The organism is Sporosarcina sp. Y1011 (assembly GCF_057669885.1).
Window position 1 is genome coordinate 1 of record NZ_JBYHFP010000019.1, and the last position, 57,671, is coordinate 57,671.

The 57,671-nt window shown below is 37.3% G+C and carries 42 protein-coding genes and 1 pseudogene; 34 read left to right on the plus strand and 9 right to left on the minus strand.

The window, feature by feature from the left end; translation table 11 throughout:
• The coding region (locus tag AC25Y5_RS15880) for a hypothetical protein (RefSeq protein ID WP_488141150.1) at positions 1-537 on the plus strand (537 nt) is incomplete at its 5' end.
• A 211-nt stretch (positions 538-748) separates the two neighbouring features.
• Here AC25Y5_RS15880 and AC25Y5_RS15885 read toward each other — a convergent pair.
• Positions 749-1,894: a YsnF/AvaK domain-containing protein gene (locus AC25Y5_RS15885; RefSeq protein WP_488141151.1), complete on the minus strand. Its 1,146-nt coding sequence runs from the start codon at positions 1,892-1,894 to the stop codon at positions 749-751.
• A 901-nt stretch (positions 1,895-2,795) separates the two neighbouring features.
• On the opposite strand from AC25Y5_RS15885, the gene AC25Y5_RS15890 reads away from it, so the two are divergent.
• The 5 genes and pseudogenes from AC25Y5_RS15890 (at position 2,796) to AC25Y5_RS15910 (ending at position 9,139) form a co-directional block, all read left to right on the plus strand.
• Positions 2,796-3,065 carry a hypothetical protein gene (locus AC25Y5_RS15890; protein WP_488141152.1) on the plus strand — a complete coding sequence of 90 codons (270 nt, stop codon included), beginning with the start codon at positions 2,796-2,798 and terminating at the stop codon, positions 3,063-3,065.
• A 93-nt stretch (positions 3,066-3,158) separates the two neighbouring features.
• Complete coding sequence (locus AC25Y5_RS15895) at positions 3,159-3,407, plus strand: hypothetical protein (RefSeq protein WP_488141153.1); 249 nt, start codon at positions 3,159-3,161, stop codon at positions 3,405-3,407.
• A 1,079-nt stretch (positions 3,408-4,486) separates the two neighbouring features.
• A pseudogene (locus AC25Y5_RS15900) lies at positions 4,487-4,720 on the plus strand (transposase); the annotation flags it as partial.
• Between the two features lie 346 nt (positions 4,721-5,066).
• Positions 5,067-8,099, plus strand: coding sequence for an efflux RND transporter permease subunit (locus AC25Y5_RS15905; protein ID WP_488141154.1), 3,033 nt, complete (start codon positions 5,067-5,069; stop codon positions 8,097-8,099).
• Between the two features lie 332 nt (positions 8,100-8,431).
• On the plus strand, positions 8,432-9,139 hold the full coding sequence (locus AC25Y5_RS15910; RefSeq protein WP_488141155.1) for a YetF domain-containing protein: 708 nt from the start codon (positions 8,432-8,434) through the stop codon (positions 9,137-9,139).
• A 139-nt stretch (positions 9,140-9,278) separates the two neighbouring features.
• Here the strand turns inward: AC25Y5_RS15910 and AC25Y5_RS15915 are convergent, their stop codons facing one another.
• Positions 9,279-9,920 (minus strand): SDR family oxidoreductase, encoded by a 642-nt coding sequence (locus tag AC25Y5_RS15915; protein WP_488141156.1) that lies wholly within the window; start codon positions 9,918-9,920, stop codon positions 9,279-9,281.
• Between the two features lie 406 nt (positions 9,921-10,326).
• Between AC25Y5_RS15915 and AC25Y5_RS15920 the strand changes: the two genes are divergently transcribed.
• The 17 genes from AC25Y5_RS15920 (at position 10,327) to AC25Y5_RS16000 (ending at position 34,089) form a co-directional block, all read left to right on the plus strand.
• Positions 10,327-11,316 carry a helix-turn-helix transcriptional regulator gene (locus tag AC25Y5_RS15920; RefSeq protein WP_488141157.1) on the plus strand — a complete coding sequence of 330 codons (990 nt, stop codon included), beginning with the start codon at positions 10,327-10,329 and terminating at the stop codon, positions 11,314-11,316.
• A gap of 80 nt (positions 11,317-11,396) precedes the next feature.
• Positions 11,397-11,606 carry a hypothetical protein gene (locus tag AC25Y5_RS15925; protein WP_488141158.1) on the plus strand — a complete coding sequence of 70 codons (210 nt, stop codon included), beginning with the start codon at positions 11,397-11,399 and terminating at the stop codon, positions 11,604-11,606.
• 2 nt (positions 11,607-11,608) lie between these two features.
• On the plus strand, positions 11,609-12,025 hold the full coding sequence (locus AC25Y5_RS15930) for a hypothetical protein (protein ID WP_488141159.1): 417 nt from the start codon (positions 11,609-11,611) through the stop codon (positions 12,023-12,025).
• 289 nt (positions 12,026-12,314) lie between these two features.
• Entirely contained in the window at positions 12,315-12,929 is a 615-nt protein-coding gene (locus AC25Y5_RS15935) for a hypothetical protein (RefSeq protein ID WP_488141160.1), read from the plus strand.
• A 55-nt stretch (positions 12,930-12,984) separates the two neighbouring features.
• A complete protein-coding gene (locus AC25Y5_RS15940) occupies positions 12,985-13,164 on the plus strand; it encodes a hypothetical protein (RefSeq protein ID WP_488141161.1) in 180 nt (59 codons plus the stop codon).
• 1,472 nt (positions 13,165-14,636) lie between these two features.
• Positions 14,637-14,876, plus strand: coding sequence for a TIGR04540 family protein (locus tag AC25Y5_RS15945; RefSeq protein ID WP_488141162.1), 240 nt, complete (start codon positions 14,637-14,639; stop codon positions 14,874-14,876).
• A gap of 27 nt (positions 14,877-14,903) precedes the next feature.
• Positions 14,904-15,494, plus strand: a complete 591-nt coding sequence (locus AC25Y5_RS15950; protein WP_488141163.1) for a DUF1819 family protein — start codon at positions 14,904-14,906, stop codon at positions 15,492-15,494.
• 12 nt (positions 15,495-15,506) lie between these two features.
• Positions 15,507-16,073 carry a DUF1788 domain-containing protein gene (locus AC25Y5_RS15955; RefSeq protein ID WP_488141164.1) on the plus strand — a complete coding sequence of 189 codons (567 nt, stop codon included), beginning with the start codon at positions 15,507-15,509 and terminating at the stop codon, positions 16,071-16,073.
• A 16-nt stretch (positions 16,074-16,089) separates the two neighbouring features.
• Positions 16,090-19,656: a BREX system P-loop protein BrxC gene (brxC, locus tag AC25Y5_RS15960; RefSeq protein WP_488141165.1), complete on the plus strand. Its 3,567-nt coding sequence runs from the start codon at positions 16,090-16,092 to the stop codon at positions 19,654-19,656.
• Positions 19,657-19,766: 110 nt separating this feature from the next.
• Entirely contained in the window at positions 19,767-23,306 is a 3,540-nt protein-coding gene (gene pglX, locus AC25Y5_RS15965; protein WP_488141166.1) for a BREX-1 system adenine-specific DNA-methyltransferase PglX, read from the plus strand.
• A 406-nt stretch (positions 23,307-23,712) separates the two neighbouring features.
• Positions 23,713-23,826 (plus strand): hypothetical protein, encoded by a 114-nt coding sequence (locus tag AC25Y5_RS15970; RefSeq protein ID WP_488141167.1) that lies wholly within the window; start codon positions 23,713-23,715, stop codon positions 23,824-23,826.
• Positions 23,827-23,851: 25 nt separating this feature from the next.
• Positions 23,852-24,064, plus strand: a complete 213-nt coding sequence (locus AC25Y5_RS15975) for a hypothetical protein (protein ID WP_488141168.1) — start codon at positions 23,852-23,854, stop codon at positions 24,062-24,064.
• A gap of 63 nt (positions 24,065-24,127) precedes the next feature.
• Positions 24,128-27,622, plus strand: a complete 3,495-nt coding sequence (pglX, locus tag AC25Y5_RS15980; protein ID WP_488141169.1) for a BREX-1 system adenine-specific DNA-methyltransferase PglX — start codon at positions 24,128-24,130, stop codon at positions 27,620-27,622.
• 507 nt (positions 27,623-28,129) lie between these two features.
• Positions 28,130-30,682, plus strand: coding sequence for a BREX-1 system phosphatase PglZ type A (pglZ, locus tag AC25Y5_RS15985; protein WP_488141170.1), 2,553 nt, complete (start codon positions 28,130-28,132; stop codon positions 30,680-30,682).
• Positions 30,683-30,695: 13 nt separating this feature from the next.
• The gene (brxL, locus tag AC25Y5_RS15990; protein WP_488141171.1) at positions 30,696-32,753 is read left to right on the plus strand and encodes a protease Lon-related BREX system protein BrxL; all 2,058 of its coding nucleotides are present in this window, start codon (positions 30,696-30,698) and stop codon (positions 32,751-32,753) included.
• Positions 32,754-32,777: 24 nt separating this feature from the next.
• On the plus strand, positions 32,778-33,308 hold the full coding sequence (locus AC25Y5_RS15995; protein ID WP_488141172.1) for a hypothetical protein: 531 nt from the start codon (positions 32,778-32,780) through the stop codon (positions 33,306-33,308).
• A 532-nt stretch (positions 33,309-33,840) separates the two neighbouring features.
• On the plus strand, positions 33,841-34,089 hold the full coding sequence (locus tag AC25Y5_RS16000) for a hypothetical protein (RefSeq protein WP_488141173.1): 249 nt from the start codon (positions 33,841-33,843) through the stop codon (positions 34,087-34,089).
• 319 nt (positions 34,090-34,408) lie between these two features.
• Here AC25Y5_RS16000 and AC25Y5_RS16005 read toward each other — a convergent pair whose 3' ends face one another.
• Positions 34,409-39,205, minus strand: a complete 4,797-nt coding sequence (locus AC25Y5_RS16005; protein ID WP_488141174.1) for an AAA domain-containing protein — start codon at positions 39,203-39,205, stop codon at positions 34,409-34,411.
• Between the two features lie 750 nt (positions 39,206-39,955).
• On the opposite strand from AC25Y5_RS16005, the gene AC25Y5_RS16010 reads away from it, so the two are divergent.
• Both AC25Y5_RS16010 and AC25Y5_RS16015 read left to right on the plus strand, forming a co-directional pair.
• Positions 39,956-42,361, plus strand: a complete 2,406-nt coding sequence (locus tag AC25Y5_RS16010; RefSeq protein ID WP_488141175.1) for an AAA family ATPase — start codon at positions 39,956-39,958, stop codon at positions 42,359-42,361.
• Between the two features lie 12 nt (positions 42,362-42,373).
• Positions 42,374-43,636 carry an McrC family protein gene (locus AC25Y5_RS16015; RefSeq protein ID WP_488141176.1) on the plus strand — a complete coding sequence of 421 codons (1,263 nt, stop codon included), beginning with the start codon at positions 42,374-42,376 and terminating at the stop codon, positions 43,634-43,636.
• Between the two features lie 573 nt (positions 43,637-44,209).
• Here the strand turns inward: AC25Y5_RS16015 and AC25Y5_RS16020 are convergent.
• The 4 genes from AC25Y5_RS16020 to AC25Y5_RS16035 form a co-directional block, all read right to left on the minus strand.
• A complete protein-coding gene (locus tag AC25Y5_RS16020; protein ID WP_488141177.1) occupies positions 44,210-44,998 on the minus strand; it encodes a helix-turn-helix domain-containing protein in 789 nt (262 codons plus the stop codon).
• A 333-nt stretch (positions 44,999-45,331) separates the two neighbouring features.
• A complete protein-coding gene (locus AC25Y5_RS16025) occupies positions 45,332-45,460 on the minus strand; it encodes a YvrJ family protein (protein WP_082786727.1) in 129 nt (42 codons plus the stop codon).
• 75 nt (positions 45,461-45,535) lie between these two features.
• On the minus strand, positions 45,536-45,754 hold the full coding sequence (locus AC25Y5_RS16030) for a DUF2922 domain-containing protein (protein WP_488138934.1): 219 nt from the start codon (positions 45,752-45,754) through the stop codon (positions 45,536-45,538).
• A gap of 37 nt (positions 45,755-45,791) precedes the next feature.
• A complete protein-coding gene (locus tag AC25Y5_RS16035; RefSeq protein WP_488138933.1) occupies positions 45,792-46,013 on the minus strand; it encodes a DUF1659 domain-containing protein in 222 nt (73 codons plus the stop codon).
• Between the two features lie 483 nt (positions 46,014-46,496).
• Between AC25Y5_RS16035 and AC25Y5_RS16040 the strand changes: the two genes are divergently transcribed.
• The 7 genes from AC25Y5_RS16040 (at position 46,497) to AC25Y5_RS16070 (ending at position 52,173) form a co-directional block, all read left to right on the plus strand.
• Positions 46,497-47,399, plus strand: coding sequence for an NERD domain-containing protein (locus tag AC25Y5_RS16040; RefSeq protein ID WP_488141178.1), 903 nt, complete (start codon positions 46,497-46,499; stop codon positions 47,397-47,399).
• Positions 47,400-47,559: 160 nt separating this feature from the next.
• Positions 47,560-47,976 (plus strand): hypothetical protein, encoded by a 417-nt coding sequence (locus AC25Y5_RS16045; protein ID WP_488141179.1) that lies wholly within the window; start codon positions 47,560-47,562, stop codon positions 47,974-47,976.
• Positions 47,977-48,139: 163 nt separating this feature from the next.
• Complete coding sequence (locus AC25Y5_RS16050) at positions 48,140-49,417, plus strand: J domain-containing protein (RefSeq protein WP_488141180.1); 1,278 nt, start codon at positions 48,140-48,142, stop codon at positions 49,415-49,417.
• 139 nt (positions 49,418-49,556) lie between these two features.
• Positions 49,557-49,916, plus strand: coding sequence for a DUF6804 family protein (locus AC25Y5_RS16055; RefSeq protein ID WP_488141181.1), 360 nt, complete (start codon positions 49,557-49,559; stop codon positions 49,914-49,916).
• A 124-nt stretch (positions 49,917-50,040) separates the two neighbouring features.
• A complete protein-coding gene (locus AC25Y5_RS16060; RefSeq protein WP_488141182.1) occupies positions 50,041-50,199 on the plus strand; it encodes a hypothetical protein in 159 nt (52 codons plus the stop codon).
• Between the two features lie 126 nt (positions 50,200-50,325).
• A complete protein-coding gene (locus tag AC25Y5_RS16065; RefSeq protein WP_488141183.1) occupies positions 50,326-50,817 on the plus strand; it encodes a DUF262 domain-containing protein in 492 nt (163 codons plus the stop codon).
• Between the two features lie 3 nt (positions 50,818-50,820).
• The gene (locus AC25Y5_RS16070; RefSeq protein ID WP_488141184.1) at positions 50,821-52,173 is read left to right on the plus strand and encodes a DUF262 domain-containing protein; all 1,353 of its coding nucleotides are present in this window, start codon (positions 50,821-50,823) and stop codon (positions 52,171-52,173) included.
• 198 nt (positions 52,174-52,371) lie between these two features.
• Here the strand turns inward: AC25Y5_RS16070 and AC25Y5_RS16075 are convergent, their stop codons facing one another.
• Entirely contained in the window at positions 52,372-52,677 is a 306-nt protein-coding gene (locus AC25Y5_RS16075; protein ID WP_488141185.1) for a hypothetical protein, read from the minus strand.
• 565 nt (positions 52,678-53,242) lie between these two features.
• On the opposite strand from AC25Y5_RS16075, the gene AC25Y5_RS16080 reads away from it, so the two are divergent.
• A complete protein-coding gene (locus AC25Y5_RS16080) occupies positions 53,243-54,721 on the plus strand; it encodes an aldehyde dehydrogenase (protein WP_488141193.1) in 1,479 nt (492 codons plus the stop codon).
• Positions 54,722-55,085: 364 nt separating this feature from the next.
• Here AC25Y5_RS16080 and AC25Y5_RS16085 read toward each other — a convergent pair whose 3' ends face one another.
• Entirely contained in the window at positions 55,086-55,973 is an 888-nt protein-coding gene (locus tag AC25Y5_RS16085) for a hypothetical protein (RefSeq protein WP_488141186.1), read from the minus strand.
• A gap of 421 nt (positions 55,974-56,394) precedes the next feature.
• Between AC25Y5_RS16085 and AC25Y5_RS16090 the strand changes: the two genes are divergently transcribed.
• Positions 56,395-56,835, plus strand: coding sequence for an EcsC family protein (locus tag AC25Y5_RS16090; RefSeq protein WP_488141187.1), 441 nt, complete (start codon positions 56,395-56,397; stop codon positions 56,833-56,835).
• Positions 56,836-57,671 lie beyond the last annotated feature (836 nt).

Genomic DNA, 57,671 nt, shown 5'->3' on the forward strand with positions numbered 1-57,671 from the left:
AAAGACAAAGACAAAGACAAAGACAAAGACAAAGACAAAGACAAAGACAAAGACAAAGACAAAGACAAAGACAAAGACAAAGACAAAGACAAAGACAAAGACAAAGACAAAGACAAAGACAAAGACAAAGACAAAGACAAAGACAAAGACAAAGACAAAGACAAAGACAAAGACAAAGACAAAGACAAAGACAAAGACAAAGACATAGAAAAAGACAAAGACAAAGACAAAGACAAAGACAAAGACAAAGACAAAGACAAAGACAAAGACAAAGACAAAGACAAAGACAAAGACAAAGACAAAGACAAAGACAAAGACAGAGACAAAGACAGAGACAAAGACGAAGACAGAGACAAAGACAGAGACAAAGACGAAGACAGAGACAGAGACAGAGACAGAGACAGAGACAGAGACGAAGACAGAGACAGAGACAGAGACAGAGACAAAGGCAAAGACGAAGACGAAGACGAAGACAGAGATAGAGACGAAGACAGAGATAGAGACAAAGACAGAGACAGCGACAGCGACGCTGACTAAGACACAGACATTCAGTAAATGATTTTAAGTTTCTGTGCACGGTACTATTCAATAATTACAACTTAATTCTATAATTAGTGACTGACACAGGTACCTCTTTTTAAAAAAGGCTGACTTCAAAAGTTCACCTTTAAGTGATCTTTGAAATCAGCCTTTTTTTGTATAATATCTAAGAAACGCATCACCTCTCCAAACCTATTACTGAGAATTATTATTTTTTCTTTTTTATTTGATTTTTATTATTTTTATTTTCCTCATCGATTGAGGAATTTTCGTTGTTGTGGATTGCTTCTTCCTTTTTTACAGTAGCTGCTGAAATTGGTTCGGAACTTTTACTTTCCTTACTAACAGGAGAATCTGTTAGTGTCCCGCTTACCTCGTCCTTTTTACTGACAGCTAATACTGGTTTGTTTTTCTCTCCTTGTACAGCGAGGGAGCTTGTGCGTTTTTCGCGGGTTTCTTCCTTTTTGTCCTCCGCCGCCATTATACTTTCAATATCGGGATTGCCTTCCACGATCAAAATATTAGGGCTTACTGTAATATCTTCTACGTGCCCTACTGTGTCTTGGTAAACTAGTTTCCCTGCTGCGATTGCCGTAGGGACTGAACGCTCAATCCGAGCTTCTTCTTTTCTAATGGTATCCTGTACCTGTTTTGTTTCTTGAATTTTTCTCTTGCCTATAATTACCTCTTCAACAATTACAGCTCTTTTCGTTACCTCTATTCTTTCTTCCATAATGGGGATGCGAATAATTTCATCCTCTCTAAAAGGGCTGCCATCTAACTTTCCATCTATGACAGGACGTCGCTCTACATATACTTCTTCTCGAAATAGTGGAACATGAAAGGTTCTCTGTTCTTCCACTACTTCTTTACGGAGCTGTAATTCTCCAACTTGGACATTCTCTTTTGTAATTTCAAGCTGTTCTTCATGGAGTCGGACAGCTGTTGAGTTTTCAGTTTCATATTGTGTTTTATAGACAGGACTGTCGTAAGTTGTATTCGTATCAACCAGCAATATTATTTTCCCCTTATTTATTACCTCTTCACACTGTTTTGCTGTATATTCTGGTAGGCCCCTTTCAATTAGTTTGCTGGACAAGGAATTAGCCTGTGTGCGGCCCATTCCTGCTGACAACATGGAAAAATAGCTGTTCATCATAACACCTGCTATAGTACTCACTTGTTGATCTGCCTCTACCATGACTCCGGTGCGAGAAGTGACTAATGGAATGGCACTTTTATTTTCTGCTACCACCATCATATCTGTTTCTCGATGCCCCTGACGTTTCAATCCTTCAATTGCAAACAAGACTTCTTCATCTGAATTAAAGCTCCCAACAATTCTTTTTTCCATATCTATCATCCTCCCAAAATATACTACATATGAAAAGTAATAACATTCACATGTATTAGATAACTACCCGAGAGATCTTCACTTGAAACAACTAAAAAATGAATAATATAATAATTTACAATACTTAGAGGAGAATACGCTCATTTCTATAACTAAACTTGAAATGAAAAAATGGTTGGTTTTTTATTGCATAAAAGACTCGGGTTAGTAAAAAAGGGAAAAAATTATCGTGCATTGGAAATTGAAATTGAAATTGAAATTGAAATCGAAATCGAAAATTTAGAAATTGAGTTAAATCTATTAACTTATAATTTTGTAAGTGAAATTCCAAGAATGTATTTTTTGAATCTGACAAGTATCAGCAGAAACCAGCGGATATGATTGATCAGTATACGCCACCTAGTCGTGTGATTCCGTATGTGAGTTATGAGGAATGGGCTAAGGGGAAATAGAATCAGTGGAGAGGTTATTTTGGTGCAGTCCTGTTCGCCTCGGGTATAATGATATTGTACTGTGGTTGAAATTACGGTAAAGGAGGTGGATCATTTTGCTTCACGGATATATTGTTAAACGCGATTATATTTTAGGGAGGAAGTGATCCGCTATCTCGGTTCGTTGCTCCGTTATGCAACCGGTCTTTGAGCACAGATCTAAAAGAAGCTTATTTATTGTGCTCTTATAGACGCGAACTATAAGGGCACAAGGAGGAATTATCAATTAGATTAGAAGAAATCACAGCATGGCTCTTAGCCAATAAAGATAACGCCGATGTAAAAAAGTACCTCGAAGAGCTTTCAACGCCTACAGTTGAGGGGGAAAGGGTTCCTAGATACGGATGCAGGAAAGAAAGTGTTACAACCTCGTTTGGATAGCAATTTCACAAGAGGTCTTACTACATGGAATGAAAAAAATCTCGACACTCTCGGCGAATCAGAAGTCGCTAAACGTAACCCGTCTAAATCGCCTATTGAAATTCAACTCGATGAAGGAATTTAAATCAAAAGCTATTGATATGACAATTATAGAAGTGTTGGTTAAGAATGATCTCACTACAAAAGAAGAATTCAAAGATGAAGCTGATGAGATATTTAATGAAATTAAAATGCTAGAATTAAAGGGTATACTAGAGTTGGATGATGAAGAATTCGAAAAGTATGTCGGGAAAGAGTGAACGAAAGCATCCTTGAGGGTGCTTTTTCTATGCCTAAAATAAATAAACTTAAAGGGTTTTCACCTTCTATGACGAATGTTAGTCTGAGGGGAGGTGAGAAAGATAAAATCTTATGAAGTGCATTTATCGTTGGAGAACGGACAAAACTACTTGTTTTTTAAAAATGCAGTAAGTAAAAAACAAATAATTGATGAAATTACTAATGAGCACAGTCAAATGTGGTATCACTTTATTTCTAAAGACTATGTTAAAAATCAAGTAAGAAAAGACCAAGTTGTAAGTATCGGAATCTCTTTAAATAAAGAGGAAGCTCAAGAGTTTGAGTCTACATTGAATTATTAAAATTTAGCACCTTATCCAGAGGTGCTTTTTCTATGGCTAAAAATAATGGAGGTGGACGGTGATGTGATGTGCCTAATTGGGAAGAGATTCACAGAGAGTGGGAAACCACAAAAATAACACTTGCTGCATTAGCTGAAAAGCATGATGTGAAGCTTGGATAAGAGGTCCATCTAAGAAAGATGCAGCCAAAAAACAAAAGGAAGCAACCATTTCGAAAAGGATGAAACCGAATAAAGAGATAAAAGAGCCTATTGTTGAGTCGGATGAACTGACTGAAAAACAAAGGCTTTTTTGTATTCATTACATTAAATGCTTCAATGCTACTAATTTTAGGCGCCTGTGCGTGGCACTATTCAGTACTTTTGCGACTTCAGCTAGTTCCTCAAAATATTCCAATCTTCAAATTACGATTTATTGTCTTTCCATTTTCAGCGTAGAGATAACTTCCGCAATCGTCTTCAGCAACCGGATTTTCACTCTGTGTCCGTCGAGGCCAGTCATTCTGAAATATTTATCTTCTACAACAAGTCCGACCGGCTGGATAGGAAACTTGAAATATATTCATGCAGTTCTATTAAATCTTCGAATCCTATTTCAAATAATTTCCAAAACCGCTATACAACTTCAAATCTAATGCCCCATTTAGTATTCAGTTACATTTCTTCAGTAAGTGCTTCAAAAGTGATATTAGATCACTTTACGTATTTTTACATTAAATTAACAGTATTACAATAATTGTAGAGTAATATGAAATTATCTGTAAATTCTGGACGGAAAAATAATAGAATGGAGTGTTGTTGGCATGGTATTCGTAATGAAAGAAAACAAGTCATTGCGTCGTTTTCTTTGGAGTTGCCCTCGTTAATTTTAAGTAGCTGTGCGCGGAACTATTCAGTAAATACAATACAATTCTATAAATAATTTCAGGTACGCCGTGCATAAAAATACTCAGAATATTAGCTGCAATTGAATAATGATAGAATAAAGAACAGACAAATTGGATAATGTCTGGTTTTTTTGTATGTTTATTCGGGTGTGTGAATTGTTTGTCTTTGTCAAGCACAGGTACTACTTTTTAGGTAGAAGAAGCTAATATTCCCGCATTTTTAAAGGCGATTAAAACGTTTAAGAATTGGCAAGTTGAGATATTAAATAGTTTTATCTTCAAGTATTCAAATGGTTTTTTAGAGGGTATCAATAACAAATCAAAAGTGATGAAGCGTAATGCAAATGGTTTTAGGCGCTTCGATCACTTTAAAGCAAAGATATTATTGAACATTAAGTATAAAGAAATCGGGGTTCATTTAGGATAAAGGGTGACGTGCAAATCACATCACCCCAACATTTGACTTAGAACCCAGAAACCTTATGATACTCTGCAGGCGCTTCATCCCGTTTGAAGGCCATAGGAATGATAAAGAACTTTATTCTGCACATCATTAATTTAAGGTATCTGGTTCTGAAACTATTCGAAATTTAATGAGAACCTGCTACCCATTATCGCTAAGCCTTAGGTCTTAGAAAAAGATAATACTAAGGATCAATGTGGAATATATTTCTATTTTATACAATAAAGATGCAACTAAAACGATGGAAGGAAGCATATGTTAATAAGTCGGAATTTTGTAAATTAATTTAGTTTTTAGGAGGAGACTTTCTATGTCGATATTTACCAAATGGGCTTTTGGTAACAAAGCCGCTGTCGCTGTATTAACCATTTTGATATTAGTGATAGGCGTTGTCAGTTATTTTAGACTACCTATGGAGTTTTTACCATCTGCCGATAATCCGCAAGTCACTATTATTTCCATGGGTCAGGGAACTGACTCCAAAACAATGGAATCCGAAGTAACCATTCCGATTGAAAGAGCAATTACAGGATTAAATGGTAAAACATCCGTCTATTCTACAACTGGAGATGGATTTTCAAAAGTGGATCTGTTCTTCGAGGCAGGAACTGATATGAAACAAGCCAAACAGGACGTACAAGAAGCGATAAGCAATGTAGCTTTGCCTCTGTATCTCTCCAAGCCAATAATCTCACAGCTAAATACTTCTATGATTCCAATTGCTAACATTGCCGTCAGCTTTAATGAAGGTTTGACTACCGAAAATATTGATTTTGCACGTGAAAAACTTCCATCTCTCTATCAAGAAATCAAAGGGGTTTCTAAAGTAGATGTATATGGGATTACAGATTCCATCATTTCCGTCAAGATTGATGATGGGGTATTAGCTGAAAATCAGATTTCTCTTCAAGCAGTTATGGGGATTCTTCAAGGTCAAAATACTGCTATATCTGTCGGTGAAAAGATGATCGATGGGAAAACAAGTAATATTAAAGTAATAGGTGATTTAACTAGCATCGAAAAATTGAAAGGTTTAACTATTACACCTGATTTAACGCTCGCGGATATTGCAACGATTGAAGAAACAAAAGATGCGAATTTCATTAGCCGTTTCAACGGTAAGGATAGCTTAGATATTAGCATCACAAAGGATAGTCAATCCAATGCAGTGACTATTAGCAAAGAAATTGAAAAAGTAACAAAGGAAATCAATAAAAAGTATAATCAGCAAGAATCTGTTATTTATATATCCTCTGCTGATTTAGTAGAAAATTCTGTTCATACGATGATAAAAGAAGTACTCCTTGGCGCACTATTTGCAACGATTGTCATTATGCTCTTCCTACGAAATATCCGTTCTACATTTATCACCATTGTATCGATTCCTTTATCCCTTTGCTTCACACTATTTTTACTGTCATGGTCTGGAGTGACATTGAATATTTTAACACTTGGCGGTGTCGCTGTTGCAGTTGGTCGTCTAGTTGATGACAGTATTGTCGTCATCGAAAATATTTTCCGCAAAATGCAAATAGAGAAATTCTCCGTCCAAATGATTATTGATGCAACGAAACAAGTAGGAGTCGCTATTACTGCTTCTACAATAACAACAGTAGCCGTTTTCTTACCGATGAGCTTATTAAATGGTGGCCTTCAAGAATTCCTTTTACCATTCGCTTTAACGATTACCTATTCTTTGCTAGCCTCTTTAATCGTTGCGTTGACTGTTGTTCCGATAATGAGTGCGGGATTATTGAAGAATACAAAGTTGCCTGAACCTAAGCCAGCTGTTCGTTTCCCGAAAATAGTTACATGGTCCTTAAACCATAAATGGATTGTCTTCTCGATTTCCATCTTCCTTTTCATCGGATCCATTGGTACTTACTTTGCCATCCCAAAAGGTGCAGTTGATAGCTCCTCTGCAGACTATGTCTTGACCACGCTTAGTTACCCGAATGATACACCACTTGAAAAAGTAAAGGAAAAAACTATGGAACTGGAGTCATCTATTCACAAAATGGATGAAGTAAAACATGTGTTTTCACAGGTAGGTTCTCCAGCTGAAGCGGCACAATATGGCTGGGTTGGATCACCGACTGAAGCAACCTTCAGTATTTTATTAGAAGATAAAAATGATACAGAACACATCGTAAAAGAAATGGAAAAGAAAAAAGATCAATATGCTGATGCCCTCTTAGAAGTAACTACTGCTTCCTTTATGATGGGAGGAGCAAGTACGAATATTATCATTGATGTAGTAGGTGAAAATTCAGCAGATTTAGAAGATGTGGCAACTACTATAAAAGAAAAAGTACAGAACCTGGAAGGTGTAGAGGAAGTTACGACCAATCAAGATGAAAAGAAAACCGTATACTCCCTCGTTGTAGACCCAACAAAAGGAAACACCGAACAAATTGCACAACAGTTAGGAGTGATGTTAAATAAGACACCAATCGGAACGATTAGTTTAGATGATAAACAAAAAACTGTATTTCTAGAACCTCTCCTAGATACGAAAACACCTGAAGACATAGAAAATATACCAGTCATGACTGATACGGGTCTTGTCCCTGTATCATCCATTGCTAAGTTACAAATTGAAGAGCGTTCAACTAACCAGTTCCATAAAGATGGGGATGCCTACTTCCGAGTAACAGCTTCAGTTGATCCAGCCAAGCTATCGGAAATTTCGAAGGCAGTAAATCTAGAAATTTTCGGCGATAAAAATGACAAGGAAGGCATGAAGCTTCCAGAGAATGTCGAGGTTCTAGTAGGTGGATCAAGTAGCCAACAAGCAGATGATTTTACAGATTTATTTCTCATTATGCTTGTTTCCATCGGGATTGTATTTTTAATAATGGTAATCACATTTAAGTCAATCAAAGCGCCAATCGCTATTCTTTGCTCTCTACCACTAGCTGCAATAGGAGCCATTTTAGGAATTCTTATCAGTGGAATATCAGTTGATATCACGGCACTTTTAGGAGCATTAATGCTAATTGGTATCGTCGTAACAAATGCGATTGTACTTTTAGACCGAGTAAAACAAAATGAACAAAAAATGATTATTCGTGATGCGCTTGTTGAAGCAACCGCAACAAGGATGAGACCGATTTTTATGACTGCGATTGCAACTATTTGTGCGATGCTTCCACTTTTAGTGAAACAAGCAGAAACAGGAAGTTTAGTATCACAAAGTCTCGCGATTGTTGTTATCGGTGGGTTAGCCATGGCGACCTTGCTAACTCTGATTGTTATCCCTTGTATATATGAATTGCTTTATTTTAGAAAGTCTAAGAAACAGCGAATTAGTCAAGCTGCTGAACAAGATATATCCATATAATAAAAAACCAGACCTTAGCTTAAATGCTATTGGTCTGTTTTTCATTGTTCGTTCTTGCTTCTTTTTAAATTTACGTGTGCGCGAAACTATTCAGTAAATACAATGCAATTCAATAATAATACAAGGTAAATCAACACCGATGCGATTATTCTTTACTTTTTGTATAAAGACTTGAAAATGTGAATTGTTTGTCTTAGTGTCTGACACAAGTACCTCTCACTATGAAGTAAAAGTGGCGCATTCCCTCGAATGTAGTTACCCGTTTGAGGCTTTTTTTTTTCGTATATACTAAAGAATGTAGGGAACACTCATGATACGGAGGTGTTGAGGATATGGGCGAAATGTGGGAATTGGATTTCTGGGAAATGATACTAAGGGTAACGCTCTCATTTATTGTCCTGCTCATACTTGCGCGCCTTATGGGGAAAAAACAGGTTTCCCAATTGACATTTTTCCATTACGTAACAGGCATAACAATCGGTTCCATCGCTGCTGAAATTGTTAGTAAATCAGGTGGCCCTTTTTTGAATGGTCTTTTATCGATGGTTTGGTGGTCGCTGCTGACATTGCTCATGAGTTTCATTGCACTCAAATCACAGAAAATGCGTGTCATTCTTGACGACGAGCCGACAATTGTCATGCATGGAGGGAAATTAATTGAAAAATCCATGAAAAAATCACGTCTCAGTATTAATGATTTGAACATGATGCTACGGGAACAAGGGATTTTTTCAATTAAAGACGTCGATTATGCCATTTTGGAAACGAATGGGAACTTAAGTGTTTTGAAAAAAGCGGGGCAGGAACCTGCTACGAAAAAAGATGTGAACGCACCCGCACCTCAACCGAAATATATTCCAACGGAAATCATATCTGAGTATAAAGTCGTCAAAAAGAATTTAAAAGAACTGAGTTTAACAGAAGAGTGGTTGTACGAGCAGTTGAAAAAACAGGGTATCGGACATATCGAGCAAGTCTTTTATGCAGAAATTCAAGCTGATGGAAGTTTATATGTGGATAGCAGTGCCGAAAATAAATGATAAAAGCGTCATGAATCAGTCGAAACTGTTTTATGACGCTTTGAATAATGGAGTTACTTATTGGTTAACGAGTTCTAATTTGCAAGTTCATGTCCAAAAACTGTAAAACACCCTGAATAAACTATAACTTTTAATTTAATTAAACCCTATTTAATGCTTCCGAAATCTGATCCTCACCCGACACAAGATCAAATGAACGATTAAAAGTATTTTCCTTCGTTAAAGTTGCTAGAATCGTCTTGGCTACGTCTTCACGTGGAACTGATGCTGTAGGCAAGTCTTCGGCAATTGAAACTTTTCCGGTACCTGGTTCATTTAGAAGACCTCCAGGACGAATAATCGTATACGTTAAGCCGCTTTGTTCAAGGATGTTATCAGCGTGATGTTTGGCAACCATGTAATATTGTAAGCTGCTCCAGTTTTCTCTTTTATTAGCATGAATGGCACTCACCATAATAAATCGATTGACGCCAAGTATTGTAGCGGCTTCTATCGATTTAGCCGCGCCATCCAAATCAATCAAGATTGTCTTATCTGCCCCAGTATGTCCACCAGATCCCGCGGTGAAAACAAAGGCATCACAGCCTCTCGCAGCTTCAACAATTTCCTCTACGCTTCCTTCCAAATCCGCAAGCCTTGTTTCTACACCCAGTGTCTCAAAAGCCGTTGCTTGCTCTTCCTTACGCACCATAGCCCTTACTGTATGTTCATGACTTTCTTTTAAAAGATGTACAAGATGTTGACCAATTTGTCCGTTTGCTCCAACAACAAAAACTTTCACAATGAACAACTCCCTCTCTATCGTGCTGAGTAATGATTCGCGGAAGATAGGATCAATTGTTTGAATTTCATCATTCCTTAATTGAACTTTCCGGTTTTTTTAATTATTCAGCACATGGCTTGATTGTATCAATAGAATCCCTTGTTGGGTACCAATCAAGAATGACATTGGCTCGTCTTCTGTCTAAATTCGATGATAGGGAAGTGGAAATCTCTATATTACTATGCGTAGCTTCACTACATTATAGAAGGGCAGTATCAGTTTCAGTGTGGTAAAATAAGACTATTGAGAAAAATATCACATGGACAATCTATCATATCTTTATAAATTTCTGCAGCCACTTTCTAAAGAACTTGCATGCGTCGTGCAGGTACTGAAAATTCCCCGAAAAAGGGTGTGAAATTCAATGACAACTGAACCAGTAACAGCAAGAGATCGTTTGTTAGAAGTCATCCGCATTTTACAAGAGTATACGGATGAAAAAACGATGTTGACGATTCATGATGTCCATGGTCTCTTCCCGGAACATGTAAAAGTAGGAATCGGGGCAGTTCGTGACGATGTCCAATCTCTTGAGAATTCGATTGCTTTTCCAGTTGTTGCTGTCCAGCAGAAAAAAGGGTTACCCAAAAGATATTATTACGACGGTCGGCTTTTCGAAATACATGAACTGCGCTTATTAATGGATGCCATTTCAGCAGCAAAATTCATTCCCCAACGAGACACAAATCAATTGCTCATGAAAAACAGAAAACTAACAAGCAGAAGTTTGGCCACGCAGTTGACGAATGAATTAGTTGTAGCTGATGAATCATCACAAGGAGCAGTTGAAATCATATCTACTGTTCAGTCATTGCATGAAGCAATCCATGATCAACGAATGGTCGCATTTCAATATGGAAGGTACGGAAAGAATCTTCAATTTAACGTAAGACATGAGGGTAGTGACTATTTTGTTAAACCACTCGGGCTCGTGTGGAATAATGATCGCTATTACTTAGTGGCCCATTTTATTAAAGAAGATGAAATCCGGCAATACCGTGTTGACCGCATGCGTACTGTTCGTATACTGGAAGAGCATTTTGTAGCTGATTCTTATTTTGAATTGAAAACCTATACTGGCGGGATGTTCCATATGTTTGGCGGTGATATGATTTCACTAGAAGCAACGTTTCAGGACAAACTGGTTAATGTCGTCATTGATCGCTTTGGTTTAGATGCCAATATTGTAGATCAACAAGACGGGACAATTTTATTGAAGGCACAAGTGGCTATGAGCGAAGGTCTTGTCCGTTGGCTATTCCGATGGGGCGGCGACGTCAAAGTACTGCATCCCAGCCAACTTGCCCAGCGGATGAAACAAGAAGCAGAAAAAATGTATGAGCAATACCGATGACCTTTGTGGATATACGCAAAGGTTATTTTTTATGGGCATTTACAATGAGAGAGTAAACACTAAGAGGGGGTTACATTGATATGAAGAAAATCATGTTGATAGGAAGTACATTTTTGTTGTTGGTACTAGCGGCTTGTGGTGACATCGATGAGAAAAACAGCCGGGAAGTGACACCGGAAAATGAAGCGGCCGCAGAAGAGGTAAAAGAGGTAGTTGCGGAAGAAGCGGAAGAAGTTGTTGAAAAGCCAATCGGTACAAGGTCAATTCTCTACCGTTCGGAGAAACGATAACAGTGAAGGAAAACATTTATGATGATAGTTATAATGCCAATGAATCACTCTTGGAGATAACGCTACTTGAAACGATTCGTGGAGATGCAGCTTGGGCAGCTATCGAAAAGGAAAATATGTACAATGAACCAGCAGCTGAGGGATTTGAATATGTGTTGGTTAAGGTAAAAGGATTGTTAAAGGAATCTGAAACAGATGACGACAGTCTCTATTTTTCAAACATGAATTTTAAATTCGTCTCGAATGAAGGGGAAGTATATGAATGGGCATCAGCTGTCGTTCCAAATGAATTGTCAAAAGAGCTTTACAATGGTGGTACAGGCGAGGGCTATATTGCAGGCCAAGTGAAAATAGAGGATGACTTCAAAGTTTCCTATGATTCGAGTGAAGGTTCGCCTGTTTTCTTTTATGTGCAGTAACTGAGCCAATTTCATATTAGAGGTTATTGTATTAAAATCCTAACAAGGTTGATTTACACTCCAGGCGGACGCTTTCCGCGGGCACGGCTTCAATCTCCTCGTCACTGCGTTCCTGCGGGGTTTTCAGCTCGCGCTTTTCCCGCTGGAGTCGCCGCCTTACGTTACAATCAACGAAAATCCTTGTATACGAATAATCGATAACAAAATTCCGATAATATTAGGGTTTTAAAATTAAAATATGTAATTACGAAATGGATTCAACTGATTAGAAAGAGTGGAGATGAAACGGATGAAGAAAATATTGATTGCAGTTCTCATAGCTGTGGTGTTCATTGTATCGGCTTGTTCGGCTAGTAATGACTCAAGTAAAGGAGAAAAACCAGATGAGAAAAAGACAGAGGAAACAGGGGGCGCGCTTGAAGTTGATAAAGGACTTTTAACAGTTGAAGTGACCATTCCCGCTACATTTATGGAAGGGGAAGACATTGATAACGTGGTTGCTGAGGCAAAAAAGGATGGCATTAAAGACGTTACTAAAAATGAAGACGGATCTGTTACATACAAAATGTCAAAAGCGGAGCATAAAAAATTGATGAAAGAAATGAAAACGAGCGTAACGACCTATGTCGATGAATTAGTAATTGATGAGGACTTCGCATCGATTCAAGACATTAAGCATAATGGATCCTTCTCTGAATTCACAGCAGTCGTCGACAAAGCTGCTTACGAAAACAGTTTTGACGGATTTGCCACGATAGGCCTTGCAATGTCGGGTATGTACTACCAAGCGTTCGACGGAACGAATGCAGAAAAACTGAACGTAACTGTGCATTCAGAAGATGCCACCACAGGAGAAATCTTTGGCACTACTGTTTATCCGGATGCGTTGGAAGAAATGGAATGAGTGCATAGTTCTGTTTAACACACCGGGCACTCACCGAAAACAAGGAGGGATGAATATGAAAACCATTGGCATACTTTTACTCATTGTTGGCGGAATTGGATTGGACTTATCTACGATGATGTTTGGCGATATCGGAATTGCCGCAGCAATTGGTGCCATAACTGCAATTCTTACGGGTGTAGGATTTGTGAAGTTGAATAAACAATTGGGGCTACAAATGAAAGAAGCTAGATAAATCAAAGAAAAAGCATGATCCTCAGATTGAGAGGACCATGCTTTTTCCATTCCCCAATAAAAAGGGGGGTGCTCGGAAAATTTGATAGTTTTTTTCAATTGCACAAACTGTTCTTGCTGACGATTAATACGTAAAACTCGTCCGTGCAGTTTGATGGAGCTGACTCATTTAGCCATTCGGCCATGCAGTCGCAATATGTTTGGTACGCGATTCGCTTCATTGAAGTCAGTATCTAGTTGCACTTTAAACAAAAAACGTTACGCTTACTGCTTGATCAACACATTAAATCGGAACCCACTCAAACGGTTCTTAAAAAGTGAAACATCGCCAGCAAAGCAAATTTTCCGCCAAGGCTGTGCAGTTCATCGTCAGATTCACCCGTAGGTTACTCGTCTACTCGGTTCATCCTTCGGTAGTTCCGCCTTGTAATCTAACTATACCCGCGGTGGAGTAAGGTAAACCACTTTTTTTAAAAAACTTGTTTAGGTAAGGTCCTTCGCCATAAGCCAGGCAGTTTACCCGCCAAACTTATGGCATCGGCTATCCCTCTGTAAGGCGACTTCGCTTAGTTAGTACATATTATTTATAAATACACCACGCAACGGTAGCTGGTACCTGATAGAAGGAGGACAAATTGACCAATAAAATAATTATGGAAACTAGTGGATATGTCTGAGGTCCATATGGAGAACAATATGTGTTGTACGATTTCAAACGTCTTGTATAGGGTGGTTATTTTTTTAGCCGCGGGATTGCTTAATTATGGAAGCGCAGGGATAATGCCGCCGTGGTAAAATAAGACTATAATGAGAATTTCACACGGTCGAAGAAAACGTCATATCGATAATCAACCATTCTTCTATAATTTTCTTGAATCACTTTCAAAAGAACCCGCATACGTTGAACGTTTACTTGAAAACAGTGTATTCAAGAGCCCCCTCACAATGCTCACACATGCAAGAGTAATCGTTGAAAATATATTACAGTAAATCATCCAGGCAGCAATGCTACTAGACGAATCGTGGACAAATTCAAAAGAAAGACTTGTTCTGTTATATGAAAAAGGCTACTAACATCTGAAATCAGGGACGCAATTCACCAAGAAAGCAGCGTATGAATCTATAATGTTCCGCTACTCTGAAGCGCTGTTGTCATGGGATGCCGTCTATACAATCGGGTGTGCTGTTTTACTTTCATGAAGGAAAACTGAATGCAGACCAAATAGAAATGGTTGGGCAGTAGACGAAGGAATTAGTCATTCTTGCAAAGTATGAGATGGTAAAAGTTTTGAATTAATTTAAGGTAATTGAAAAAAATCCAAGCTTTGCAATAAACTGCAGACTGGGCTTCTATTGGTCCCTTTGCAAAGAATGCCGCACATTAATGCTATTAGCACTGTTATTCCATTGTATTACCAATGGAGTAAGAGTAAAATAAGAATAAGGTAGTAATCTATAAAGAGGTGAATGGATATGAAGGTGAAACTCTTTTACCGCACACAACGCGAGCTCGCAATAGCTTTAAATGAGTTAATTGATGGCTACTTTGATGAGTCTATTGATGAACCAGTATTGATTAAAGGTGTGACAGATATGTATGAAAACAATAGGAACAAGCTAATAAAGGACGGCGAATTTACGACTGTTGTGCAGCAACAATGTGGAAAACGTAGATTGGAAATTGTGGAACGAATATTAGAACTTGAAATATGAAAAAGTATATGAAATGAGGGAAAAGCAATGGAATTGGTCTATTCCTCAAGTCTAAATGGAGCTTCATTTTTGTTGTTTGAGTTGAAGCAAGTTGTGAAGCTGAAGCAACAAGGCATATCCAACCAGGAAATAAGAAAAAAAGTACAAATAGAAAATGTCTTTCAATTTGAAAATGAAAGTCGTATTAATCGAGTATTACCAAGTGTGATGAGAAGATTGGAAGTAATTGACGAAACACTCGCTACGATAATGCTGGAGGATTCAGTAGTCGATCAGAAAGTGCTTAATCTCTTTGCGATTATGAAAACGGATATTCTTTTCTTCGAATTTATGAATGAAGTGATTCGTGAAAAGTTTCGGGTAAATGATTACACATTAGAAAAGAAAGAATTGAATCTCTTTTTCACTGAAAAAGCGGAACAAAGTGAAAGAGTTGCGAGCTGGAGTGAAATAAATATTGAAAAACTTAAACGAGCATATATGCAAGTGTTAATAGAAAGCGGAGTAGTACAAGATAGAAATAGTGGAGAACTTAATCATCTTCTTATTAACGATCAAGTTAAAGAACATTTACGCCATTCCGGCGACAGTAGCTATATAGAAGCAATGGGCGGATAAGGGAGTGAAACAATGGCGAACTTAAATAAAAGACTGGATAAGATTATCGATAAAATAAAAGAAGAGAAGTTCATTGATGGACGTGGCCTAGGCAACGAGATTAGTTTTTATGTATTCGATTATGAAGCAGAGAAAGAGCTCCATGTTCGGGACTATATAGAGGTAATTAAAAAACACTTTGATTATAGCGGAACAAATAGACGTATCATCGAATTCGATTTATATAAAATGATGATTGACATTGCGAAAGAACGAAACATTTTTGACCGCGTTTTTGAGATGGAAGAGAAACAGGGGAAAGAAGCGTTGTTTCGTGCAATGACCATGTTTGCAAAGCCAGAAATGTTTCTTAAGAAAATCAATGAGCAAAAAGATGAATGTGATGTGATTTTCCTAACAGGTGTAGGCAAAGTGTTTCCTTTTGTTCGCTCTCATACAATCCTAAATAATTTACAAGAAATACTCGACAAGACACCTGTCATAATGTTCTTTCCAGGAAAATACGATGGGCAATCCTTGCAACTGTTTGGCAAATTTAAGGACGACAACTACTATAGAGCATTCCGCTTAGTGGATTAAAGGACGGGGGATTTAAATGATTATTAAAGAGATGTTTGAGAAAGATATTGAACGGGATATTAAAGGCGTCATTAAGGTTGCACAGACTGAAGAAAAGCATATTTATCAGGAGCTCGATGAGTTCGTTGTGACGCGTGAATTAAGAAACCATATGTCTAAGTTCTATGAGAATTATCAAAAAGGAATTGACGGTTCTACAGACAAAATGGGTGTGTGGATCTCTGGGTTCTTCGGTTCTGGTAAATCTCATTTTTTGAAAATCTTAGCGTACTTGCTTGAAAATAAAACAGTTAAAGGGAAAAAAGCAATTGACTTTTTCCAAGACAAAATTGAAGACCCCCTTGTTTTTGCGAACATGCAGCGAACGGCAAATATAGATACAGAAGTGATTCTATTCAACATAGATTCAAAAGGTGCGATGGACAACAAAACAAAAGATGATGCGATTTTACGCGTCTTTTTAAAGGTATTTAATGAGCACCGGGGGTATTATGGCGATAACTACGGCGTTGCAGAAATGGAGCAGTATTTGGACAAGCAGGGACTGTTCCCGGCTTTCAAGGAAGAGTTCCATACCTTGGCGGGGGATTCGTGGGTAGAGCGTCGTAATTCGTTCTATTTTGATGAGGATTATGTTGTAGGAGCATTGACGAAAGTCACATCGATGTCCGATGAAACAGCACGTCATTGGTTTCATGAAGGCGTCAATAACTTCGAAATTAGCATTGAAAAGTTTGCAAAAGAAGTGAAGTCCTACCTCGATAGTAAAGGAAAAAACAGCCACCTCGTTTTCTTAGTCGATGAAATCGGTCAATACGTTGGCGACAACTCAAATCTTATGCTCAACTTACAAACGGTAGCAGAGGACCTTGGTACGCATTGTCAAGGTAAGGTGTGGATCATGGTTACGTCACAAGAGAGCATCGATAGCGTCCTTAAAGTGAAAGGAGACGATTTTTCACGCATTCAAGGTCGCTTTGATACGCGACTCTCCCTATCATCTATATCAGTTGACGAAGTCATTAAGCATAGAATTCTTCAGAAAAAGGACTATGTGGGTGATAAACTAAAGCTGATTTATCCTGAAAAAAGTGCCATCCTTAAAAACTTGGTTAGCTTCAGGGAGAGCACAGCTGATCTACGTGGCTATGACAATGAACACGAGTTTGCTGAAGTGTATCCGTTCATTCCCTACCAGTTCAATTTACTTCAAAAGGTATTTGAACAAGTACGGAAACACGGATCTTCTGGAAAACACTTGTCAGAAGGAGAACGTTCGATGCTTTCGGCATTCAAGGAAGCAGGGTTGTACTATATGGAAGCTGAAGAGGGTGCTCTTATCCCATTTTATGCATTCTATGACACCATTAAAGAATTCCTAAACCCTACGATTTCTCGTGTCATTGAACTTGCAACTGAAAACCCGTCTTTGAAAGACGACGAATTTAATATAAAACTGTTGAAAGTACTCTTTATGATTAAATACATTAAAGAACTCCCAGCCAATATCGACAATATCGCGACACTTATGGTGACACATATCGATGAAGATAAGCTCGAGTTAAAGGATGAAATCCAAGTGGCATTGCGTAAATTAATTGCCCAAACACTTATTCAGAAAAATGGTGAAACCTACATCTTCTTAACAGACGATGAACAAGACATAAACCGTGAAATCAAAAATATGGCAATTGATGAAGATAAATTGAAACGAGAACTGTACACAGAAGTTTTCCAAGGTTTGTATGACGAAAAACGATACAAATACTCAACTGACTATTCTTTCGCGTTTAATCAAAAAATGGACGAAAAGAATTATGGTACTCAAACCGCGAGTCTCGGCATTAAGGTTTTATCACCTCTGTCTGAGGACTATCATAAGTCGGAACAAGAACTGATGATGAAAACACAAGGAACCGACGAAATGATTGTAAAACTTGGTGGCAATGAGGCATACGTGGAAGAGATGGAAGAAGCATTAAAGATTCAAGAATACCGCAAAAAGACAAATGTTTCACAACTTGCAGAAAATATTCAAAACATCTTGAACAATAAAAATGCAGAAGTTACCGATAGAAAACGCCGGGCTAAAAACTTACTAGAGGATGCCATTAAAGAAGCGGCATTTTTTATTAATGGTAGCAATGCCAACATTAAAGGATCCACTGTGAAAGAAAAAATTAATAATGGATTCCGTCTACTTGTTGATAATGTCTATACGAAGATGGGGTATATGAATGAGCATTTGAACAACGAGCGTGACCTCGTTCAAATCCTTGCAGCTGATGAACAGCAAACTTCGATGGACGATGCTTTGAAGACAGATCCAAATGGCCTCGCGGTGAATGAAATCCGTCAGTTTCTTACACTCCAAGATAGCGTCAATAAACAGATGACTGTTAAAACGTTTACAGATCGCTTTGCAGATAAGCCATTTGGTTGGAGTGAACTTGACGTTCAGGGGATTATTGCACGTCTATTAAAAGAACAGGTTATTCAAATTCGCTATAATTCCGTATATCTAGAACCTGTCGCAGATGTTCAAAAAGTTATTACTGCTTTAACAAAATCTGCTGAAGCAGCAAAAACAATTGTGGTGAAACGGACAGTTACAGATCCTAAATTGTTAAGAATCGCTAGGGATATAACGAAAGACGTTTTCAATAAGACTGCGTTACCAGATGATGAGGACGGCTTAAAAGAAGAAATTGAAAATTTGATTGCTGAACAAATGCAGGAGATAGAAAAATATCAAATTCGCTATGAAAATAAAAAGTATCCAGGCATGAGTTTGCTCAACAAAGGTATCGAGTATTTTTCCCACTTCACAAAAGGAATGGACAATCACACATTTTTCACTAAATTAAAAGAACTGGAAGATGATCTTTATTATTGGGTGCGCGACATTACAGCAGTCAAAGGATTTTTTGACACGAATCAAAGGAAGATTTTTGACGATGGACTTGATGGTTTAAGTAAGTACGAAGATAACAAAACATACTTATACGATCCTGCAGTAGAGGCGGCAATGGCTGATCTCTGGAAAGTCATCGAAGAACCGGTTCCATACACAATGATAAAGGACATACCGGAAAAGTTGAATGTCTTAACTAGGAAAATGGAAAACGTATTGCAAGAAAAAATGAGTGATGCATTAACTAAAATCACCTTGGATTATGAAGCATTATCTTCTTTAACAAAACAATATCATGTGTCAAATGAAACAAAGCAACGTGTAGATACCTATTACGAACGCCTACTAGGAAGTATCTCTATTTCTACAGACATTTTCCGTGTTGATGCAATGATTAATCAAAGTAGAGATTATAAAGAAGATATGGAGAAAGTGATTCAACGGGAAATCATAACTGGACGAGGAAGTGACCCGCTAACACCGCCAATGCCGCCAGACAGAGATGTTCCCCCTGATGAACCAATTCGTTCAAAACAAATAGTGCAGTTGGCTGGGCTTATTCATATAGAGACACTTGAAACTGAAAAAGATGTGGACCTATACATCAGCTTGCTTTCAGACAAGCTAAAACAAATCATTAAATCAGAGAAGACTATACAGTTGAAATAAATCTGGTGCCAGGCTATTAATGTCATTTGTGCAGTTCAAATTGTGGCAGTGCCTGGCATCCCGTGATAGTAGGCGTACCTAGTAAAAGAAACAACAAGGGAGAAAATACAATGAACAAGACAGCACTTAAAACGTTCGCAACAGAGGCCCGCAAAGAACTACTGGAAAGGGTTAAGACAAAAGCGATGCAAATCGGAATCACAGCGGAAGCGGTTCAACAAGCAAGCGTCGCAAGTTCCAACACTATTTTTATCGGTGAAAAACCATTGCGAGAACACGAAGTTATCCAACGCAATAAACTCATCAGCCGTATCACTGAAATCGGTTTTGACCGCGTTATTGATGAAGTCGCCTATACATGGTTCAACCGTTTCACAGCACTGCGGTTCATGGAAGTGAATGATTACTTACCAACAAGAGTACGTGTCCTTTCTTCAGAAGACCCTGCAAACATCGAACCAGACATGATGAAAGAAGCTCTTACACTCGATTTGGATTTAGATAAAGAATATGTCTACGAGCTTACAGTAAACAATAAAACAGATGAGCTTTTCAAATACCTTATCAAAGAGCATTGCAACGACTTAAACCGTTATATGCCATTTATGTTCGAAACCATTGAAGGCTATACGGCGATACTGTTTCCAGATGGGTTGCTTGCACCGGATTCATTTCTTAGGAAAATGACGGATACAGATGTTATTCCTGAAGATAACTGGGAGAAGATTGAGGTTATTGGGTGGTTGTATCAATATTATATTGCGGATGAAAAAGATCGGGTTTTCAAAGCGAAAAAGAAATACAAAGCAGAAGAAATTCCATTTGCAACACAGCTTTTCACACCTGATTGGATTGTCCAGTACATGGTGCAAAACTCATTAGGACGCACTTGGATTGAATCACATCCTGAGCACAAGGATTTGAAAGGCAACTGGGAATTCTACTTGGAAAGCCAAGATGAAAATATTGAAGAAAAACTCGCTCCGTATATTAATAAAGATTTGAAAGTGGAAGATATAAAATGTTTTGATCCTGCTATGGGAAGTGGACATATCCTTGTCTACATGTTTGATGTACTTTATGAAATATATAGTGAATCGGGCTATATGGAGCGTGAAATTCCCAAGCTTATTATTGAGAATAACCTATACGGTTTAGACATTGACAACCGTGCTTATCAACTTGCAAGTTTTTCAGTGGTTATGAAAGCAATGGAATATGAAAAACGTTTTTTACGAGTAATTGAACGTGAAGGTCTGTCTCTTAATTTAACCGCTATCCAAGAAACAAATTTGTTTACCGAAGATGATATTGCTTATTTAGCGGGGGGAAATAAGGGGAAAGATTTTGATGATGTAAATGCATTTATTCAACAGTATCAACATGCGAAATCGATTGGTTCACTTATAAAGGTGACACATTGCGATATGGAGTTATTACAGGAAAGACTAATATCAATTGAAGTAGCCCCTGTAACCGATTTATTTGAGATGGAAAAAAGAGATAAAGTGTTGGCATTGCTTCCTAAGTTGATAAAACAGACTGAGATTATGAGGCAACAATACGACGTATTAGTGACTAATCCGCCATACATGGGGTCGGGAAGTATGAATATGGAACTTACTGCTTATCTTGGCAAGAATTATCCGGATTCGAAGCAAGATTTATTTGCGGCGTTTATGGAAGTGGATCATTATTTAAAAGAGAATGCTTTTTATGCAAGTATTAACCAGCATGCTTGGATGTTCATTTCTAGCTTTGAAAAGTTACGTGAAAAAGTCATTCAAAATAAATTTATAGACACGATGTTGCATTTAGGACCAAGGGCATTCGAGGAGATTGGTGGAGAAGTCGTACAGTCAACAACATTTGTATTACGAAATACCGAAATTCACAATGGACAAGGTACTTATTTGCGATTAACTGGGGCAAGGTCTGCGGGCGAAAAGAGAGCGAATACGATTGATGCTGCTCAAAATCCATCTGTTTCATATCGTTATTCATTTAACCAAGAAAATTTTAATGAAATTCCAGGAATCCCAATAGCTTATTGGTTAGATGAAAAGATTCATAATACTTTTCTAGAAAATAAGCGAATGGATCATTATGCAGATGTTTGTATCGGTATGAGAACGGGGGATAATAAACGATTCCTAAGACAGTGGTATGAAGTTGATTTTAAAAGTATTGGAATTGGGTTTAGTTCGGTCGAGGAAGTAACTATTCATAATGTGAAATGGATACCCTATAATAAAGGTGGAAGCTTTAGGAAATGGTATGGTAATCAAGATTATGTTGTGAAGTGGGAAAACAATGGATATGAAATAAAAGAGAATACGAAGTTGGTTTATCCGCAATTGGGAGATAATCTAGGATGGAAAATAAGTAATGAAAAGTATTACTTTAAAGAATCCGTATCATGGTCGGATGTTACTTCAGGAAGTAGTACTTTTAGATATTATCCACCAGGTTTTATTTTTGATTCAACAGGAAATTCAGTATTTACGAGAAATGATATTAGCGTGCAACAAATGTTGGCGATTTGTAATAATAAGTTTTATGAGTTAATAATCGAAGTTATTAACCCCACCTTACATTTTCCTGTTGGTGACTTTAGAAGTCTACCTGCTTTATTTCTTGATGAGGAACTAATAAAGGAAAGTGTAGATCAAAATATACTTATTTCAAAAAATGATTGGGATTCATTCGAGACATCTTGGGATTTCGGACGACATCCGCTAATCTTATTCAAAGAAAGTTCCATAAAAATTGAAGCTTCATTCGGAAAATGGAATGATTATACGGAAGTACAGTTCAATAAAATTAAAACAAATGAAGAAGGATTGAACCGAATTTTTATTGACAAATACGGTTTACAAGAAGTTCTAATGCCGAAAGTTGAAGAATCAGACATAACGATCCGTAAAGCCGACCTAGAACACGACATCAAATCCTTCATCTCCTACGCAGTCGGCTGTTCGTTCGGTCGTTATTCATTAGACGAGGAAGGACTTATCTACGCCGGTGGAGAGTTTGATCCTACGCGTTATGAAACATTCCGTGCAGACGAGGATAATATTCTTCCGATTTTACCTGGTGCTTATTTTGAAGATGATATCGTATCGCGGTTTGTGGAGTTTGTCACGATTACGTTTGGTGAAGAATCACTTTCAGAAAACCTTGATTTTGTCGCCGATGCAATTGGGCGGCGGAGAAATGAAACGGCAAGAGAGACGCTTCGTCGCTACTTCATGAATGACTTCTATAAAGACCATATGCAGACGTATAAAAAGCGACCGATTTATTGGCAGTTCACATCTGGTAAGGAAAAAGCGTTCAACTGTCTTATTTACATGCACCGATATGATAAGTCGACATTGTCCCGTATTCGAACTGACTACTTGCACGAATACCAAGTTCGGCTTGATTCAGAAAAAACAGGTTTAACGGAGATTATCGGTGGCGAATCAACGACTAAGGAAATTAATGATGCAAAAAGAGAACTAAAATCGCTTGATAAGAAAATTGCCGAGTTGAAAAAGTATGATGAAGTGCTACACCATATGGCCGACATGCAAATTGAAATTGATTTGGATGATGGGGTAAAGGTGAATTATGAGAAGTTTGAGGGGTTAGTGGCGAAGATTTGATTGTTTTTTTCGCGGCTGTATATATAAATTAGTTTCTCCAGGGTACCTGGCATCGTACCTCAGTGCCATGTAACCCTGGAGCATCACTTACTCTATTAAATGTAAAGAGATATACAAGTACATTTCTACTTTTTTCACGGGTTGCCAGGTGCTGCCACAATTTGAAATGCACAAATGGTGTCGGTACCAGTGGCAAAGTAAGATGAAGATATAACAGGGAGTGAATGAGATAAAGGCGAGCGAAACAAATCTACAGGAAATAATTGAAGGTGCAAAACAATAGATTATTCCAATATTTCAACGTACATAAAGCTGGGGAGAGAAGCAGTGGAATCAGTTGTGGGAAGATATTATTGATTTAATAGAAGAAGATCAATAATAGGTTCAATTGTATCAATACCCATTAATGCAAATACACATGGGATTCAACTTTTTAGTGATTGATGGTCAACAAAGATTAACGACATTGTTTATTTTACTGGCGGCAACCAAGAGATGCAGCTACAAAACTAGGACATAAAAACTTAGCTGATGAGATTCATAATATGCTGTTAATAAACAGTTGCAAATCGAGGGAAGAAGCAAGTTTCTTCCGACTCAAACAGATAAAGAATTATTTTGAAAAAATTGTCAATAGTGGAATGTCAGCCAAATTAGAAGAATCTAAAATTATTAAGTCCTATTGGTTCTTTTATGAAATGATTGCAAAAGAAATGACGGACTTTACTCTTAGTGTGGAAGAACCTGGTATCCCGTGATAGTAGGAGTACCTGGCAGGGGACCATTATAGTGGCAGAAGAAACAACAAGGGAGAAAATATAATGAACAAAACAGCACTCAAATCGTTCGCAACAGAAGCCCGGAAAGAATTACTAGAAAGGGTTAAGACAAAAGCGATGCAAATTGGAATTACGGCGGAAGCGGTTCAAAAAGCAGACATCGCAAGCTCTAACACCATTTTTATTGGTGAAAAACCATTGGAAGAACACGAAATCATCCAACGGAATAAACTCATTAGCCGCATCAATAAGATTGGCTTCGAACCCGTTATGGATGAAGTCGCGTATACATGGTTCAATCGTTTCACAGCACTACGGTTCATGGAAGTAAATGATTATTTACCAACAAGAGTACGAGTCCTTTCTTCAGAAGACTCGGCAAACGTCGAACCAGACATGATGAAAGAAGCACTCACACTCGATTTGAACTTAAATAAAGAATACGTCTATGAGCTAACCGTGAACAACGAAACGGACGAGCTGTTCAAATACCTGATTAAAGAGCATTGTAATGACTTAAACCGTTATATGCCGTTTATGTTTGAGACCATTGAAGACTATGCAGCGATACTGTTTCCAGACGGGTTGCTTGCACCCGATTCATTCCTGCGACAAATGACGGATACGGATGTCATTCCGGAAGATAACTGGGAGAATATTGAAGTTATTGGATGGTTATATCAATATTATATTTCTGATGAAAAAGACCGGGTTATTATGGCTAAGAAAAAATATGAGAAACAAGAAATACCATTTGCAACACAGCTTTTCACGCCTGAATGGATTGTAAGGTATATGGTGCAAAATGCATTGGGTAGATACTGGATAGAGTCCCACCCGGAACAACGAGACTTAATCGAGAACTGGGAGTTTTACTTGGAGAATCCTGAGCCAGAGGAAGACTTTGTAGAAAAAATAGCACCATATATCAACAAAGAACTAAATGTGGAAGATATCAAATGTTTTGACCCGGCAATGGGAAGTGGGCATATTCTTGTCTATATGTTTGACGTGCTTCATGAAATCTACAGTAAATCAGGTTATATGGAACGAGAAATCCCCCGTCTAATTATCGAAAATAACTTGTACGGGCTAGACATTGATGATCGTGCATACCAATTGGCAAGCTTTTCTGTCGTCATGAAAGCACTAGAACACAACAAACGGTTCCTGCGAAGTATCGAACGAGATGGATTGGTGATGAATTTAGCGTCCATACGAGAAACAAATACCTTAACAAGTGAAGAAGTAGTATTTTTAGCCGGAGAATCTACTGGTGAAAATTTTGAAAAGATGGGGACATTTTTAAATCAATTCGAACATGCGAAAGCAATTGGATCGCTAATTAAAATTGAGTCACATGACGCAGAGTTTTTGCGGAAACGGCTTCAAGCAATTGAACAACAATCAGATGATCTATTTACTTTAGAAATGAAAGATCGCATCTTATCATTATTTAAAAAGCTTATTAAACAGGCTTCTATTATGGATCAACAATATGATATTTTCATTACGAATCCACCTTATGCGGGAAATAAATATATGACTGCTGAAATTTCAACTTATATTGGCATGAAATATCCCGATGTAAAATCAGATTTATTTTCTGCATTTATTGAGTATAGCTTTAATACAACAAAGAAAAATGGGCAAATGGGCTTTGTAACTCCCTTTGTATGGATGTTTCTTTCATCATATGAAATGATTAGAACCGAAATTGTAAAAAGTAAAAACATAAGCTCTTTAACCCAGCTCGAATATAATGGTTTTGAAGCAGCAATGGTACCAGTATGTATATTTACATTAAGAAATTATGGAATTAATTTGCCTGGAGAATATATCAGGTTATCTGAATTTACTGGTGTCGAGAATCAACAAATAAAAACATTAGAGGCGGTTCAAAACCCAGCTGTTTCATATCGTTATTCATTTTGTCAAGAAAACTTTAGTAAAATTCCAAGAAGTCCGATTGCTTATTGGGTAAGTGAAGTTCTAACCGAAGTATTTGCAAATAACAAAGCAATCATCGATTATGGAAAGCCTTGTAAAGGTATAGACACTGGAAAAAACGATATGTTCTTGAAACTTTGGCATGAGGTTAGTATTAATGATATAGGAATTAATTTTAATAATTATGAAGATGCAATTCAGTCGGACTATAAATACTACCCATATAATAAGGGTGGTTCATTTAGAAAGTGGTATGGGAATAACGAATATGTTTTATATTGGGAAAATGATGGGGAAGCTCTTAGAAATTTCCCCAATTCTAATTTAAGGAACAAGAGTTTTTACCGACGCGATGGTTTAACTTGGTCAAGTATCTCGTCAGGAAACTTTTCAATTAGGGAATTTGAAAGCGGTTTTTATTTTGATAATGGTGGAAGTTGTCTTTTTATCGAAAATAAAAGATATTTCATGGCGTTATTAAACTCTAAAGTATTTTTTTTGATTCAGAAAATATCACCGACACTTAATTTCCAACCTGGTGATATTGGTAGAGTACCAGTAATAATTGATAAACTTAATTCTAATCAAATTACGACGTTAGTAAAAATAAGTGTTGGGATTTCAAGAGGAGATTGGGATTCATTTGAGTTTTCGTGGGATTTTGAGAAACATCCTATCCTAGAAAATAAGTCAAAGGAAACTACAATCGTATCTTCATTTGAAAAATGGGAAAGCCATGCGAAGATGCAATTTAATTTACTTAAAACAAATGAGGAGGAATTAAACCGAATCTTCATTAATCTATATGGTTTACAAGATGAAATTTCACCGGAAGTTAAGGATAAAGAGGTAACAATCCGCAAAGCCGATTTAGAACGCGACATAAAATCCTTCATCTCCTACGCAATCGGCTGTTCTTTCGGTCGTTATTCATTGGATGAAGAAGGTCTTATTTACGCAGGCGGTGAATTTGATCCAACGCGTTATGAAACATTCCATGCAGTTAAGGATAATATTCTTCCAATTTTACCTGGTGCTTATTTTGAGGATGATATTGTAACGCGATTTGTTGAGTTTGTGAGGGTGACGTACGGGGAAGAATCACTTTCGGAAAACCTCGATTTTGTCGCAGATGCGATTAAACGACGGAAAAATGAAACAGCAAGGGAGACGCTACGTCGCTATTTCATGAATGATTTCTATAAAGACCATGTGCAGACGTATAAAATGCGTCCGATTTACTGGCAGTTCACATCGGGCAAGGAAAAGGCGTTTAACTGTCTTATTTACATGCATCGCTATGATAAGTCGACACTGTCGCGTATTCGCACAGATTATTTGCACGAATACCAAGTCCGCCTTGATTCAGAAAAATCGGATTTAATGGAGACGATCGATGGTGATTCAACGACGAAGGAAATCAATGATGCTAAGAGGGATCTGAAATCACTCGATAAGAAAATTGCCGAGTTGAAAAAGTATGATGAAGTACTACATCATATGGCTGACATGCAAATTGAAATTGATTTGGATGATGGGGTTAAAGTGAACTATGAAAAGTTTAAGGGGTTAGTGGTGAAGATTTGATTCTTTTTATCACGGGATACCAGGTGCCGTCACAATTTGAATTGCACAAATGGTGTCGGTAGCCTGGCACCCTAAGGTTCTAAGATTATAAGTAATCGGGTATCTACAAGAAACTATTGCTAGAGATTATACAATCGTCAAAGAAAGATAAAGTGATTATTAATAAAGGTTCTGCCCGTTCATCTAACTGGATGTTGATGTAAGAATTTTTAAGATGAAGTTTAGATAAAAAAGTAAGTAAAATCATATTTAAAGCAGTTATTCAGCAATCGGGTTCATCTAAAAGTACTGATTTCTAAACTTCATCTAGTTAAAGTTTAGAAAAAAACATCTTCATCGTCCCATTAAAATTGTAGTAAATTAATGTGGACAAATAGGGACAAACTAAAATAGGGTTATACCTTTTTTAAGCTGCACGTAACTTGCAAAAGTGAAAAAAAAGCAAGATACATCGACAAAAGTTGATGTATCTTTACAATATTATGGACTATGAGAGTAGGTGCATACATGAACCTAAGTCAAATTGAAAAGGCTTTGTCAGATATATATGAACGACCATTGGAAAGCGGTGAAAACCGTCATGTTGTTTTCTGGATAGATAAAGATAAGGAATTTGCAGAAGATATCGAGCGATTGGATCTTGGAGATGTGAAAGTCCATACGTTGCACGACCGCAATCAATTTTACACGAAGTATTTGCTTGAGGAACAAGATTGTACTTCTCCTTATCTAATTTATACGACTCAAGAGATGTCAGTTGAAGATAATTGGCTGGCAGATACAGTCCTTTATTCTAAAACGTTTTATGCAGATCGTTTGTCGCTGTTGTTAAATGAGTTAGAAATCAACCATTCATTACGTGCGGTGGTGAAGAAGTATGAACGTTTTTTCAATAGTAGTGAGAGAAGACGAAAATTTTCATCATTTGGACTGCAACCATACACAGAAGCTACGATTGAATTATCCATACTCAGTGCAATTTCCAACGTGAGGACAGCAGATTTTGAAGATGTATTGAGAAAAATCATGATGGAAAGTCTCGATGAAGCAGAGAATAAGTACTTGATTGACTTTGCGAAGTATGATATTGAATCTGTCTTCTGGAACGCAGTACAGAATAAATATGGTTATGAACGCGAAAACCCTACTTTAAAGACGTTGTTCATGCATTTATCTCTGACAGCGTTAAGTCAGTCGATTGATGAAATGTATTTGGAAGACGTGCAAGGATTCATTGCAGAAAGAAATCAAGCAGATGCATTGGTATTTGTGGATCACTGGATGCATCACCGTTCCGACTCTGCTGTTTTTGACGAATTTGCGGAAATGGTTGAACAAGAAGTCAATCTAGCCGGTATTCTTCAAGAGGTTTCTGTTGAAGCTTTTAAAGAAGCTGATGTTTTTCCGTTCATAGACAGGGCAATCATTCTCTATATTTCAAATAGCTTAATGGACCAACTTGAAGATTACGAGAAGTATATGAAGTTAATACGACTGAGAAGGTCGAAGCATCATTATGACAAATACAAAAACGTATATGATGCCCTTTATTATAGTGTAGAGATGCATGCATTCCAAAAAGAGCATGCACAAGGCCTACCACAAGGTCCTGCAATCGATTTATATAAAGCGTATGTGGAGAAATTCCACGTGATGGATACATACTACCGAAAGTTTTACGTTGCGTATGATCAAGGTGAAGCGACTGAGTTACTGAAGAAAATAAAAGAACTCGTTGAGAACTTATATACATCTTGGTATATGGGACAACTGAGCAGCCATTGGTCACAAGCTGTACAGACAGATATGAAAGGCAATTGGTTATTGCCTGGTGTGACGAGTCAGCAAAACTTTTATTCGACATTTGTGAAGCCGCGGATACGTGAAGGTGAACGGATATTCGTTGTTATTTCAGATGCGATGCGGTATGAAGTAGGAATTGAGCTAAAAGAGAAGCTAATTACAGAAACACTTGGTACATGTGAAATTGAGCCGTTACTTGGCGTAGTCCCTTCAGTGACAAAACTCGGAATGGCATCTTTGTTGCCGCATAAAAAAATTGATATTCAAGCAGATGGGCGTGTTTTTGCCGATGACAAAGATACAGCTGGCATTCAAAATCGCAAACAAATTATTGAGGGAGAAGTGGAAGATAGTATTGCCGTTCATTTTCAAGATTTCATAAATACAACGGATAGTGAAGAATTATTCAAAGGGAAAAAGCTTGTTTATATTTACCACAATACGATAGATGCATTTGGAGATAACGCGTCAACTGAAATCAATACATTTAATGGTGTTGAACAGACTTTGGACGAGTTGCTTAAAATTGTGAATTTCATTCGAAACCGCTTGAGCGGCAGTAATATTTTCATCACCGCAGATCACGGGTTCCTCTATCAGCGAGAAGCATTGGAGGAAAGTGATAAGATCCAACGAGAACAGATGGCTTCAATTGAGGTGAAACGTCGCTATATGTTGTCAAAAGAAAAAAGGGACGTTTCAGGACAACTTGCGATTGATTTATCATCAATCATTGAAAATGAACAAAAATTAACAGCGTATGTGCCGAATGCAACAATCAGGTACAAGATACAAGGAACGGGTGTTAATTTTGTTCATGGTGGTGCAAGCTTACAAGAAATAGTTGTGCCTTTACTTACGTTCAAAAATAAACGTCTAGGTCAAAAAGGATCACAAGCGATTACGAAAGTCGACGTTAAGTTGACGAGTACGACAAGGAGAATCACGAATCGTATTTTCCATCTTGATTTCTTCCAAATGGAAAAAGTTGAAGAGAAGACGGCACCTAGAACAGTTCTCATCCATATGGCTGATAGTGAAGGCAATGTATTATCCAATGAAGAGACAATTATCGCAGATCGTTCGAATGATAATTCTGCGGAACGGACCTTCCGTATTCGGTTTGTTTTAAAAACGATAACGTATGACCGTAGTAAAAATTACTACCTTGTAATGAGAGATGCTGAAACGGATGCAGTCACTGATAAACTTGAGTTTGCGATTAGCCTTGCACATACAAGTGAATTTGATTTTTAGAGGAGGGGTATAAGTGGAGGAACATTTGGAAGTTATACCGGCACTTGACTTGGATCGCAAACTGAACGACGTTTTTGCGGGCCGGGTCGTCCGGAAAGATTTAACGAAGCTTATTAAAGAAGGGGCGAATGTGCCCGTCTATGTACTCGAATACCTCCTCGGCATGTATGCAGCAACGGATGATGATGAAAGTATTCGTGAAGGCGTAGAGCGTGTGAAAAAAATTCTATCCGATAACTTTGTCAGACCTGATGAAGCGGAGAAAATTAAGTCACGAATCCGCGAACTTGGTCAGTATTCGATAATTGATAAGGTGACTGTCGCGTTAAACCCGAAATTGGATATATACGAGGCGGAGTTTTCAAATTTGGGATTAAAAGGCGTTCCTGTTGGTTCAAACTTCGTGAAAGAATTTGACAAGCTCTTGGTTGGTGGAATTTGGTGTATGGTGAAAATTGATTACTACTTTGATGAAGAAGCAAAGAACGTCAACCCATTTAGCGTAAGTAGCTTACAGCCCATTCAAATGCCGAATATGGATATGACTGAAATATTTGAAGGTCGAAAGCAGTTTACAAAGAATGAATGGATTGATGTACTGATGCGTTCGACAGGAATGGAGCCTACCCAGCTCGAAGAACGTGTGAAGTGGCATTTGCTATTACGACTCGTCCCGCTTGTTGAAAACAACTACAATATGTGTGAGCTTGGTCCTCGTGGTACTGGAAAATCACATGTTTACAAAGAGCTTTCCCCTAACTCAATCTTAGTATCGGGTGGACAGTCAACAGTGGCGAATCTTTTCTACAATATGACAACACGGAAAGTTGGTCTTGTCGGCATGTGGGATTGTGTGACATTCGATGAGGTCGCGGGGATTCGTTTTAAGGATAAAGATGGGATTCAAATTATGAAGGACTACATGGCTTCAGGATCTTTCGCACGTGGGAAAGAAGAAAAAAATGCGTCTGCTTCCATGGTGTTCGTCGGTAACATAAACCAAAGCGTTGATGTATTGCTGAAGACTTCTCATTTATTCGCCCCCTTCCCAGAGGAGATGTCAAATGATGCGGCATTCTTTGATCGGATGCATTATTATATGCCAGGCTGGGAAATTCCGAAAATGCGACCCGATTTTCTAACGGATAAGTACGGATTTATCGTCGATTATATTGCTGAGTTTTTCCGGGAAATGCGAAAGCGAGCGTTTGGGGATGCAATTGATAAGTATTTTAAGCTAGGTAATAACTTGAATCAGCGGGATACAATAGCTGTTCGGAAGTCGGTTTCTGGAATGCTTAAATTGATTTATCCACATGGAGAATATTCGAAAGAAGATGTTGAAGAAGTACTGGTGTATGCACTTGAAGGACGTCGTCGCGTAAAAGAACAGCTGAAGAAAATTGGGGGCATGGAGTTTTACGATGTCATGTTCTCTTATATTGATAAAGAGACACTAGAAGAACATTATGTATCTGTACCCGAGCAAGGCGGGGGTAAATTGATCCCTGAAGGCATGGGCAGGCCGGGACATGTGTATGTTGCTGGGCATGGTAACTCAGGGATGATAGGTGTTTTCAAGCTTGAGAATGAAGTTGTCAGTGGAACCGGAAAGTTCGATAAATCCGGCGTTAGTTCTAGTCGTGAAGCAAGAGAAAGCCTTGATACTGCGTTCCGCTATTTCACGTCGAATAGTAAAAGCATCAGCAACACAATCCAAACGAAATCGAAGGACTATTTGATGCATATAAGCGACTTGCAAGGGATTGGATTAACCGATCAACTGGGTGTCGCGGAACTAATCGGGCTTTGTTCGGGTGCACTCAACAAGCCTGTTCAAGAGGGGATGGTTGTAATCGGTTCAATGACGGTCGGTGGCACGATTGCCAAAGTGGAAGAGTTTGCGAACACACTTCAAGTATGTGTGGATGCAGGAGCTAAGAAAGTATTGATTCCAGCAGCAGCTGTCATGGACTTACAAACAGTTCCACCAGATTTGTTGGTGAAAGTGCAACCGGTATTTTATTCGGATCCGACTGATGCGGTGTTTAAGGCGTTGGGGGTGAATTAAGATATTTGGAGAGTAGGGATATGAATGAACTGGGTAACCTGGTTACCAATGATTCCTTCTATATTAGCTGCAGTAATTGCAGCAGTTTCAGCTATTCTTGTTGCAAGATATGGTAAGAAGAATAGTAAAGAACTTGAAGAGATTAAGAAGGATTTCAACCAAAATTTGTATATATTTCAAAAGGAACATGATAAAAAGTTTGAAGCCAAAATTGAACTCTGGAATAAATTAGCGGAGTTAGAAGGTTATATTGCCGATTTATGGAGTGACAATGCGCAAAGAAATCGAGGTAGTGCAAAGAAAGCATTAAGAGAAGCTTCGATAAATTTAAGGAGGTCTCAAATTTTTATTGATCATAGTTTATATCTAGAAATAAAAAAGATTTTAGAGATATTTGGTAAATATACAGATGGTAAAGAATCGCTAGATGCACTATATATTAGGGTTAATGATAATTCAATCAATGAGATTATAGAACAAAATCGAAGTTATAAAGACGCTTATGAGAATATGTTAAATAAGCTAAAACATGTAATATTAGATCGTGATTTATAATCTCAAGGTTTAAATCTTAGGTACCTATTCAGTAAATACAATACAATTCTATAATAATACAAAGTAAATCAATATCTATGTAATTTATCTTTATTCTTTGTATTTCGTGAATAGTTTGTCTTAGTGTCTGACACAGATACCTCTATTTAGATTTGTTGGTGTGCAGCCTGTGTTTTATTCGGATCCTGTGGATGCGGTGTTTAAGGCACTAGGAGTTAGTTGAAAAAGGGATGGCGTCTGCCAATCCCTTTTTTAGTAGAAAATATGAGCTTTAATAAGAATAGTTATCTTGGAAATCTTTCAGATGATGAAGCACAGTTGAATAAAAAGCATAATAGACAGGAGGGTATATATTGAGATAACAAATTGATGAATTATCAAGTTAAAGCGTACTAGAGTTACTTACTCTCTATGCCTCATATTCCAATTTTTAAAAAATAATATAAGCATCTTATAAGTACGTGTAGAAACTATATTATAATACCATTACTTATAAAAACTTTTAATATACGATTAATAGGAGAATACATAAATGGAAAAGGAAACTAAATATTTAAAAGGCAGCAGCATAAACTTCTGGCAAAAAACCGATCACGAGATTCATCTTTCTATTCAAAATCCTAATGCTGGAAAAGATGGGCTTATTACCAGCATTGAGCATACTGATAAGCATAATGGAAAACATATGGCTAGGACTCATAATAACCTTTTTAGAGATTTAAAATCCATACTTGTAGAAAATGGGAAGTGGAAAACATTTGGAGAAACAGAAAAGTTATAGAGATCTAAGAGCTTTACAGATTTAGCTCATGTTTAATTTTAGGTAACTGTGTGCGGAACTAATCAGTAAATGCAATGTAATATAATAGCATGTCATTCATGAATTGGAAAATGACTGGGGGATGAATTGAGTGGATTAAGTTGGCTTTGCAGAAGTGTTGTAACCGTCATGGATGATTGTTACACGGGAATTGAAAATTATTGAAAAAATCACCCCCTCCTGCACATAGGCGCAGGAGGGGGTGATTTTTTCGAGGAACATCTCCACAGCTAGGCAGCAGCACTGACTGTATGTTTAGATGATGTCCAACATTTTTTTATTAATTTGTTTTAGCATACCAAGCTGGTATGAAGTCTGTGGTTTTGTTTCCGTTCATCATTCTACTGAAAGTTAAGCCTTTGGTTCGATAGGCGTATAACGTTTCTTGTAGTGCTTTTCCACCCAAAACATAAAGCGTTTTCGATTTATGGCGATTATCGATTACTATTAACCCAAGTTCTTTCATTTCTTCGATTAAAGTTGAGATGTACTCATCACGTGATTTAATTTGTGAATTTTCGGCATGAGTCCCAGTTGTTAGTGCAACTGATTCATCAATTGCGAAAAAAGAAGGCTCCTCAATTTGGTTTTCGTTCGATTGCTGTTTAGTTATACTTGTACTTTTTGCCACTATAGGTGAAGAAGGATGAATTGATGGCTCAATTGGCACCTCAGTTTCACGGGAATCTGTATTTACGGTTGCTGATGTCGACGTTGAAGTAGCCCATTCGTTATACGGTCTAATTTGCATTTCATCAAGTGTAGCCCATAAGCTTTTGAGTGCATTTTCTGGATTATTGTAATATGTGCTACCAAGTACGCGCCAGAATGTCCATCCGGCCCTTTGCAGTAAACGTTCACGTAGGAAATCACGTTCGCGGTCCTCCACGGATGTATGCCAATGGTCACCATCGCATTCCACGACAAGCTTCGATTGTGCGCCTTGTACGACAAGATCCATTCTAAAACCAGCAACTTCATATTGTGGGATGACACGATATCCTTTTGCGACGATTGCATCAAACACATTTTCCTCAAACTTACTCTCGCATTTCTCACGATTTGCTTCCGTTTCCTCTTTTAAAGGATCTGCAATGTACGTGAGAAGTTGGTACCGTAAGCATTCCCGATTGCTGATGTCATTAACAGAGATGGAGTGCATGACCCAAAGCTGATCTTTGGCACGGCTGACTGCTACATTGAAACGTTGTCTAGCTGAATCAGTTGTGAGCGCAGTAAGTCGCGTTTTTCCTTTGGCTGCTACCATCGAAAGGAAAATGATATCACGTTCATCTCCTTGGAATGCATACGCATCACCACAAATGATTTGTCGCTCTTCCATCAATTCTGCACCGAGTTCGACGATTAATTTGTTTTGAATAAGTTTCGCTTGGTTGTTCCCTAGTAGGGAAATCACACCGATTGTCTTACCGTTGTAGTGCGGATTGTCGATACAGTTCCGAATTTCTTTGACTATCTCATCTGCTTCTACCTCATTAGAGGCATTTTGTGAACTACCTTCTCGTACACCATGCGGTAAATACCTTGATACAATCGGTTCCAACCGGTTGGCAGGATATTGTCTTAATGGAATCAATGGACTGTTCGGGTATGAAATGCGATTGGAAAAGCCAATGATCTCAGGCATACATCTAAAATGTTCGCGAAGTGTGATTGTTTCTTTGAACATGATGTAAGCAACATCGAAAAAGGAATTGGACGCATTTAGCGTGTCAGCAAATTCGAACTCGATGGGTTTCAGATATTTGTTATTCAGTTTATTGATGTCTTCTACATTAATACCGACGATGCTTGGGCTGATCTGTTTATCGTCTCCGACAATAATCATTTTCTTCGCTAGGTATTTGAGTAGTAGGGCATCATGCCAAGATTGACTTGCTTCGTCGACAATGACGATGTCAAAAAGACCTGGACGGATTTCGAAGTTTTCGAAAACACGATTTAGCGGCATGATCCAAGCAGGAATGGCATCTTTACACTGTTCCATATGCAGTTGGGCATCTGCAATATAACGAGGGGCATTTTTACCAGTACCTTTACCGATGTTTTTTACGGAACGGGCCCATGCTTTCAAATGTTTTGCCTGGGAATCAGTCATTGTACGCAACATGTTAATCCATGCTTTTGCTGTACCAATTCCAGTGATGGTATCACTGATTTCTATTTCAAGTTGGTCAAATTTAGCTGAAAGAGAGGCTTCGTCTTTCTGTGAAAAATCGTAAATCCAACTTTTCTTTTGTTTCCATTTTCGAGCCTTCTCCCAAATAGCTAACCGTTTTTTCCAAATCAAATCAGTATAGGTGGATTCAAGCTGATTGAAAAGCATTGGGGATGTTGCACCAATCTCGGCTGCAATCATCTTAACTGTATTATCACGATTTTTAATTTGTTGGAAATGTTCATATTGTGCCCAGATGGGTTGTAAGTTTTCCATTTTACGTTCATGCAAACTAGTTATCATCTCTGAATAGAGTGGATGGGATTCTTCAGTAATTACATTTTCGATTGTCGTTATACTGTTACTAATTTGATCGGCTATTTGCGTTAATGTTTTTTTTACTAAAAATAGATCAATATTGACCTGCAATGATTTGGCTAGCTGTTCATTAAAAATATCGGCAGCGAGAGTAGTGAAATCTTCTAATATATTAGATCTCCATTGGTGAATCTTTAGGACCTCATTTAGTTGGGAAAGGACAGTTTCATATTCATTGAGGGCAAGGCTCTCGACAAACGGTTTTTCATCCAGAAGATGGGGAACTATTAATTTTTCAATGTTTTCATATGCATGTTTTGATCGGGCATATGCGTGAATCTTATTTACATCTTCTTGGGATTTGACCAGTAAATTGTTGTACTTTATCAGTTGTAATGTAGGTTTATATTGCTTCACGATTTTTGGCTGAAAAAAGCGGTTGCCAATTTTACCGCCATTAGTAAAATGGCTGGATAGATCTTCTGCCATCTTTTTCAAGGACGCAGTTGAAACTCCTTCAACAGAAATAAGGTTTGGATCAAAATCATCTTTCGTATGATTAATTGTAGTTAAATGTAAGGTCAAGTCCAGTTGGATTTTCTCCCATAAATGTCCCCGATTCTCAAATATATCGCTGATCACTTTTTTAAGTCTGGGATATGTGTTGAAAAGGAGTGGTTTTAACAATTCATCATAATGTAAAAGTGCTGTTTTAAGATTATTTATCTCATCTTGCGATAGATCTGTTAAATGCATTTGGAGTTCAGGGACTATGTTTTCATTCAATAATTCATATTTCGAATTCAGATTGGCTTCTTCTTTCATACAATTAACGATTCCATCTAAATCAACTGTTTGTTCTAGGGAAGGATAATCAAACTGATTATATCCCGTTGGCGTTTCCATATCTGTGTTTTTCAGTTCAATGAAACGGGAAACAAGCTCCTTTTCCTTGACCCAATATGTATCAGGCACTTCATTATTTACAGATGTAGTATACCAGTCAAATAGATCGGCATCCGTGTTCAATTGAATGGCAATCTGTTGCGCAGTACCAGAATAAGGTGGATCAAACGGATGGACATAAGTCTCGGTTTCACGAACTTCATTTAAATCTGTTTTTGTTTTATTCAAATCTTCCTTTAGTTTTTTTAGTGCAGCTTCTTTCTTTTCGACCGTAGAAGCCATTTCAGTTAAATCAAAACGTTCCTTATTGACCGAAATTGTGGAGACGACATTTTCTAGGTCTTTCATCGAAGCAGAATCGCCGCCAAGTAGGCTTACGGAGAGATTTTGTAGTTCACTAGGAAGTTTACTTTTTAATACGCTTAAAGCTTTTGCAGTTTGGCTCGTTATTAACACACGTTGTCCAGTCGCTAGTAAATGCGAAGTTAAATTGGCGATTGTATGTGTTTTACCTGTGCCGGGAGGTCCTTGGACAAGTACGCTGCTCTTATTATTTAATGTTGAAATGATTCTATTTTGTTCTTCGTTGGATGGTAAAGGGAAATAAAATTCCTGTGCCTGACGAAATGCCGGGTCATCTGACTGATTTTTATTTTCAACTTCAGCGGATACTCGTCCGAACATATTGGCCATATTTTCTGGAATGGATGTATCATCCATTTCAATCAGTTGTTCGACAGCCGTCTCACAAGCATATTGAAAACTCTTTTGGGACTTCTTTCTTAAAACGAATGCTGGTGATAAAGAAATGATAGGCCCCTCGGACAAGCGGTTTGGAATTTCTATTGCATTCATATATGTACCACGGGAATCAAGCGCATTAACTATGTTGGTAAGCACAGTATGGAAGTTTGTTTGGATAATATTCTCATCATGATACGAATTCAGTAACGACTTTATATCTTTATAATCGTCTCCGGAAAGACGGTCTTCTACAAGAAGCATATCCTCTTCGAACTCAAAATGAATCCCTTTTGAAGAAGGGATAATCGTCATTTCCGCACGTTCTTTATCGAACTGTAATTCTACCTCGGAGGTAAGTAAATGTCTTTCGACTGTATTTTTGTTATTCTGTTTCCATTGCAAAAGACCCGCACCCACCACAAGTTCAAGTGCCTCTGAATTGTTCTGTAGTTCCTGATGAATTTTATAAAGTCGATCATATAGTAATTGAATGTTGTTCACGCGTTCAAATTCATCCATATATGGAGTCCAGAGATTTCCTAGGAACTTTTTGATTGCATCTTCGATATGTGGAAAATCATTAAGGGAAATCTCTTCTGTAACTTGTTCGTCTTCATCTGTAGTGTCTGATTTGATGGTGATACTTTTATTCACGGAAACTGTTCTACGATTTGAATCGATTATGACCCAATCTTGAATGTCATTCGGGATTAGCGGTAAAGTAGGAAATTCCGGTTTTTTAACATATAGCCAATCATCCGAATCATTTCTGAATTTATCTAGGCATTCTGTCTCTTGCGGTATACGGTCAACCCAAAGCACGTCATCATAATTTTTATAAGAATAGATAGGTTTTTGCTTAAGTTGAGTCAATTCATTAACGTACTGGATAAGATTTGAAACTTTTTGATTTAAAGGGATTGTCCTCATTATGTCACCTCGGGATTTTCTAATGTTCTATGGGGAATTCTATGTAGTACCATGACGATTATACCATTAATTATTCACTTCCGATAATTTGACAAGTTTAGGTAAATATATCCAGCATTATTCCGACAATCAAGAATGTTTCAGATTTTATTATCGCTTCTCATCCCAGTATTTCTCCATTGGTATAAAATATATAAAGGTGATTAAATTCGAGGTTTCTGAAAAAAAATAAAACAATCATTACTGTTTATCATATAGGTAGCCCCACAAAAGAATTATCACTATTTCGCCCAGTTCCCAGAGGAGATGCAAATGGTACAGCATTCTTTGATTGGATGTATCATTACATGCCTAGCTAGGACATCCCTAATATACGCCCGGGTTTTTCACTAAATTTTATGTACCTGTGCGCGGCACTATTCAGTAAATACAATACAAATCTATATTAATACAAAGTAAATCAATGCCTATGCGATTTTTAATCGTTTTTTGTATGACACAGGTACCACTTATTTTAATGAAGTATATAATTCAACTCACTTTTATGAAACTTGCCCACTGCTCTGTTCATTGTTTTTTGGATAGAGCAATTAGGACACTTATTTGTAGGTGGTATAATGAAAGAAGGAATTCGAATTATTATTATAGGTGATGACAGGCACGTCTCATTCTTTGTCTACCTTCTTTCACACAGGCACCTGTTTTTATGTGTTATTCTTTACATAATTGGAAGGGGAATTAATTAAGATTATGAATCGTTTTGTATTATTATCAAATCGGATTTGGGAATTTGAATATTTCGAACGAATGAAAACGTTCTTTTGGTCACGTGGTATGGCGGTACCTGCACCAAATCAAAAAAACGTAAAGATTGACTTAGAGCAAGTAGGGGATGTCATATATTTAGTATCTGGTGCAGGAATTCGTAATCATTGTGTATCTCATTTGAAAGATAAAGTAACATCATCCCCAATGTTGGCTTGGCAGTGTCGTGTAAAGGAGATTGTGGAAAGGCCTACGATCCAATTTTATTATAATCATGGGGTAAAGAAGTCTCGTCTAAATCGAATGACATTGCCATTTGAATACTTTAAAGAAATTCAACACATTGACACGTTAAATGATGAGCCGTTTAGTGAAACCAACCGTACACATATCGAGCAATATGTACAAGCTGGTGAAATACTCAATCGATTGTACGTAGATGGTCAATTAGAATTTGCGATTGGACATGAGAATGAAGAAAAACAGCTATGCTATATATATGATGAGGAAGGAAAATTACGACATGTCAAAATGGATTTTCCAAATGTCGATGTATCTGAAGTTGCAGACATTAAAAAGTTGCGGAAAAAGAAGTATTTTCCAACACTTTTTACTTTCCAACGAATTCAACAAGCTTATATTGAAGCAGGACTAGATACGGAGTTTTTACTTGAACAGATGTCTACTGGAATTTTTAATTCTTATTCAGTGATTGAAATTGAAGAGGAATTATATATTCCGATTCATTATCCAAAGGGGTTACCACAGGGGATTTCTGTACGCTATTTATCACAAAATAGTGGCAATGACTTAGTAGATTTAATAGAAGAAACTGCTAGAACTAAGCGATTTGTAAATTCGGTAAAAGGAAGTGGAAATGCAGTGTCAATTGCAAATAACCAAATTTTATATGGACCTCCAGGGACAGGGAAAACTTATTCTGTCATTCGCAAAGCTGTAGAAATTGTGAATCCATCGCTGGCAAAGGAGTACGCTAAAGTAGAGGAAGAAACAGGTGAAACGAATCGTGAGCAATGGGTAGAAGCATATAAGAAATTTGTTGAACAAAAGCAAATTCACTTTTGTACATTTCATCAGTCTTATACGTACGAAGATTTTGTTGAAGGTTTGAGAAGTGATGAAAAAGGTTCATTTGTTCCTACAGATGGCGTGTTCAAAGAAATTTGCGAAGCAGCAAAGCTATCTACTCTAAAATTGAACACATCTTATGCTTTTGATGAAAATGAAGTAAATTTCTTTAAAATGTCATTAGGTGATAGTAATTTCGATGAAGTTATTTATGATTATTGCTTAGATAATAATGTACTCGCACTTGGTTATGGTGGAGAAGTTGACTATCAAAGTTGTGAGAATGTAATTGATATACGTAACGAATTAGAGCACCAGGATGATGCCGAAGGGCGAAGTAAGTTTGTAGAAGAGGCAGTCCACCGTTTTAAAAATCGTTTAGCGCTAAATGATATCGTTATTGTATCGGATGGTAATTACTATATAAAAGCAATTGGAAAAGTAATGGGAGATTATTATTTTGATAACACAACAGATATTCGCTATAATCATTTCCGAAAAGTGGAATGGTTATATACAGGAGAACGTATTTCGGTAAAGCAGCTATCAACGAAAATATTTTCACAACAATCGATATATGAGTTGAAAAAAGCTAATTTAAACATAGAATTCATTAAACAGCTTCTAAGCAATGAAGATATTGAAATGACGGAACAAAACTATGTGCTAATCATTGATGAAATTAACCGTGGCAATATTTCACGAATCTTTGGTGAGCTAATTACGTTAATAGAAGACGATAAACGATTAGGTGAAGAAAATGAAATTGTCGTAACTCTACCTTATTCAAAAAAACCTTTTGGAGTACCTTCTAACCTCTATATCATCGGAACTATGAATACAGCAGACCGTTCAATTACGTTAATAGATACGGCTCTTCGTCGTCGTTTTGATTTTATTGAAATGATGCCGGATGAAACGATTTTATCAGAAGATGTGGACGGTATTAACGTTCGTAAACTGTTAGAAGTGATTAATAGAAGAATTGAATACTTATATGACCGTGACCATCAAATAGGACATGCCTTTTTCTTAGGAAAAGAACTATCAGTGGATTCTATTATCCAAACGATTCAAAAGAAAATTATTCCCCTCCTCCAAGAGTACTTTTATGATGACTGGGAAAAGATAGCGATTGTTTTAGGTGGAGCAGGAGAAGTAGGTCAAACAGATGCATTCATCCATTCGTATACAATTCATCCAACTGATCTATTTAAAGAAACGACACTTCGTTTAAAAGAACGTACAAAATATGTAATTAATCCAACTCCTTCAAAAGAGGCGTTACTTCGCGTTTATTAAGGAGTGAATGGTTTGAAACATATTACATTAGTTGAAGGATATGATTCGTTATTAATAAGTAATAGTAATAAAGCCAAAACAATTACTCGTGATCAAGCGGAAGAATTAGCGACTTATATTGAAAGCCAACAGTTAAAGGAACAGAATATAATATGGGGAAGTCATTCAGTTTTCTTTTTAAATTACGTAGGTTTTATTCAATGTAGTGATTTTTCTATTGAGCTGCTTCCAAAAGTGACCATTGAAGGAGAGGCTTCTTGCCGTGAAGTATTATATCGAATGCTCAATGAAGTTGGCTATATTAAGACCAATATTAGCAATAAAGCATATGTGTCAACAACGGAAGATGATTTACTTGAATTATTGGCGGCCTATTATGCAAATTTATTAATAAATGAATTACATCGTGGAATCATATCTCGATATGTACAGGTTGAAAAAAACTTAATAAGTTTAAAAGGCTCCTTACTTGTCCAACAACATATACGTGAAAACGTAAGCCGTAACAAACCATATCAGGCTTATTGTGAATTTGAAGAACGAACTATAAATCACAAATTAAATCAATTATTTAAGACAGTAACCTCGATGCTTTTAAAAGTAGTAACCCGCGTTGAAACACAAATCGTCTTGCAACAAGTAATGAATTTGTTGGACGATGTATCAAGTCAAATGATTACTTATTATGAGGCACAGTCAATAATAGTAGACCGCACAAATAACAGATATGAAATTCCGCTTGAGTTAGCTAAATTATTTCTCCAACGAAAAGTAAGCACATTTTCACAAGATACGAGTGTATCATTTTCGATTTTGTTCGAAATGAACGATCTTTTTGAAAAATACATTGCACAATTAATGCATGATGCAATTGAGTTTAAAGTGTATGAACAACATATTGGTCATCGTTTGTTAATAAATGAACGTACAAATCGGGGGATTTTTCAGCTGAAACCGGATTTAGTGATTGAGAATGATAGTTCACAAATAATAATTGATACTAAGTGGAAGAGGTTAAAAAATAGTAATCGTAAAGGTGTACAACGGGACGATTTTTATCAAATGTATGCATATGTGACTCGCTATAAAAATGCAAAAGCAGCAATTCTACTTTATCCATATACAGAAGAATTAAAAGATCCTCAATTTCCAATTGAGCACTGGTCAATTGAGGATCAACTGCATAAAAAGGTGACAGTACATATGGTCACACTGCACAACCGAGCTGAAACGATTAACCAACTAAGAAGAATTGTAGAGTTCCATATGCATTAACTTTTCGGATATAATTTGGTTTGACCCCCTTATTTCGGACACAGTAAAATACTAGTTTTTAGACATCAAGTGCGCTTCCAAGAAGGCTTGTGATGTCTTAATTTTAGTTACCTGTGCGCGGCACTAATCAAATTCGAGGTTTCTGAAAAAACAAAACCAATCATTACTGTTTATCACATAAGTTGCTCCCACAAAAGAATTATCACTATTTCGCCCAGTTCCCAGAGGAGATGGCAAATGGTAGGGCATTCCGTCAATCTGTAACCTTCACTGAAACGCCCTTTCACCAAGCGTGCAGTCGCCTTCGAAGACGCTTTAAATTGCTTGTTTACTAAGGCAATCAAATAATCAATAACAGACACAACGACGAGATCATTCTCGACAAGTTCTTTTTAATACTCTTAAACTCTTAGGTTATTGATAGGGGCATTTTGCCCTCTGTAGAGGGGGCAATTTGCACTTCCTCTTGAGCTGATTTTGCATTCGTCGATGGCGCAAGTTGCACCGACTGACATTGCAGCTTTGTATACATTTTTGGTTGTTTTCTGTTGCACTAGCACCTGCGCACTAATTTCATCGATAGAATAACCCCTCAACGGCTACGTCATAATCCATGAAAGCCTCGCTGAATAAAGCCTTGCCAATGAGTTCACGCAAGACACCTGAATAATAGCCGGGCAGGTTCCGGACTTTTTTCTGTTTCGTTGTTTGTAGCGAAATACGAAGTGCTTGCATGGCCAACTGCTCGAACAGGTCCCCTTTGTCTTCGTGAATACTGAATTTCAGCATTTGCAGGGACTGGTGGCGATAGATGCCGTAAAAATTGCGTGCCAATTTACTTTCTCCGATCGTTGAAGAAAGAAGCGATTTCATCTTGCCGAAAAGTGTAGTAGGCACAATTTCCGGAGGAGACGTTCTTTTAAGATCTTTAGTATTTATCGCTTTAGAACGAGAAGCTTCGGTTTTCGGATTCGCGGGTTCAGTCTTACTGGCAGAAGGCTTTTCGTCATTCTCCCGGCTGTTCAATTTCGACTGGTCATTGGTAGGTATAATGACATAAATGTTAGCGCCTAGTCCGCTCATGACAGGGCGGATGTAGTGAATGCGTTCAATGATTTCGAGCTTTTCTAATTTGCGTATTGCGCGTCGGACAGTTGCATTGGATTTCTTAATGGCCTTTTCGATTGTTTCGTGTTTCAAATGTGCAGCACCGTATTTAACGGAGTAACGGCGGATCATATCGAGAACTGCCCGCTCTGTTTGGTTCATAGCATCCCAGTGCGTGAGTACATGTTGCCTTGTTGCTGCGTCTAAATCGTGTTTTTTTGTGAAGTATGCGTATTCGGAAAGGTATGTTGTCATAAAGAATATCCCCTTTATTCTTTATATAGAAGAAAAGTGGAGGAAAGGGGACATTTTTTTGAAAAAAGTTTTTTTATTTTTTTCAGTTGCTGGCAAGTGAATTTAAATTTGGTTGGATGGACTCATGTAATCAGACAAATAATAAAAAAGTTGAAAGTACATAGAGAATTTAAAGGTTGTCCAAAAAATGGGGAAGTCTCATAAACGGAAAGAAAAGAGGCAACCAAATCGGGGACCGCCCAATGCCTGCGGTGGACCGCCCGAATATGCAGAGAAACCGACCAAACCCGAGTAGCCCTACTGAAATTTCCGCTGATAAGAGATGATTAACATTCACTGCATCTTTAATGAAACCAACACATCATGAATCGCGACGAGTTTTGTTTCGAGCCGGTGCAAAAGATAGAATGATACGAATATCGGGAAACCGACTTCCTGTATGAGACTCATCCATTGTTCCATCTCGTTTCCTCCTCTCTATATACATAAAAAACCGATTCCCAGTCCGAAAACTGGTGAACCGGTCGTTGTTGCTTGTTAGGCGTTTACAAGTTCTGTTACATTTCGCTCAATAACCCGAGCGCTAACAACTGTTGCCAGTGGAGCGCCGTTAATTTCGAATACATTCGCAGCAATGATTTCCTGCATCGCAGCCTCGATGCTTTGCGGAGTCAAATCTGCGCGGGGTTCATCCACCGACAAACTCACCCTTTTTCCGCTCGCTGTGTTGAAGTTCAACTGTAGTGTTTTAGCCATTTTTCATTCCTCCTTTCCCGATTAGTTAATTGGTGAATTAGTTAATCAAACTCGATGTTTCCACGATATCCGCTCCGATGAACGGTAAAGTTGAGAGTCGACCCAGTTGCTCCAGCGCTTGGTACAAGTTCTCAGCTGGTGCATTTTCCTTGATGTAGCGGTACGTCTTTGCTTTGCGGATAAGCTTACCGTCCTCTGTCAAACCACCGTCGAAGAATACGCGGCCCGACGCTTGTTGAAATTCGATTGTTGCTGCCATGTGAATCACCTCCTTTCACCCTCTATATAGAGAGTTAGGGATGAAAAGGAGACATTTTTTTAAAAATAATTATTATTCGTTAAAGAAAGACCGATAGTATCACATACTCTAAGATGTTTCTTTGTTTAAATTGGAAATGGGGAAACCATAAAAGTAGGGGTAGAGCCCGAAATTGTATCTTCGGGCGCACTGAAAATAGATAGAGAAGAAACTATTCTTTCATTAAAAAAAGCAAGCGCGCTTTTATCTTGACCATTATAGGGGAGCGACGTCTGGGTGATGGACAAATTAAAGACTGTATCGTCCCATATTCCAAATGGCATGGATACTGAGGAAGCGATTCTGTTTGGGTATTCCTATGGTTGACATAGGTACCTATTTTTCTGGAACTATTTTCGTATTATATGGTATTATTGTAATAGTCGGAAAAGTGGATACGTTGACATGGGTGTGACAACTGAGTGATGAACTTGGGGGGATATTATGAATGCAGACAATAGTATGATATCGGGATTTTATGAAGGGATATTGATTGCAATCAAGATGTTTATGACGTCAAGTGCGTTTCTGGTTGTCGTCCTATTCGTGATTTTTTGGATCATCCTGCAGTGGAAAATGCCGGTTATGAAAGGGAAGTATGGGGAGTGGGTTGTAAAGACGAAGCTTCGGAAATTAGGGGATGCATACACTGTCTTTCATGATGTTTATATTCCGAATGGTGAGCGGGGACTGACGCAAGTAGATCATATTGTGACCTCCGTTTATGGCGTGTTTGTCATCGAAACGAAACATTACAGCGGTTGGATTTTTGGTGATGAATTTAAACCATATTGGACACAAGTTATCTATAAACGGAAAACAAAAATGTACAATCCAATCCGGCAAAATTACGGCCATGTTAAAGCTTTGCTGACCTACATAGGACAAGAAGAAATGCAGGGTGTCTGTTCCATCATCGCATTTTCATCTAACTCCACTTTTAAATTCAATAAGGGTTTCACCTCAGCACATGTCATACAGTTCCCTGATCTTCTAACAACAATCAGTCAGTACAAGGAGCAGCACATTAGTGAGGATACCGTGAAGGGGATCAATGAAAAGCTCGCGAAACTTTTGGCTCTATATAGAAATGACAGGAAACTTTTCAAGGCTGAGCACATGCAATCGATTCGAAAAGCGAAAAATGTCAAACAGACGACACGTTCACATACGATCCATGCGGAAAAGATGTCCAAGTATGATGCCTCGCTAATACATACTGCTTGTCCGAAGTGTAATGGGCAGTTGACTCTGAAGACAGGTAGATACGGAAAGTTTTACGGTTGCAGTAATTATCCTGATTGTCGAAATACGGAGAGTGTGAATCCGGATCGGCGGGGTGTTTGATTTTGTTAGGTACCAAGTCTTGATAGATTGAAACTCAAACGAATTATTTGCATGAGGTTCAAGTTCAGTTAGAATTTGCTCGATGTCATTGAGGGGGTAGTGGCGAAGATTTAAAACCAGTCAAATAAGGCTATTCAATAAAGCAAAGGGGGGTGCTATTTTGGATCGTACAGAATTTTTGAAAGAGCTAAAACGAATTATGGAAAGTGAAGATGGAAGTACCACAAAAACTACACCGAAAAAGGGGCTGGGGTTTGTTCCCTATAATCGTTACGGTATAAAGTGGGGGCAGGTAGATGCAGAAAAGAAGCATGTCAGATTAGTATTTGACTTGAATCCTGGTTCACTATTGGAAAACATTTTACAAGAGAGGACTGGCCTATCTATAACGCCTCAAAGAAAGCTATCGACGGGTTATCGTTTTTCAAAGACAGAATCTGGGGAAGGTCATGATCAGCTAATTTTGTTTTTGGAAGATGATTTTCTAGAAGAGCCAACAACCGAATTAAATGAAATTCTTCTGTATGCTAAAGAATTTGCTGTTCAATCAAACTTTAAAAGCCAACCGAGTAGATAAGGTTTGAAAAGATGAATTTAGGTACCTAGTCGTTTTTTCTTTATTTTCAGTTTAGTTAATTGGATGTGTGAATTGCTTGTCTTTTTATCTGGCACGGATACCTATTTTAAAATATTTTATTCGAATCGGACCTTTACAAAAACTCAATCTAAATTAATTGGAGGTGGAGTCAATAGAAGATTTCATTGATTATTACGAACTACTGGGTGTATCACCTAATGCCAGCACAGAGTTAATTAAAAGAGCATACAGGATTGGTGCGAAAAATGCCCACCCGGATTCAGGCGGTTCAGAAGCCGAGTTTATAATTTTACAGACAGCATATGAAACGCTTATCGATGATTTTAAAAGAAAGGAATTTGATGAAATCTATAAGAGAGTAGAATTCATGAAGTACAATAATGTTATTGAAGAAAAACAGGATTTTGAAGAGCAAAGTCAATCGACTAATTCTGGTGCTAAGGAATCTTTTAGTGAAAATGACGAACCTTCTATTTCTCAAGAATCTAAAATGAGAAAACTAATATGGAGTTTTATCGCTAGCAGTATAGTAGCGCTGATTTTAATCGCGATACTCTACAATAATATATTGTTAACGGATGAGTATGCCGACAGTACTTCCTATTCAAATGATAGCTATATAAACCCTATTGAAGATGGAGAACCAAATGAAAACTTTGATAATTTAGTCGATACGACTCAAATTGTTAATGATGAAGAATCAAGTGAACCTTTTGCTGGAAATCAGAATGTTATACAGGATGCAGATACAAAAATGGAGCCGAAAGAGATTGAGGAGAACGATCTTTTGGGAAATCACTCATTAAAGATAACTCCACAAATCACTGAAAAGGTTAATTCGGAAACTTCTATTTCGGATAAAGAAAACTTTAGTATTGGGTCATCTAAAGAAGAAGTATTAGTAGTAATGGGGACACCAACGCAAATATCTTCTTATCTGAATCAGTGGAACTACGGATTATCATCAATAGACTTTGATGATAATGATAATGTTTCAGGGTGGAATAATTACAACGATAATTTGTATGTTCATGTTGCCCATTCAGATAGCGGATTCACTTTTACAATGGGCTCATCAAAGGCTGAAGTATTGAAATCGATGGGGACGCCAACGCAAATATCTTCTTATCTAAATCAGTGGAACTACGGATTGTCATCAATAGACTTTGATGATAACGATAATGTTTCAGGGTGGAATAATTACAAAGATAATTTGCATGTTCATGTTGCCCATTCAGAAAGTGGATTCACTTTTACAATGGGCTCATCAAAGGCTGAAGTATTGAAATCGATGGGGACGCCAACGCAAATATCTTCTTATCTAAATCAGTGGAACTACGGATTGTCATCAATAGACTTTGATGACAATGATAATGTTTCAGGGTGGAATAATTACAAAAACGATTTAAAGCTAAAGTAACAGTTATTCAATTACTCTGCAAAAGCACTTGCTTGAAATTCTATTCTTTGATTAATGTAGTCTTTCAAAGACGCTAAAACTACAAAAATACTCCTTATGGCATTACTGTATTAAAGACTAAAACGATGGAGTGAAGTAAATGATTGATTTAGTAAGATTGGGTGTTGGATTTTATTTATTATTTGCAGGATTCATTGGCGTAAATGACTATGATTTGTTGAGATGGATTGTTTTTATTGCAGTCCTTTTTTTAATGTATATGTTATGGAATGGAGAGAAAGTGAACAATGGGATTAAAACATTTTATTTCCTTTTTTTCATAATAATCATAGTTCTTTTTAATCCAATTTCTCCAATTTATCTTTATGATCGGTCAACTTGGGCTTTTATAGATATTTTTACTGGGATTTTATTGATTATTAAGCCTATAGTAATCAATAGTATGATGGACAAGGATTCGGTAGAGTATGAAGATCATTTTGGTAAGAGAAACAATTAATATGTAAAATAATTTTAGGTACCTGTGCGCGGAAATATTCAGTAAATACAATACAATTCTATAATAATACAAAGTAAATCAATGCCATGCGATTTTTATTTACAGTTTGTATACTTCCGGGGATATGAAATCTCAACTATTATGGATAGGGGATATTCAACTGCAAGATGATGAGGGAGAGACCGGTATAGAAAATCTAATTGAAGCGCTTTTTGTAATTACGATTGCCAAGTCGCATTTCATGGGAAACGGGAAAGGAATTGTATTTGATTTTTTTGATTAAGTACAAATCCTTGATTATGGAGTATATTTGAATAAATATAAGCTCGTGTGCTAATCACTCACACACAACTATGTTCAAAGTCCAATTGACTGTCTAAGATACTAACAGAAGGGACGCGACAAAAAGATGAGTCAAAACTTGAAAAATAAAATTGAAGCAACAGATACAAGCATCAATAAACTCCTAAAAGATCAAAAGTTTACGATTGATTATTTTCAACGAGAATATCGTTGGCAAGAAAAGCATATCAAGCTTCTTGTTGAGGATTTAACATCTACTTTCCTGAAATCTTATAGTGAAGAACACAAACGTTCAGATGTTGTAAGTTATCAAAGTTACTATCTGGGACCTGTAGTTTTCAGTATAGATTCAAACAGTGGGAAGAAATCGATTGTTGACGGACAGCAACGTATTACGTCGCTTACGTTATTGTTAATTTATCTAAATCACTTACAAGCAGATAGGGATAAAAAAGTGTCTATTAGCGAACTGATTTTCTCGGAGCGATTTGGAGAGAAGTCATTTAATATGTCCGATGAGATGCGTGAGCCATGCTTAAAGGCTTTGTTTGAAGATGGTGCTTATACACTGAAGCCAGAGGACGATCAAACCGTCTAAAACATGATAGATCGCTATGAAGATATAGAAGATTCTTTTCCTGAAGAACTTACGAATGAGAGCTTGCCATATTTTATAGATTGGTTAATTGAAAACGTTGTGATTGTAGAAATCATTGCTTATTCAAATGAAAACGCATATACCATCTTTGAAACTATGAATGATAGAGGTTTAAATCTAACGCCTACAGAAATGTTAAAAGGCTATGTTCTCTCTAATTTTGAAAACATTGATCAACGCACAGAGATAAATGAATTATGGAAAAGGCAAATCCAGTTACTTCAGCAATATGAAGAAAATGCAGATCAGAAATTCTTTCAAGCTTGGCTTAGAGGGAAATATGCCGTTTCAATAAGGCCAGGTAAAGCAGGAGCAGAAGATCAAGATTTCGAATTGATTGGTTCACGCTTTCACAATTGGTTTAAAGATAACCACAGAAACCTGCTTCATTTGAATAGTTCATCTGATTTCTATAAATTCTTTAAAAATGAATTCCCTTTTATGGTGAAATGCTATTTACTAATATGGGAAGCTCAAATCAAATTCACTTCGGCTATTCCGCATGTCAATTATATTGATAGTTGGGGAATTGCGGAATCTCTTCAAGACCCTTTGCTATTAGCCTCGATTAATACGGATGATGATAGTTCCACTATTAACAAAAAGATCGATTATGTTTCTAGATATATTGAAACGTTTACAGTTAGACGAGCTGTGAATTATCGGAAGTTTGGTTACACTTCCATCAAATACAAAATGTTTCTAGTAACGAAGCTTATCAGAAATAATGATGTAAATGAATTATCTCGAAATTTAACAAATGAAATTAAAGCTATCCCAGAAGATTGGGATGGTGTGCTGGACTTTAGATTACATGGTACAAATCGTAAAATGGTAAAGCACTTACTGTCACGTATCTCTAGCTACGTAGATCAGTTAGTAGGCAAAGATTCGAATTACACTTCATATCAAAACCCAAAAGGTAAGCCGTTTGAAATTGAACATATCTGGGCAAATAAATATATTGAACATGCAAGTGATTTCGGACAAGAAAATGATTTCCAAAGGATGAGAAATTATATTGGGGCGTTAATATTATTACCTTCTGGGACAAATCAATCATTTAACAGCGACAAATATGAAGACAAGATACATCATTATTTGAAGGAAAATACTTATGCACAAACATTACATGAAGATTATTATAAAAAGAACCCTAACTTTTTGAATTCAGAAGTAATCAAAAATCTGCAATTCACGCCACATGAGAAGTTTAAAAAGAAAGATGTTGAAGCTAGACAAGAACTAGTAAAACGGTTGTGTGAAAAGATCTGGTCAGTAGATTATTTTTCTTAATAGTGTTCGAAAACAACTTCTGTATTTTACTCTAGAGCTTAATTTTAGATACCACTGTGCGCGGCATTATTCCGTAAATACAATACAATTCTATAATAATACAAAGTAAATCAATACCATGCGATTTTTATTTACAGTTTGTATAATTACTTGAGTGTGTGAATTGTTTGTCTTTGTGTCTGACACAGGTACCCCTTTTTAAGTTAGCTGGCCGAGTAAGTCCACTAGATGCTCTGTGTTTATATCGATAAGTCGACGACTAATTTGTGAATAGCTAATAGATTGTAAATCCAATTCCCGTTGTAATGAGTTATTGGAACGAATGTTTTCAGCAATTTCTCGATGGCTATCCCACTTGCATAAGGTGCCTACTATAAATGCTTTTACCAGGGCAAGATCCGTTAACTTTTTTTCGTCGTAGTTCATCAATGGACACGCCAATTTAGTAACTGGCAGCAATGATAAATATTGACGAAAGACTAAGTTTTGGTCTATGCTTCCCATAGGGAGTCTCCTTTCTGTGTGATAAAAACTGGTTTAGTCGTCAGTTATTATTTTACAGGCGGAGCTCCTTTTTTGCATTTCTCAAACACTTTGCAGGTATAACACTATTATTTGTAAGTATTTTTACAGTTATGCAACGCTAGTGAGCACACACTACTCATTTACCAAATGAAGTTTTTGGTGTATTCTTGTCCATGCGTGAGTCCTTTATATTGGATTTGTACAGGAACTACCTGTACAAACCATAATAAAGGACTTTTTGTTTTGTTTTCATTTAGTTTTTGAAGATTATGTGTGTTTTTAATGTTGTGTATTTTTTAATGCAACGCTCGTGTCTTTCTATATAATCTGCATTTCCTTTATTGTCAATGAGGACCCTAGATGCTTAAAGGCGCCCCCAAAAAAACGGGCGAAGTGTATGTATCTATAAAAAGATTATTAAGCATTATTTCAGTGTGTTCCACATAGAGGAACTAAGGGTTTGCATATGAAACAATCGATTGATACCATAAGATTGTGGATAATAAGAATATTCTTAATTATAGGGAGGAATTTAATAATGGTCATACAGGCAGAAAAAATCGTTCAGAAAATTGTTAAACCTTTTGATTGCTTACATTATATTGACGGTCAATTTGTAGAATCTAAAAATAAAAAAACGTTCAATAATGTGAACCCAGTAACTGAAAAAGTTTATGGTACCATCGCAGAAGGAAGCAAGGAAGATATTGATTTAGCTGTTAAGGCTGCTAAACGTGCTTTTGAAGAAGGACCATGGGGGAAAATGAGTACAAAGGAACGTTCAAATATTCTCCGTAAAGTTGGTGATATTCTTGAAGCAAGACAAGAAGAAATCGCCCAATTAGAATCATTGGATACAGGTAAACACCTTAAATTTTCACGTCATGTTGATGCCCCTCGTGCAGCAGCAAACTTCCAGTTCTATGCGGATTACGTGACGTCTGTAGGAACAGAAGCATACCAAGATGATACGCATAATGCGATTAACTACGGATATCGTCGTCCAATTGGAGTCGTTGGATTAATCCAGCCGTGGAATCTTCCATTATTCTTATTAACTTGGAAATTAGCCCCAGCTTTAGCAGCCGGCTGTACAGTAGTTATAAAGCCATCTGAATTAACACCGATGACTGCAACATTATTAATGGAAATCCTTAAAGAAGCTGGTGTTCCAGATGGAGTAGTTAACATGGTTCACGGCTTTGGACCTGGTGCTGGAAGTGCAATCAACAAACACCCTGACATTGCTGGAATCGGCTTTATCGGACAGGTGAGCACAGGCTCTAAAATTATGGAGGAAGCCGCTCCTACATTGAAAAAGCTTTCTTTCGAATTAGGTGGTAAAAATCCTAACATTATTTTCGCAGATGTAGATATTGATGAAGTCGTTGAAACAACGATTCGATCAAGTTTCACAAACCAAGGAGAAGTTTGTGTCTGCGGTTCAAGAATTTATGTTGAACGTTCAATTCATGATGAATTCGTAGAAAGATTTGCAGCGAAAACAAGAGAATTAAAAGTTGGCGATCCTTTTGATATGGACAATGATCAAGGCGCATTAGTTGCCAAAGTACACTATGATAAAGTAATGAGCTACTTGAAAATTGCTGAAGAAGAGGGCGGTACTTTTGTAACTGGCGGTAAACGCCCAGAAGGATTGGATAAAGGATATTTCATAGAACCAACGATTATTACTGGTTTAGATGACACATCCCGTTGCGTTCGCGAAGAAATCTTTGGGCCAGTCGTTACAATTATTCCGTTTGACACAGAAGAAGAAGTGATTGCCGCAGCAAACGATACGCGGGTGGGCTTAAGTAACACAATCTGGACGAATGATATCCGTCGTGCACACCGTGTAGCACAATCAATCGAATCAGGATTATCTTATATCAACTGCTGGTTCGTACGTGACCTAAGAACTCCATTTGGCGGTACGAAAGATAGTGGAGTAGGACGTGTCGGTGGTAGTCACAGTTGGGAATTCTATACAGAATTAACGAATATTTGTGTGAAGTTATAAGAGTAATACAAGGTTTTCATTCGCATTAATTGAAACAAAAGAGGATAGTAAATACCTATAAATTATGATGCCATAAAAGCCTAATTTCTCGGCGTTGGAATTGACTGCATGATGTAATCCACCAATTCTAAAATAAAAAGCGTCAACTCCGGTTATAGGGGTTGGCGCTTTTTGGATTTTCAGAGAGCAGGCTTTTAGTGCGATGCGGTGATGTTCAAGCAGAAAAAATTACAGGTTGCCTGTGCACTACACAATTCAAGCACGATTCTGATTTGTTCCTTCCGTGAAGCAAATCTGATTGTTGAAACAAACATGAAAGTTTCGTGCACAGGCACACACCACTTAAATTCACCCAAAACTAAAATCAATTTGGAAACCCCACATCATGATAGAGACAGGAACGTTTTAATTTTCGTGTGTAGAATTCATTTCTTGTTGGCTGCGTTTCATATAATTGAATTTCTTGCAACAACTCTTCTTTTGTGAAAAATCCGGGAAAATAGCTTTGGCATGAATCACAGAAAAACCATCCGTCCAAATGATCCATATTGATATTAGCAATCGGTTCAATATCGTGACATTCGCCTTCACATAAATATGCTTTATCAATGTAGATGGAATCAATCATATCCACGCCAAACTTTTCATCTAAAATTCTACTAATCTTTTCTGCCTCTTCTTTTGTGTCAAAATAAAATGCCATTTCATCATAAGGGTGCACACGATCCTTTAATGAATGGGCAAATTCATTTTCTTCAATACTCGTAAGAAAGGTGACAAACTCTTCGCCCGACATCCATTTGTTTTTAAGTAAAGGATGGTCTATTTGAAAAGACATATAATAATAGACATCACGTTCTGGTCTCCACTTTTGTATTTTTCTTTGAAGATGTTGGAATTTTGTATAGTATCTATAAATTTCTTGAGCGAAAACTCCATCATCTCCTTGCTTGATATAGTAATCCCAATAGGGTTCCATTTCTTCGACAATAAGATCAAGCAAATCGTCAACACTCCATTGAAAGTTTTTCCCTCTCTCGATTATTTCATCTTCCCAATGATCAGACCAATCGAAATATACTCTTCGCATTGCTTCGTAATCATCGATATATGGGTGAAAATGATCCGTACATTTAATATCATTTTCCTCATAATATTTTTCATAACAATCATCTTCACAAAACATAGCTCCGAACTCATTTACTCGATATCTATCTGTCGCTTTCTTATTACAATACAAACAAGTTTTCATATAATCCCCTCGCTTTCTTTATGTAATATACATAGGCTTCTTTTGATTTGTTACGGGGCTTTATGTGAAGATTTTAGTTGGGTGGGAATCTTTTAGCATAATTACTTGTTTTTTGTATGACACAGGTACCTCTTATTTTAATGAAGTTAATAATTCGACTCGTTTTTAAGTAACTTGCCCACTGCTCTGTTCATTGTTTTTTGGATAGAGCAATTAGGACACTTATTTGTAGGTGGTATAATGAAAGAAGGAATTGGTTACAGGTTGCCTGTGCACCACACAATTCAAGCGCAATTCTGATTTGTTCCTTCCGTAAAGCAAATCTGATTGTTGAAACAAACATGAAAGTTTCGTGCACAGGCACACACTACTTAAAATGTGCTACGAGTGGCTTCTAATCGGGACTAGGGGGGGAATTGTAATGCCAGTTGCTATTCCAGCTAATCTTGCTTCGGTTATGTATATCCAAATGAGAATGATTGCAGCTATTGCTCATATTAGAGGCTATGATTTAAAGGATGATCAAGTTAAAACCTTTGTATATGCGTGTTTAACTGGCCAGTCTGCATCAGAAATAGTAAAACAAAGCGGTATTAAAATTGGTATGAAGGTCGGAGAAGCGCAAATAAAAAGAATTCCAGGTGAGGCTTTGATAGCTATTAATAAAAGGGCTGGTTTTAGGTTAATTACCAAATTCGGAGAAAAAGGTGCAATAAATTTGGGGAAAATGGTTCCGTTATTGGGAGGTGTTGTTGGGGGTACATTTGATGCTTCAACGACTTTTTTGATTGGAAAAGCAGCCCAAAAAACATTCATTGATGGCGGATATGATAAAGAGAATGGAATCAAAATTGATATGTAGTATTTGATAAACGTGCACGGTACTATTCAGTAAATACAACTCAATACACTAATAATTAAAAGTGAAAAGCGAGCTTTTAATAATCTTCAATTTATAGATGCGGAGAAAGATGAGTTTGCTCGAAATGCAGATGCATGGCTGATAGCTTACTGTTAGGTACCTGTGCGCGGCACTATTCAGTAAATACTATACAATTCTATAAAAATACAAGGTAAATCAACACCTATGGGATTTTTCATTACTTTTTTTTTAATTACTCGAATGTGTGAATTATTCATCTTTGTGTCTGAAACAGGTACCTCTTTTACTTACGGGAATAGGATTTTTGAAGTTGAATAAACAGCTGGGGCTACAAATGAAGGAAGTTAGATGAATCAAAGAAAAAGCATGAACCTCAGATTGGGAGGATCATGCTTTTTCCATTCCCCGATAAAAAGGGGGGTACTCGGAAAATTTGATGGTTTTTTTCAATTGCACAAACTGTTCTTGCTGACGATTCGTACGTAAAACGCGTCCGTACAATTTGATGGAGCTGACTCATGTAGCCATTCGGCCATGCAGTCGCAAGGTGTTTGGTACGCGATCCGCTTCATTGAAGTCAGTATCTAGTTGCACTTTAAACAAAAAACGTTACGCTTACTGCTTGATTAACACATTAAATCGGAACCCACTCACACGGTTCTTAAAAAGTGAAACATCGCCAGCAAAGCAAATTTTCCGCCAAGGCTGTGCAGTTCATCGTCAGATTCACCCGTAGGTTACTCGTCTACTCGGTTCATCCTCCGGTAGTTCCGCCTTGTAATCTATGTATACCCGTGGTGGAGCATGGTAAACTA

Excerpts from the sequence above, each read along its gene's own strand:
- AC25Y5_RS16085 (WP_488141186.1), bottom strand. The coding sequence starts at position 55,973 with ATGAAAACTTGTTTGTATTGTAATAAGAAAGCGACAGATAGATATCGA.
- AC25Y5_RS16040 (WP_488141178.1), top strand. The coding sequence starts at position 46,497 with ATGAATGCAGACAATAGTATGATATCGGGATTTTATGAAGGGATATTG.
- AC25Y5_RS16020 (WP_488141177.1), bottom strand. The coding sequence starts at position 44,998 with ATGACAACATACCTTTCCGAATACGCATACTTCACAAAAAAACACGAT.
- AC25Y5_RS16000 (WP_488141173.1), top strand. The coding sequence starts at position 33,841 with ATGGAAAAGGAAACTAAATATTTAAAAGGCAGCAGCATAAACTTCTGG.
- AC25Y5_RS16060 (WP_488141182.1), top strand. The coding sequence starts at position 50,041 with ATGAAATCTCAACTATTATGGATAGGGGATATTCAACTGCAAGATGAT.
- AC25Y5_RS15925 (WP_488141158.1), top strand. The coding sequence starts at position 11,397 with ATGAAGAAAATCATGTTGATAGGAAGTACATTTTTGTTGTTGGTACTA.
- AC25Y5_RS15970 (WP_488141167.1), top strand. The coding sequence starts at position 23,713 with ATGCAAATACACATGGGATTCAACTTTTTAGTGATTGATGGTCAACAA.
- AC25Y5_RS15945 (WP_488141162.1), top strand. The coding sequence starts at position 14,637 with ATGAAGGTGAAACTCTTTTACCGCACACAACGCGAGCTCGCAATAGCT.
- AC25Y5_RS16030 (WP_488138934.1), bottom strand. The coding sequence starts at position 45,754 with ATGGCTAAAACACTACAGTTGAACTTCAACACAGCGAGCGGAAAAAGG.
- AC25Y5_RS15935 (WP_488141160.1), top strand. The coding sequence starts at position 12,315 with ATGAAGAAAATATTGATTGCAGTTCTCATAGCTGTGGTGTTCATTGTA.
- AC25Y5_RS16010 (WP_488141175.1), top strand. The coding sequence starts at position 39,956 with ATGAATCGTTTTGTATTATTATCAAATCGGATTTGGGAATTTGAATAT.
- AC25Y5_RS16055 (WP_488141181.1), top strand. The coding sequence starts at position 49,557 with ATGATTGATTTAGTAAGATTGGGTGTTGGATTTTATTTATTATTTGCA.
- AC25Y5_RS15995 (WP_488141172.1), top strand. The coding sequence starts at position 32,778 with ATGAACTGGGTAACCTGGTTACCAATGATTCCTTCTATATTAGCTGCA.
- pglX (WP_488141169.1), top strand. The coding sequence starts at position 24,128 with ATGAACAAAACAGCACTCAAATCGTTCGCAACAGAAGCCCGGAAAGAA.
- AC25Y5_RS15955 (WP_488141164.1), top strand. The coding sequence starts at position 15,507 with ATGGCGAACTTAAATAAAAGACTGGATAAGATTATCGATAAAATAAAA.
- AC25Y5_RS15890 (WP_488141152.1), top strand. The coding sequence starts at position 2,796 with ATGAAAAAAATCTCGACACTCTCGGCGAATCAGAAGTCGCTAAACGTA.
- AC25Y5_RS15920 (WP_488141157.1), top strand. The coding sequence starts at position 10,327 with ATGACAACTGAACCAGTAACAGCAAGAGATCGTTTGTTAGAAGTCATC.
- pglZ (WP_488141170.1), top strand. The coding sequence starts at position 28,130 with ATGAACCTAAGTCAAATTGAAAAGGCTTTGTCAGATATATATGAACGA.
- AC25Y5_RS16005 (WP_488141174.1), bottom strand. The coding sequence starts at position 39,205 with ATGAGGACAATCCCTTTAAATCAAAAAGTTTCAAATCTTATCCAGTAC.
- AC25Y5_RS15905 (WP_488141154.1), top strand. The coding sequence starts at position 5,067 with ATGTCGATATTTACCAAATGGGCTTTTGGTAACAAAGCCGCTGTCGCT.
- AC25Y5_RS16035 (WP_488138933.1), bottom strand. The coding sequence starts at position 46,013 with ATGGCAGCAACAATCGAATTTCAACAAGCGTCGGGCCGCGTATTCTTC.
- AC25Y5_RS15950 (WP_488141163.1), top strand. The coding sequence starts at position 14,904 with ATGGAATTGGTCTATTCCTCAAGTCTAAATGGAGCTTCATTTTTGTTG.
- brxC (WP_488141165.1), top strand. The coding sequence starts at position 16,090 with ATGATTATTAAAGAGATGTTTGAGAAAGATATTGAACGGGATATTAAA.
- AC25Y5_RS15910 (WP_488141155.1), top strand. The coding sequence starts at position 8,432 with ATGGGCGAAATGTGGGAATTGGATTTCTGGGAAATGATACTAAGGGTA.
- pglX (WP_488141166.1), top strand. The coding sequence starts at position 19,767 with ATGAACAAGACAGCACTTAAAACGTTCGCAACAGAGGCCCGCAAAGAA.
- AC25Y5_RS15940 (WP_488141161.1), top strand. The coding sequence starts at position 12,985 with ATGAAAACCATTGGCATACTTTTACTCATTGTTGGCGGAATTGGATTG.
- AC25Y5_RS16065 (WP_488141183.1), top strand. The coding sequence starts at position 50,326 with ATGAGTCAAAACTTGAAAAATAAAATTGAAGCAACAGATACAAGCATC.
- AC25Y5_RS15885 (WP_488141151.1), bottom strand. The coding sequence starts at position 1,894 with ATGGAAAAAAGAATTGTTGGGAGCTTTAATTCAGATGAAGAAGTCTTG.
- AC25Y5_RS15975 (WP_488141168.1), top strand. The coding sequence starts at position 23,852 with ATGCTGTTAATAAACAGTTGCAAATCGAGGGAAGAAGCAAGTTTCTTC.
- AC25Y5_RS16025 (WP_082786727.1), bottom strand. The coding sequence starts at position 45,460 with ATGGAACAATGGATGAGTCTCATACAGGAAGTCGGTTTCCCGATATTC.
- AC25Y5_RS16070 (WP_488141184.1), top strand. The coding sequence starts at position 50,821 with ATGATAGATCGCTATGAAGATATAGAAGATTCTTTTCCTGAAGAACTT.
- AC25Y5_RS16075 (WP_488141185.1), bottom strand. The coding sequence starts at position 52,677 with ATGGGAAGCATAGACCAAAACTTAGTCTTTCGTCAATATTTATCATTG.
- AC25Y5_RS16090 (WP_488141187.1), top strand. The coding sequence starts at position 56,395 with ATGCCAGTTGCTATTCCAGCTAATCTTGCTTCGGTTATGTATATCCAA.